This is a genomic window from Paenibacillus sp. MDMC362 (assembly GCF_003269305.1).
Classification (GTDB): domain Bacteria; phylum Bacillota; class Bacilli; order Paenibacillales; family Paenibacillaceae; genus Paenibacillus_AQ.
Map to the genome: position 1 here is coordinate 56,459 of NZ_QLYT01000041.1, position 56,801 is coordinate 113,259.

The window sequence follows — 56,801 nt, forward strand, 5'->3', positions numbered from 1 at the left end:
TGGCGGCTGCACGTATCGCATTTGGCAAATATACGAATGCCGGCCAAACCTGCGTCGCGCCGGATTATGTACTCGTACACAGCAAGGTTAAGGAGAAGTTCATCGCGCACCTGAAAGAAGCCATCACCTCGTTTTACGGCGAGAACCCTCTAACGAATCCCGACTATGGACGCATTGTTTCGGAGAAGCATTTTGACCGGCTGTCCGGCTTTCTGAACAATGGAACCCTTCGCCATGGCGGGAACAGCTCTAAGGAAAACTTGCGCATCGAGCCCACCGTCCTGGACAATATCACTTGGGATATGCCGGTTATGGAAGAAGAGATTTTCGGCCCCCTGTGTCCGATCCTGACTTATGAAGATGTACACGAAGCTGTCCAGGCGATTCATCACCGTCCCAAGCCGCTAGCCCTTTACTTGTTCACCGAGAATGAAGACGTTCAGGATTACGTACTCTCCTCGGTTTCTTTTGGCGGGGGATGTGTCAACGACACGCTGATGCACCTGGCCACTCCCTTCCTTCCATTCGGGGGTGTCGGCGAGAGCGGGATGGGCGCCTACCACGGGGAACACAGCTTCCATACCTTCTCTCATAAGAAAAGCGTGCTAAAGCAAACCAACCGGTTCGATTTCAAATTCCGCTACCCTTCCAAGAACGGGCTCAGCATTCTGAAAAAGCTGATGAAACCGTAACTTTAACTAAGTCCTTGCTGACTTGACCACTAGCACAAATAAAAAAGGCGCATCGACAAAGATGCGCTTTTTTTACATGGAGGAATGCTTTCTTCGATGCGGTTTATTGGCCTTCGCCTTCTCTTCACTGCCAGCCACATCCAAGCCGTCATCGCCCGGTGTGAAAATCCGGCGCAGCGTTCCCAGCATGGACAGCGCATACGCAACGGTAATGAAACTGAAAGCAATCTCCAGCACCACGACAAGCCGGGACGTATTATCGATTGGGGCTACGTCGCCATACCCGACCGTGACAAACGTCGCCATGCTGAAATACAGGAAGGTAATGAACTGGCTCAGCAAATCCTGGCCAAGGTTCTCGCCTTCGAAGGAAGTGCCTCCGAACAGTTTATAGATCGACATATACACCATCGTGAAAAACAAAATGCACATCCCCGCCGCCATGCTGATCCGAACGAGAGTTGTTTTCATATCAACATGCCGATGGACGGAGTCTGCGATCTTGTCGAATATGTACAGCACATAGAAAACAACGGAGCATAATGCAAACAACAGGATCAGAGCGCGCATGCCGCCTTCTCCGGGCACCACGTTCATCAGATCGATCCACCCAAGCAAATCCTCAACCGATACCAGGACATAAATGATCAGTGGAGCAAGCAGCAGAGGCCTGCTGGACCACTTCTTGTCCATACTGTAGAACAAATAAATCAACAGCAGGAAGCCCGTCAGATTAAGCAGCCACATCCACCATGACATTTTCAAGTCCCTCCTTTGGCTTGAGGTCTGACACTGCAGACTGTACCATTACATCTTTATTACCCTTGTAACGGTATTTATGCACCTGGAGGTCGCTGGTAGTTTCGCTCCTGCTCACTTTATACAACGTTCATGTCCAGCCGATCCCGTGCTAAAAAACAGCTCCAAAACACGTATGCGAGACGAACGAAAGCGTTCAACTGCTTGGTTTAACATCTAACGGTTCTTCTCCAACCAATGCGCGGCATGGTCCACCATGGCCCGCTGTTCAGCCAATACGCAGTCTGCCTTTCCTACAAGGCCATGCTTATATGCACCGGGGCATTGCGCTTCAAACGAGGCTCCAATCGCTTCAAAATCGTCGGAATGATAGTTGATATCCTGGAATGCCTCCCACTCCGTTATCCCCTGTACCCTGCTTACTGGCGCGTGGGCGGTGACCGCCTTCTTGCCTGCCCAATCCGCACGATATTCGCTTAAGTGGAAGGAAGTATTATTGCCATAGCCGCTGCCCAGCATAAGCACATAGGCCCCAGCTCCATATAAACGCCCCAGCGGCGAGGCTTCTCCCAAGCCGTAATCCAGCGAATGGGGGTGCATAAGCGCCTTCGCATCCCTGCCGCGTGCAGCAAACGAAACATGCGGGTGTAGGCTTCGGATGACCCCTTCTTGCTTGCGGAACACTTCCGGTATGATCCCCATCCCTGATGTGACGGTTAGAGCCGGATCATAGGGAGGCATGCCTTCGCGGATCAGATCCCACCATTTCGGGTCGGCCGGAGGATTGCCCCATGTCTTCGGATTGGTTAAGTTCGTAGACTGCGTCGGCATCACCAGAGTCCCTTCATCCCCCAGAATATCCTCCAGGGCCAATATAACCGCCTCCGGACCGCCGACGATCCATCCGCCCAGGCTCTTGAGCGAGGAATGAACCAGCAGGGTCATTCCCTTCCTTACGCCCAGAGCAACCAGGTCATCGCTTATATCCTTTATCGTAGTCGGTCTTTCAATGATCATGTGACTCACCTCGATTTCAATATCTTTAAAAAACACATGAATTATAGGATACAACAGAAAAGCGCCTGTACCGAAGCCATGCCCCGGTCAGACGCTCTGATGTTGGACTTAACCGATTAAACGCTAAGCCAGCGCTTAAACAGGTGTTTGGTTGTATCCTTGTTCATTTCCGCAATCGACGTGGTCAGCGGAATGCCCTTCGGACAAGAACGCACGCAGTTCTGCGAGTTGCCGCAGCCCTCGATGCCTCCGTCCTGCATCAGCGCTTCCAGACGCTCTTCCTTGTTCATCTCGCCTGTCGGGTGAGCATTGAACAAGCGAACTTGGGAAATGGCGGCAGGCCCGATAAAGTCCGTTTTTTCGTTGACGTTCGGGCAAGCCTCAAGACATACGCCGCATGTCATGCATTTGGACAGCTCGTAAGCCCACTGGCGCTTCTTCTCCGCCATTTTAGGCCCAGGGCCAAGGTCGTAGGTGCCATCGATCGGAATCCACGCCTTCACGCGCTTAAGCGCCGTGAACATGCGGCTGCGGTCGATTACCAAGTCTCTCACAACCGGGAAAGTCTTCATCGGCTGAATTCGGATCGGCTGTTCCAGCTTATCGATCAGAGCCGCACACGCTTGGCGCGGCTTGCCGTTAATGACCATGGAGCAAGCTCCGCACACTTCTTCAAGGCAGTTGGAGTCCCAGCATACAGGTGCGGTCGTTTGGCCCTGCGCATTTTTGGGATTGCGCTGAATTTCCATCAGCGCACTTATAACGTTCATGCCGGGACGGTACGGAATTTCGAATTCCTCAGTATAGGATTTCGTTTCCGGATTGTCCTGACGTGTAATGATAAACTTAACGCTCTTTGAGGCGGCTGCCGTTTGAGACATCGTAAATCCCCCTTCCTTCTTACTTGTCTTTCGAATAGTCGCGAATACGCGGCGGGATTAAGGAAACATCCACTTCTTCGTATGAAATCTGCGGTCCATCAGGCGTCCAGGTCGCTTTGGTTGTCTTGAGGAATTCTTCATCGTTACGATCAGGGAATTCCGGCTTGTAGTGAGCCCCACGGCTTTCGTTCCGGAGAAGCGCACCCAGCGTCATGGCTTCGGACAGCTCCAGCATGTTCCACAGCTGGCGCGTGAACGCCACGCCCTGGTTGTTCCAGCGGGAGGTGTCCGTCATATTGATATTGCGGTAACGCTGCTTCAATTCCTTGATTTTCCCGATGGTAGCTTCAAGCTTGTCATTGTAGCGAACCACCGTCATGTTGTTGGTCATCCATTCGCCGAGCTCTTTGTGGATTACATAAGCATTCTCGGTTCCTTCCATCTTGAGCAGGCCTTCGTATTTGGTCGTTTGCTCTTTCGCAGCGCGGTCAAATACTGTGGAGGAAACATCCTCAGCGGACTTCTTCAGGCCTTTGACATATTCAATCGCCTTCGGTCCGGCCACCATACCGCCGTAAATGGCGGAGACCAGGGAGTTCGCTCCCAGACGGTTCGCACCGTGGTATTGATACTCGCATTCTCCGGCTGCGAACAGCCCCGGAATGTTCGTCATTTGGTTGTAATCTACCCACATGCCGCCCATGGAATAATGGACTGCCGGGAAGATCTTCATCGGGATTTTACGCGGATCGTCGCCCATGAATTTCTCATAGATCTCAATGATGCCGCCAAGCTTAACGTCCAACTCTTTCGGATCTTTATGGGAGAGGTCCAGGTAGACCATGTTCTCGCCATTAATGCCAAGTCCCATATCGACGCAGACGGAGAAGATTTCACGCGTAGCGATGTCGCGCGGCACCAAGTTTCCGTAAGCAGGGTATTTCTCTTCGAGGAAGTACCATGGCTTGCCGTCTTTATAGGTCCAGATCCGTCCGCCTTCACCGCGTGCCGATTCCGACATCAAGCGGAGCTTGTCATCGCCTGGAATGGCTGTCGGGTGAATCTGGATGAACTCGCCGTTGGCATAATGAACGCCTTGCTGATAAACGGCACTGGCCGCTGTTCCCGTGTTGATCACCGAGTTGGTCGTTTTTCCGAAAATAATACCAGGACCACCGCTTGCGAGAATGACAGCTTCAGCTTTGAACGACTTGATCTCCATCGAGCGCAGATCCTGAGCAGCGATGCCGCGGCATACCCCTTCGTCGTCGATGATCGCATTCAGGAACTCCCAGTTCTCGTACTTGGTCACAAGACCCGCGGTTTCCCAGCGGCGAACCTGCTCATCAAGCGCATAGAGCAGCTGTTGTCCGGTCGTTGCGCCGGCGAACGCAGTCCGGTGACGCTTCGTTCCGCCGAAACGGCGGAAATCGAGCAGGCCTTCCGGCGTACGGTTAAACATAACGCCCATGCGGTCCATCAAGTGGATAATGCCCGGAGCCGCTTCGCACATCGCTTTGACCGGAGGCTGATTCGCAAGGAAGTCGCCGCCGTACACCGTATCGTCAAAATGCTCCCAAGGAGAGTCACCCTCACCTTTCGTATTCACGGCGCCATTGATGCCGCCTTGCGCGCACACGGAGTGAGAGCGTTTAACAGGTACAAGTGAGAATAGATGAACGTGAGCTCCTGCTTCTGCCGCTTTGATGGTTGCCATCAGCCCGGCGAGGCCTCCGCCCACTACAATAATATTAGATGCCATTTTTCGTTCACTCCCCTTAACTTAAGACTGTCTTAACTACATCGATCGCTGCCGTCGCCGCCTGGAATTCGGAGCCGCGGAATGCGGTCATAGCGAGAACGAACAGCACGCTCATCAATACGAACAAGCCCATGCAGATGTAAGTGGATACCTTCTGCGCGCGCGGACCGACGGTAATGCCCCAGCTGACGAGGAACGCCCACAGGCCGTTAGCGAAGTGGAAGGTTGCGGAAACAACGCCGATGACGTACAGAGCAAACAGAACCGGATTGTTCATGATGCCGTGCATCGTGGCGCCCAAATCGTCATGTGTGATTTTGCCGATCATGATTTGGAAACGCGTATCGTACATATGCCAGATAACAAAAACGAACGTTATAACGCCGGTGATCCGTTGGATGGTAAAGCGGATGTTCCGTTCATAGTTGTAATTGCCCACGTTGTTATTCGCCTGGTAAGCAATGTATAACCCGTAGACGCCGTGATATAGCAGTGGCAGCCAGATCAGGAACAGCTCGAGGAAAAATACCAGCGGCATGCTGTTCAAAAAATGGACCGCGCTTGCGAAGCCTTCCTTTCCACCCTCGAAAGCCTTAAAGTTGGAAATCATATGGCTGAGCAAAAATGCTCCAAGCGGTATGACACCGAGTAAAGAATGCAGCTTTCTGGAATAATACCCTTTCATCAGTTGACGTTCCCCTTTCCAATGTGCAGCGTTTTCATTTTCAATCTTTCCTATTTTCAGAACAATTACACTTACCCTGTCCTAAAGAGGTTGTTCACAAAGCCCGCTTTGATCACGAAGTGAATCAGGAGGCCACTCGGCATCTAAACCGACCTTGATGAACTAGCGTTAAATCGTTGCAACGACAAAAAGCTGCCGATTTCGGCAATCGTGTGAACAACTTGTGTCATGTTTCATGTTACTCCTTTTTTTCTTATAATGGAATTGCAATATAATTATTAATCGTTATAATCTATACGCATAAGCAATGTTTTGCACGCATGTCTATTTAAATAGGGGGAATTCCATGTTCGAAGAACTGGACATGTTCGCCGTCGTCGTAGAGCAATCCAGCATAAACCAGGCCTCCAAGCTGCTTAACTTGTCCCAGCCGGCCCTGTCCCGGAAAATAGCCAAGCTGGAGGACCAGCTCGGGCTGCAGCTGTTCAACCGCCGGGGCAAACGGCTGGAGCTTACCTCCATCGGACAGATTGTCTACACCTTTGCCCTGGAGCAGCGGCAGCAGCAGATCAAATTCTTGCAGACGTTAGCCCATTACCGGGAGGGGGATCAGATCTCGATCAACCTGGGGGCCAGCCTGACCACCCTTCAGACCACCTTGCCCCCGCTCGTTAACGCATTCATGGAGCGTCATCCCGCTGCCGAAATCAAACTGATTACGGGTAAGACCCATGAGATCGTTTCTTATGTAAGAGATAAACGCGTCGATGTCGGCATTGTCGCCTCCTCCATTAACCAGCCCGGATTAAACTGCATCCCGTTGTTTGATGACCACCTGGAGCTTGTCATCCCATCTTCACACCCGCTGGCGGAGCTCGAGGATGTTGGAATCGAGCAGCTTCAAGGCTTGCCGATGATCATTTTCTCGACTGGAACCTGGTACCGCAAGCTGACGGATGATCTGTTCCACCGCTGGGGCATTATGCCGGATATCCGGATGGAGATCGACTCCTTCGAAGCGATCGTCAGGCTCATCCCGACCTGCAAGGCGGCCGCGCTTCTGCCCAAATCCTATCTCAGGCCGCAGCTGCTATCCGATAACGGGCTTGTCGACATTCATATTCCGGCACTCATCGAAACCCGGCGGACGACTTCGCTGATCTACGGCCAAGCCTCGGATCTAAGCAAGGCGGCCAGCCGCTGGATTGACGAAACGGAAATTCTGTTCCGTAAGCTGGAGGAGGACAAAATGAAAAAAACCTGACGATATCCATGACCGTCAGGTTTTTTTCTTCTATATTTATTTTTCGAGCATATTCACGACCTCGGACTCAAAGCGATCCACATTATCATTGGAGCCGATAACGACCATAATGTCGCCGGAGTTCACCACGTCCATGGCTGTCGGCGCCACGATGATGCCGGATTGTTTATTCAGGGCCACCACGCTGACACCGTAACGAACCCTCGTATTGAGCTCGCTAAGCGTTTTTCCGTCCATGCAGTCCGTGACCGTCATCTCCACAATCAGATAGTCCTTGGATAATTCGATATAGTCAAGCAGATTGGGCGTGACTAGCTGGTGAGCTACCCGGATCCCCATATCCCGTTCCGGAAAGATCACCCGGTCCACGCCCAGCTTCTCCAGCGCCCGGCCGTGCAGCACCGAAATCGCCTTGGCAACGACCATGGCGACACCAAGCTCTTTCAGCAAGATCGCGGATAAGATGCTCATCTGAATATCGTTTCCGATCGCAACAATGCCGCAGTCGAAGTTACGAATACCGAGCGATTTAAGCACCTCTTCATCGGTAGCATCCGCCACCACCGTGTGTGTCAGCAGCTCGCTCATATCCTCGACAACCTCTTCATTTCGGTCGATGCCGAGCACCTCATATCCCTGTTCCATCAGTTCAAGCGCCAGGCTGGCGCCAAATCGCCCCAAACCGATGATTGCAAATTGCTTTGGTTTCATGTCTCTCCAGTACCCCTTATCCAATAATCATTTTGCCTTCCGGATGACGATATAATTCTTTACCCTTTTTTGGCCCCAGTGCATAAGCAAGCGTCAAAGGCCCTAATCGCCCTGCAAACATCGTAATGCTGATCAAAACCTTCCCGAACACCGTCAGATCGGGCGTTAAACCCATGGAGAGACCCACCGTACCGAAGGCGGATGTCGTTTCGAATAGAATCTCCAGGAAATCCGCTTCCTCCGTCGTCGACAGAATCATCGATACGGTTAGAACGAGCAGCAGTGCCAGTAATGCAATGGTCAATGCCTTGAGCACCCGCTCCTGGGCCAGGCGATAACGGAACATGACGATGTCTTCACGCCCGCGCATCATGGCGATGACCGCCCCCACCATAATGGTGAAGGTTGTTGTTTTGATACCACCCCCGGTTGACCCCGGGGATGCTCCAATAAACATCAGAATAACGATAAAAAATTGCGTGGCCTGTCTAAGCCCCGTAATATCTATAGTATTCGCGCCAGCTGTACGCGGCGTTACGGATTGGAATAATGCGCCGAAGAATTTTCCGCCCCAATTCAGGGAGCCGAGCGTCCTCGGATTGGTGAATTCAAAAATAAGAATGACGATAAATCCAACCAGCAGCAAGGTAGCCGTCATGGTGAGCACTACTTTGGAGTGCAGGGAAAGTCTCCGCTGATTCCGGAAATCAATCAAATCGGATAAAACGATAAAACCGATGCCGCCTGAGACAATCAAAAACATCACGACAACGTTGACTACAGGATCATACACGTACCCGGTCAAACTCCGAAAATCGCCAAACAAATCGAAACCGGCATTGTTAAACATCGTGACCGCATGAAAAACGCCATAATAAATCGCTTGGCCGATCGGCATATCAAACGCCCAGCGGATCGATAGAATCAAGGCACCGCAGGCCTCGATGATCAGGGAGTACAGGAGCACTCTGCGAATCAGCCTTACGATTCCTTCCATCGAGGACTGATTCATCGCTTCTTGCAGAATGAGGCGATCCTTGAGCGATATTCGCCTTTTGAGAGCCAGGGCAAACAAAGTGGCCATCGTCATGAATCCGAGCCCGCCGATCTGAATCAGCAGCATGATCACGATCTCTCCGAAGGAGCTGAATGTCGTTCCTGTATCCACCACTACCAGGCCCGTTACGCAAGTTGCCGATGTCGAAGTGAACAAGGCATCGATAAATTCCAGCGGTTCACCTGTACTTGTGGATATCGGCAGCATTAGCAGCGCCGTCCCGATGAAAATAATAGCCGCGAAACCAAGCACGAGAATCTGCGGCGGAGACAACCTGAGCCAGTTCAATTTAGAGTTCAATCGGTCACCTTCTTAAAAAAAATCAAGAAAAAAGACACTGGAAAACGCAGTGCCCTTTACGGTCTGGTTCCTGTGCTGCAGCCTACGAGGTTAGCTGACGGATTCGGGCATTTTCACAGGTCGCCCTATTCATTATTCTAGGAATAATGAAATTCACCCCAATTACATGGTTCCCCCATTTTCAGTACGAAATTCGGCTGGAATATTCGGTTCCTTGAAGCATGATGTGATTATAACGCAATCCGGTACGTAACCCAATGCCGTTTTTCACCCAAAAAATCTTTAAAAGAGCGCGAATTGGGCATATTCAAGAATACAAGCATAGGGTTCTCTAACGTTTTCGAAACCTTTCATTCATTTTCATCGATTTGTTTCATTATTCCGGATATTGGGATAAGCTGCTTATGACTTTCATAACTATGTTATATTGACTCTATGCGTTCTTAATCAGGCATATAGAATACCAGTGGGAGTATCAACTTTCTTAGAGGAGGAATTTCATGAATCGTGCAAGAGAGCCCTTGAAGCTGAAGCCCAATCTAAAGCAGCTCATCGCGCCTGCCGCAGTCGGCCTGATTCTGTTCCTGTTATTTCAGGTGTTTCCGTCGACGAATACGGATTCTGCCGAGACGGCATCTCCGAATATCATATCCAAGGAGCAGGCTCGGCAAGCGGCTTCAAGCTTTGCTCAGGAGTTCTTGCAGTTTACGGCTGCAAAAACGGATGACACGCTGGTTACATATCAATCCAAATCGGAACTTTACGGATATCTGGCAAAGGAAAAGAGACTTTCGGAATACAACAAAACCTATGAAGCCAAATATCCCTATGACGTATACCGTGTTCGCTTCAGCGAGCCGGGCGGCGATGCCCTCAATGTGGACGTGCACATGCAAAATTCAGGCATCGTCGGCTTCTCATACGATTACGCCCGCTCCAGCTATGACCGGATTGAGCTGAACAAGGGCGATGTGCAAAAACAGATGCTGCTTGTCGTTGAGGACGGCATGACATTAGCCGAGAAGCAAGCTTTTGCGGAGCCTTGGCTCCAGCGAGCGGGCTATGACCTGTCGCATCTGGAGCTGATCACGCGGGAAGGGGAACCCCAGCTTCGGTATGTGGACCCGGATTCCAAGATCGGCGACTCCAGATTGGAGCACCGTTTCACCTTCGAGCAGGGGAAATTACGCTCCTATGAGCCATCTTTTTCGGTCCCGGCCGCCCATTCCGCCTATGTCAACAAGCAGACCCAAGATGCCACGCTGCTGACGCTCGCAGGGTATGGCCTGTTCACCCTCATCCTTGGCATACTTGCGATTGTGTACAGCGTGAAGACCAGAGCCTACACATCGTTTAAGCGCGGCCTGTTCCTATCGGCGCTCCTGTTTGTCATTCAAATGCTGAATACGTACAATCTGATTCCCGTTTTCAAATCCGAGGGGATGTCTCAAACCGGCATACTCGGGATGATGATCTTCTATGCGGTCTATTCGCTCATCTTCTCCGCACTGCTCTATTTCTCCCTTGTCGGCGGCAGCGGGCTATGGCTCAAAGAAGACGGGCTTAATCCATGGCCGCGCGCCAAAGAACCCGGATATGGTCATTATGTGCTGGACAGCATGAAGCTGGGGTATATGTGGGCTTTCATCCTGCTTGGGGTCCAATCCATTATCTTTGTCGTTCTGGGCCTGACCTTGAATACATGGTCCACCACGGATGCCACACAGTCGCCTTACAACATGCTCTATCCTTGGCTCTTTCCGCTGATGGCTTGGCTGGCCGGCATATCCGAGGAGGCCGTCTATCGACTGTTCGGGATCAAAATGTTGAAAAAGATCGTCCGCAATACGTTCGTCGCCAGTTTGATCACCTCGATCATCTGGGCGCTAGGGCATACGCTCTATCCGATATACCCTGTAATTTCCCGGCCCATTGAACTGGTTATCATCGGCTTGCTGTTCAGCTACATCTTTTTGAAATACGGATATTTGGCGGCCATGTTCTCCCATGTTATCTTTAATAGCATCTTGATGGGCATTAGCCTGATCCTGCTCAAGGATACGAGCAACTTGCTGATGGGTGCGTTCTACATGGTGCTTCCGGCGATGGTCGCCTATGCGATTTACCGTTTCAATCCAACAAAAAAAGAGAAGCCGTATGTCACGACTCCTCCTCACGAAGTGCCTTAAGAATTTCCGTTGCTAATTTCTCACCGATTGAAAGGGGCTTGAAGTCTTCGACTGAAGCCTCTTTTATTTTTTTGACTGAGCCAAAATGCTTTAACAGCAGCTTGCGGCGCTTCTCTCCAATGCCCGGGATGGAATCCAGCTTGGAGGATACCATCGATTTGCCGCGCTGTTCGCGGTGGAAGGAAATCGCAAAACGGTGAACCTCATCCTGAATGCGCTGCAGCAAATAGAACTCCTGGCTGTCCCGGGGAAGCGTAACCGGCTCCGGCGGGTCTCCGACCATGAGCTGCGCTGTTTTATGCTTGGCATCCTTCACAAGCCCGCAGACCGGGATAAACAGCCCCAGCTCATTCTCAAGCACATCGATGGCGGCGGAAATCTGTCCCTTCCCTCCATCGACCACAATCAGATCGGGAAGCGGCAAGTTCTCCTTCAAGACGCGCTCGTACCGCCGCCGAATGACTTCACGCATCGTATCATAATCGTCCGGTCCCAGCACGGTACGGATCTTGTACTTCCGGTATTCCTTCTTGTCCGGTTTCCCATTGGTGAATACAACCATGGCCGATACCGGATTGGTCCCCTGAATGTTCGAGTTATCAAATGCCTCGATCCGGTTCAGCGACTGGAGGCCGATCACTTCGCCCAGATTCGCCGCGGCAACCGAGGTGCGTTCTTCATCGCGTTCAATCAAGCGGAATTTCTCGTCCAAGGACACCTTCGCATTATCCGATGCCATGCCCACCATCTGCTTCTTCAAGCCGCGCTGCGGCACATGCACCTTCACGCCGAGCCATTCCTGCAGGGCGGCAGCCCCTCCGGCTGCATCCACGATGCCCGCAGCTTCCGCCTGCTCCTCCTGTGCCTGGGCAAGGGCAGCCTGCTGCGCACCCAATGTCCCTACAGCCGAATCCGCGGCTTCCTCTGGGCTTTGCACACCTGCATCCGCAGCCGTTCCCGTAACCGACTCCGAATCAGCCTCTTCTATCAGCAGGGGCTCAGGCAGCAGAATTTCCTGCGGCAATGCAGGATTATCACTGTAATACTGGGCAATAAAAGACATAAAGTCGCTGTGCGCATCGCCGTAGAACGGAAAAACGGATTTGTTGCGCTGCACCATTTTCCCTTGGCGCATGTACAGGATCTGCACGCACATCCAGCCTTTATCCACAGCATAACCGAATACGTCGCGGTCTCGCGTATCCGTCGTCGTAATCTTCTGCTTCTCCATCAGCGTATCAATATGGATGATCTGATCCCGCAGCTCTTTGGCACGCTCGAAATACAAATCCTCCGCGGCCTCCTGCATCTTGCGCTGCAGTTCCTTTTTGATTTCCTCATGCCCACCGCTCAGAAATGAAGTAATCTCCCCGGTGATCTGTTCATATGCAGACTTCGGAATCTCCTTCACACATGGAGCCAAGCACTGCCCCATATGATAGTACAAGCACACTTCTTTCGGCATGACGCCGCATTTGCGCAATGGATACATTCGGTCCAGTAGCTTCTTGGTCTGCTGCGCCGCATAAGCATTCGGGTAGGGACCAAAATATTTGGCTTTATCTTTAAGCACCCTTCTGGTTACTTCCAGACGGGGATGCTCTTCATTCGTTATTTTAAGATATGGATAGGTTTTATCATCCTTCAGCAGCACGTTGAATCTCGGCTGATGGGTTTTGATCAGGTTGCACTCCAGAATCAATGCTTCCATGTTGCTGCCGGTTACAATGTATTCGAAATCGCGGATTTCCGAAACCAGCATCTGAGTCTTCCCGTTATGGCTTCCGGTAAAATAAGAGCGTACCCGGTTCTTCAGCACTTTGGCCTTGCCCACATAAATAATCGTGCCTTCATGATTCTTCATCAAGTAACAGCCGGGCTGGTCCGGCAGCAATGCCAGCTTGTGGCGAATATTTTCCAGCGCCTTCTCCTGCTCCTGAAGCTGTTTGGCAAAATCGTCCATGCTGTCCCTCCTCTCCAAGGAGATTATATAGTATTAACCATAAATATAAAACACTATGAATAACCACACAAAGCGCCTCCGGGTTTCACCGAAGGCGCTGTATGAAAGCAGATTGCGGTCTAGGACCAATCCTGCTTATTGATGTTTTGCAATGATGCCTTTCAAGGCTTCTTTGGAGTTCAGACCTACCACTTTATCGACAGGTTGGCCGTCTTTAAAGAAAATCATGGTCGGAATGCTCATCACGCCGAAACGTGCTGCGGATTCCGGATTCTCATCCACGTTCACCTTAGCAATTTTTACATCATCGCCGAGTTCTGAAGACAATTCGTCCAGAATCGGAGCAAGCATTTTACAAGGGCCGCACCATGGCGCCCAGAAATCAACTACAACCGTTCCTTGACCTTCAACTTCATTCACGAAGGTTTGGTCGGTAACATTGACGATAGCCATTGTATTCTCCTCCTCACAGGATAAGATCAGGTATAGTGCGAATCATAACTGTCGAATGGGTCGACGAATTTAGTATACCACAATCGGTCGGAAAAAGTGAAATATACTCACCTAAAGAAAGAGGATTTCACGGGTTTTTTATGCAATCTTTACAAATGATTTGCGCATTGGGTATACTACTAGTAACAAGTCGGGTGACTGTCAAGTTTTTCGAGTTGGCACGGCATGTTCACCTTTTGAGGAGGCAAGCACCATGGATGTAAACGTACGCGTTAACGATCCACGGGAGCACATCAATGAAGAACCACGCAATGACTTTGGCGATTTGATGATGGGCTTCGTGGGGATGTTTGGTTTTATGACCATCATCTTTTTCGGATTCGTCATTATCAAGTTCTTGGTCGGCTAGTACTTGATGACTCCTTGTGCGTAAATAAAAAGTCTGATCCCTGCCGCGTTCCATACGCTAACGGGATCAGACTTTTTACAATTCATGGGAGGTTTGTCCATAGGAAGCTTGCTTGCAATACTAGAATTTACCTCTCTGGTTCTCCCCGAATAAATGAACGACATCCACAAAAGGCGCAATCCGGTTCATCAAGCGCTGACCTTTGTGAAGCTCCTCGCCATCCTTGCTCGTGAAGCTCAGATGCTGTTCAAGCCCGTCGAGCGGATAGTTCGACGTATAGAAGGTCGGCAGCCGGTTCATCCGGAAATTCAGGATGGAACCGAGGACATGATCCCGAACCCACGGATTCAAATTCTCCGCTCCGATATCGTCAAAGATCAGCAAATCGCAATGCTTCATCGTCTCCACCATTTCCTTCAGCTTCTGACCGTCCTGCATCATGGTCTTCAGATCTTCCACGAAATCAGGCATATACACGATAACGCCCGAATGGCCCACTTTCGCGAGCTCATGCATCAGGTAGCCCATCAGGTAGGTCTTGCCCGTACCAAACGAACCGGTGAGATACAAGCCGCGCGGAGACAATCCATTCTCCTTCGTATCCCGGATGTACTTAAACACCTGGTGCACGGCAGGTGCCCGCAGACGGTCCTTCGCCATAATCTCCATGTTGTCATAACCTTCGTTCAAGGCATGCTCATCGACATAAAAGCTGCGAATCCGTTTTTTGATCTGATCCTCATTGGTTTTCGCAATCTGCAGGGAACACGGCGCCTTCCGCTCATAAATCTCCACGGTTCCATTCATCCGCTGGATATCCAGCTTGCTGACATGTCCCTGGAAATCATTCGGACAACGGTCCAGACCCGGACATGCCTTGCAGTGGGCTTGATCTCCCGCATATTGATACAGTTTGCTTAAATTCAAACGAATGACCCTGTCATCGATCTCCGGGTATTCGCTCCGCAATGCTTGAATCAGAGGATTCCTGAGCAAATCCTCCATAATCTGCTCGGTTCTGCGCCGTAGCGCAGGACTTTTCATGCTTTCCAGCAGTTCACCAAGGGACTCCATCTCTTGTTCCCTCCTCTCTTAAGCAGGATTCTTTATCCGCCCTTCTTGCTGCCAGCCTGCATTTCTGCCGCAAATCGCATCATTTCTTCGAATTCCTCGTCCGATACGGCCTCCGCCTGATCGGACTCCAAAGCCACTGGAATTTCCGGCTTTACCTTTCCGCCTTTAGCGTATGTACGCGTACGTTGTGTGGTTGCCTTCTGCTTGCCTTTCATCTTGGCTTGATCGCGGATATACTGAACAGCTTTCTCATAGCTGTTCACCTGCTTCAGCAGCATATTGGAAGCAATGGCCTCCACGAAATTGCGGTTGATGCGCTGCTCGCCGCCTGCGGCCATGAGTGACATTAAATAATGAATGAGTACGTTGATGACTTCACCCGGCAGCTTGTAACTCAGATCGATCTTCTCGAAAATGTCCAGGAACTGCACTGGAACCGAGCCCGGGAAGAAGGTCTGCAGGAGCCGGGTATAAGGCTCGTTGCGAAGCATCATATTATATTGGTGAATATCGCACTTCGATTGGAACTGAGCGGGAACCTCCACATAGTATTCCATCTCTACCGCATGCTCCTGTGCCGGCTCTTCCGGATCGGCCGTCATCTCCTGCCGCAAAGCAACGACCTTGCCTGCCGTAATCTGCCGCTTCTCCTGCATCTTCATCCCCTGCCTAAAGTGAAGACTGGCCTTGTGCTGAAGATCATCCAGCACGACCTCGCCATGCTCGGTAAATATGCCGTCCTCGTCCAACAGGCGGCACAAATCCTGCGTGCTGAGATCGTATTTCCGCACCACGTAATTCACGATGCCCATCTGCTCGTGGTCGTAGCGAAGACGCTCCACAAAGACCCGATTGCGGGATTCACGCGGGAACCGGAGAATAATGTCCGCATAGTTCAGACCTTCTCCTTGCGGATTTGGCGGCGCCGTGGACTTCCGTGACACCGCGACCTCTTCCAGCGCTTGCTCCAGTTCATAATCAATGACATGCGTGTTCAGCTCAAAAATATCATAAAAGGGAACCGAAATGTTCTCCTTGTTGAAGGAAATACCGGACCATTCAAGGGGTTCCTTGCTCCAAAGCTCTTCTCGTAACGACAGAACGGCGAATTTCCCCACCTTGTCGCGAAGAAGCAGTGTCAGATGCTGAGTGTTAAAGAACTCCGCTGGACTGAGCGGTGCTTGCAGCTCATATTCATAGATATGGTCATCCGTTTCCGGGACAAACATCCGGCTTGTCTGCAGTAAACCTACCGCTTCCAGCTTCGAGGTTTGCTCTATGAGAAATCGGCGTCCTTTTTCACTAGGCTCAAGCCCTAATGTCAAAAATAATCTTCGCTGCTGTTCAATAGACGAGTAACCCACCTTCTCCACCGGCACATGCGATACGAGAAGACGGTACAAACTGACAGCAAACGCGCCAACCATCGGTTGATAAATCGAACCAAGCATTTTGTCATCCAGGCCGCTTAAGCAGAAGTCACGGTATACGCAGTAACGGTGGTTCTCGGTAAAATGTAAAAAATTAGTCATGCGCATCGTTTATGCTCCCCCTGTCGCCCAAAAATAGACTTCCTCTATTCTATCATAAATCCGTCGTTTCGAAGTCGGTTCTTTCGCATCAAAAATTCTGGAATTCTTGCGCCCGCCATTTGCATGCTTCCACAAATAATAAATGACGGCCCCCAGATATTGCAGAGCCGCCATCAACACTACTTTCAATTTGCGCCAAGCGCGTTTAAAACATTCTAAAGCCTTTAATACGCAATGTCTTAATGGTCCATCCGCTCATGTAGGCACCAATCAGACCTGCCACTCCCGTTAAGTAATCCACCAGTTGGAAGGATCCTACGTGAGTCCAGAACGACATTTGGCCCCGATCCCACAAGCTGTATACAACGACCGGCAAAATGACGATCACGAACAGAAAGCAAGGAAACCAGGTCGTCTTCATCAACATATTTAGGATAAAACCGATACCGAACATCATAACAAAAAACAAAATCATCAGCACGAGCACAGGAATAAATTGAAGCATGATCGCTGTTTTCACCTCTTCTTTATCACCTACGCGTAGCAGCTATTCTACTCTATTGCAGCAAGAAACAGCACACCAAGCTTTAGCTAATAGCTAGTTTACTAAAAATAATGTCACAGATCAACGAACAATCGTGAATACATTGTGTCGGCGTTTGCCCTTCCGACTGCGCTTACAGTACAATATAGGAAGTTAATGCAAGCGGCCATCCGCTTCAATTATAACGAACATAACGTTTAGGAGTGATCACATGAACGAAGCTGCAATGACGCTTGAGGGCTGGTATGCGCTGCACGATTTCCGCACCATCAATTGGCCGGCCTGGAAAGCTGCAGATGAAGAAGTGCGTGCTTTTGCGCTGGACGAGCTGAACGCGTTCCGCGAGGAATGGGATGCCGTCGAAGCTGCCCAAAAAGGCAGTACCGCTGTATATACCATCGTCGGTCAGAAAGCCGATTTTGTATTCATGCTTTTGCGCGAGACGCTGGAAGAGCTGAACGCGATCGAGAACGCCTTTAACAAAACAACGTTCGCCCAGTTCACCACCAAGGCTTATTCTTATGTAAGCATTGTCGAGCTGAGCAACTACCTGGCTGGCTCCTCCGATGAGGATCCGATGCAGAATCCGCATGTCATTGCCCGTCTGAAGCCAACCCTTCCAAAATCGAAGCATATCTGCTTCTATCCGATGAACAAAAAGCGGGATTTGTCGGACAACTGGTACATGCTCAGCATGGACGAACGCAAAGCCATGATGAAGAGCCACGGGATGATTGGCCGCGGGTATGCCGGCAAGGTCAAACAGATCATCACCGGTTCCGTTGGATTCGACGATTGGGAATGGGGCGTAACCCTGTTCAGCGACGACGCGCTTCAGTTCAAGAAGCTCGTGTACGAAATGAGATTTGACGAAGTAAGTGCGCGTTTCGGCGAGTTTGGTCCGTTCTATGTCGGCAACCTGCTCGATCAGGCTTCATTTACAGATTTAATGAAGGTATAATTCCTTCTGCACATAAACAGCATGTACAAAATATCCCCACAAAGTGGAGCCTATGCTACGATGTTTATTCCAAATACTTTGCGGGGACCCCAAAAAACTTATAATGTCAAAGAAGGGATGCTCTCTACACGAGAGCATCCCTTCTTCTATTCCTCGCCGTCGTCCTCATCTTGCTCTTGCTTGCGCAAGGTTTCAAGATATTCAGCCGTCGCCCGATCCCGGGCACGTCCCTTATCCTTGAGCCGCTCAATAGCAGGAAGTATGAGAATGTCGACCTCCTGCTGAATGGTGTAAGCCAGATCGTACCGCTCCTGCGACTCCAGATAGGAGCCGACCTCCATCAGGGCGTTATAACGATCCAGCTCATCTCTGGTGAGCAGCCCCCGTACTTGAACGCTGCAGTGTCTCATTATAGAAACCTGCCTTTTTTCAGGACGAGCGGAATCCCTCCAATAATGAAGAGGTAGCGCAGATCAACCAACTTTTTCAGCTGGGCCGCTTTCCATCCCTGATATTTCTTATCCCCGACAACCGCAATGCCTTCGCCCCGTCCAAGAGAAGCTACCGTGCCTTTGTTATGGAACTCGAATTTGCGCATCGACTTGTCCCGAATCGCCGCAACGATATTTTGGGCACAGCACACGCCTTGCTGCATCGCCATTTGGGCGGTCGGCGGATAAGGTCTGCCTTCCTCATTAAAAATCAGGGAGTTATCGCCGATAATATAAATGTTCTCGTATCCGGGAGCACGCAAATATTCATCAACCTTGACACGGCCTCGCATCGTTTCGAAACCGGCTGCTTCCACCAAACGGTTTCCGCGGATGCCGCCGGTCCATACTACCGTTGCCGCCCGGATCTCTTCGCCATTGTTCAGAACGACTCCACCTGGCAGGCATTCCTTGATCGCAATGCCCATTTTGAAGGTAACGCCTTTCTTCTCAAGCACGTTCATGGCGTACTCCACCAGTTCCGGTGCAAACCCCGGTAACGCGGCTGGCGCGGCTTCGACATTATAGATGTTCACCAGCGTCGGATCGACGTCATACTCCTTGCACAGTCTCGGAATGCGGTCCGCCAGCTCGGCTACAAACTCGATGCCGCTGAACCCGGCTCCGCCAACCACAAAGTTAATGCGCTCTTGCGGTCTGCGCTCATTTTTATATAAAGCAAATTGATACTCAATATGCTCACGTATCAATCGTACCGAGTTTATGCTTCGGATCGTCATCGCATGCTCTGCGAGTCCTGGAATGCCAAAGGTTTCCGGCTCTCCGCCGAGTCCAATGACAAGATAGTCATAGGATAATGTTCCATCTTCAAGAATAACCTTCTTATCGTGAAGGCGGATTTCCTGAACCGAGGATTTGACCAGGTCGATTTTGAATTCGTCTATCAACTTGGATATGGATACCCGGGTGTTCTCAATGCTGTCTGTTCCTGCTGCCGGCATATGCAAATGCGTTGTAATATAATGATAATCATGGCGATTCACCAATGTAACATCGGCCTCATTATAATTCAGCTCTTTTTGCAGCCGCTGCGCTGTCAATATGCCTCCGTAACCCGCGCCAAGGATTACGATCTTCGGTATGCTGCTCATTCTATTGCTCCTTCCAGCTTACTCTTTATATATACAGTATGGTACACATGTTAACATTCTGTGAAATTGCATCCAAAAAAAGAGAAGAGCCCTAATCAGAGCCCGTTTCATCATTTGACCTGATGGTTCATTAAGGTTCAAAAACAGCTGTAACACTAAGGTTTCCTTACTGCGGCTACAGCTGACAATATATGTGACTACCCTGTAATGAACACAAGTTATCACGTTAATCATATGCATAAACTATGCAAATATCAAGAAATTTTTTGCCATATAATATGCAAATCATTACGCCATTTATCCCATCACTTACTAAGTAAGCGCATCCATTCCAATGTTAGGTATTTTAACACATTTCTCGTCTTTTCATGCCGCTTCGGGACGATTATAATAGGTAAGGAATTCGTGAATCAGCTTTATCCGGACAAGAACGTCTGTCTGATTCGAATATAAACTCATTTTATGGAGGTGCTTACCGCATGACAACGATGCCACAAGACAGCAATATGACGGATCTTTTGATTATCGGTGGCGGACCTGCGGGTATGTTTGCTGCTTTTTACGGCGGAATGCGCCAAGCTTCGGTAAAACTTATCGAGAGCATGCCTCAGCTTGGAGGCCAATTGGCTGCGCTGTATCCTGAGAAATATATTTATGACGTAGCAGGCTTTCCGAAAGTAACCGCTCAAGAGCTTGTGAACAATCTGTCCGCTCAAATGGAGCTCTTTAAAACGGACATTCGTCTTGAAGAGAAAGTACAGGCTGTGGAAAAACTCGAAGAACGTCATTTTGTCGTAAAAACGAATTTGGGTGAACACCACGCCAAAGCCGTCATTATTACAGCCGGTGTAGGAGCGTTCCAACCCCGTCGTCTGGAGATTGAAGGGGCAGAAGCATACGAAAAGACCAACCTGCATTATTTTGTCAACGACCTCAGCCGCTTCAAAGGCAAGAAGGTTCTCATCAGCGGCGGCGGCGACTCCGCGGTAGACTGGGCGCTCATGATCGAGCCCATCGCCGAGCAGGTCACACTGGTTCACCGCCGTGACAAATTCCGTGCTCACGAGCATAGTGTGGAGCAGCTCATGGCATCGAAGGTGAACATCATTACACCAACCGAGATCACCGAATTGCATGGTGAAGATACGATTACGAAGGTAACGCTTTCTCATATTAAGACCAAAGAGACGCAAGAGATTGAAGTGGACGATGTCATTGTCAATTTCGGATTTGTGTCCTCTCTCGGTCCGATCTCCGAATGGGGCATCGCCATTGAAAGCAACTCCATTGTGGTGGATTCCCGTATGGAAACAAGTATCCCGGGCATTTTTGCAGCCGGCGATATTACCACCTATCCGGGCAAGGTCAAATTGATCGCTGTTGGATTTGGTGAAGCACCTACCGCGGTGAACAATGCCAAGGTTTACTTCGATCCTGAGGCCAGATTGGCACCGGGCCACAGCAGTAACATGAAATTGTAAGGCAGCAAGAATTTTAATTTCATAATACATCCATATTCATAGAAAAAAAGGTATCTTCGTTCCGAAAGGGGTTACACCCGTCCCGGAACCGAAGATACCTTTTCTATTCTTCAAACCATATGTAGAACTTGGTTGAAAGCTCCCACATTATATACGTATCATGTCGTAAGTTATCTATTCTATATACGAAAAATCTGATTAATGCAGGATGCTGCCGGAATCGGTGTCCAAGTTCCGTTTATGAATTTCGGCTAGCAGTAGAGTGATGAACTCTCGTTCCAACTTCAACTCAACAGCCATATGATAGGAATCGAGAAGCATCTCATCCGTCAACATAGCCATCCCTCTCACACCCCTTCCTCAAATTTCCTGAATCTATCATATCAGACATGCCAAAACGGAACAACTGTTCGCTTATCCACAACCTCTTGTGGAAATCCTGTGTATAATTTGTTGGTAAGTGTAAAAAACAGGGCCATATCAAAGTGGATTATGGGGATAAATGTTATACACAGGATATAGGGAAATTCTATTATAAAAAAAATTGATCAATTATATTATCGGTAGATTGTGGTTATTTTTTTATTACCCTATTAAAAAATCATATAAACGTATCCATTTGGGAATATTAAACAAAAATTCAGCTTGGTCTTGTATTAACCTCCAAAATCCAAATCTTACCCTCGGTGTCTAGTCCATAATCAAATCCCAGCTCCCCGATTCCTGGAAAGCGGGATTCCAGTATTGTTATGCACTGCCTGGTTAATTGGCGCATTTCATTGCGCTTTTCCCTCGCATTAATGTGGGGCAATGACAGCCGGAGTGCAGGACCACAACGAAGCAGCGTCCCCCCTTTACATATATTCGTCACAAAAAGCCCTGGGCTCGCCAGCCGCCCAAGCATGGCCCGGAATTCCCATCTCCCTCGATCCTTGACTACCTTTACACGGTAATCCAGCGGACGTCCCTGAATTCTAGCCAAATGAATGCCCTGCTGTATCATGTAGCGCCGTCTCAGCCTCATTCTGCTCAGTACGTATAACAGGGAATTCAATGTATCTACTTGAACAGTACGCCTCTTATGGGTTACCAAGTATCCCGTTCCGTCTTTTTGTATTCGGATGACTCCGTTACCACCGGTTCCTATAATCGGCTTAATCACGACCATTTCGTGTTCGGCCAGCATTGAGACCAGGGTATCCCCTCCATACGACTGGGTAGCCGGAATGTAGGGAGCAACCTGCGGATCGGTCAGCAGCGCTTCCGTCTTCAGCCACTTGCTGGCCAGTTGTCTTCCCGCCATGCTGCTTTCGCCTCCTTTTATTCATGACATACGTTATCCTATTCCCCTATCCGCGCTTTGTCTTGGATGATTGTCCGTGATGGCATGCCTAATAATCGAGGTTCTTGCTGCCTCGCGGCAGCCTCCCTTTGCAAATGCAGTGATCTATCGTATAGTAAGAACAGAGCTTTGTCCGCATTAAATCCATCACCATGGATACCTATAAAGGAGGCTTTGTCACCTTGGCAGCGTTGTTTGAAATATTGTACTGGATTGCCATTGTCGGCATGTCGGTTGCCCTAGCCGCCATCACCGTTCTTATCTTTGTCATGGGCTTCAAGTTCATCAAGGATAAGCGCAGAGGGCTCGGAGCGGGCTGCATCATATTTTCGCTTGTGGCCGCCGGCATGATCGTGCTGATGCTGAACGATACCTTCTTCTTCCCGGTCTGAATAAGAAGAACCCCAAAAAGCAGCCTCTCCTTATCGCGGAGTTGGCTGCTTTTTTGGGGTTCTTGGGTAAGGAAGCCTGACCATCGTGCTTATTTATTGGATGGTTCTCTAATTTCTATTTTATTGACCGTCATCACCCACATGGTAAGTTTCCGCATTTTTTACCGGTAACCGATAGCCATCTACATAAATACATGCTTCCTGTAGATTTATCTCTTCAACGGTCCCTTCAATATGGAAGAGATTCTTCTCCCCCGTGCATCCTACTAAAACCAAGAATAGGAGTAACCGTGCGATCACCATATTTCTCATGAGCAGGATTCCCCTTCATTTAGTTATATAACTTTATTATAAAAGAAACGACCTCCATAACAGTTATTCACCGTCATAAAGGCCGTGATCCACAATCCATAAACATCGCTTTTAGGATTGTTAATGTAACGTGATTCGGAATTGATAACGTTCAATTTCGACCCGTTATCCGCAATTCCAAACGTCCGTTCCCGCATGGGCTTCCGTTCAGATCAACGGATAAAAAACCGTGTGGTTACGCCAATTAGCAAGGCTCTTCGCTCGGTTTGCCCGCATCTTCCTTCGTCCGGAAAGACGAACCGCAGCCGCAAGTGACGGTGGCGTTCGGGTTGTGGATGGTGAAGCCGCCGGTCATGCCGGATTCCTCAAAGTCGATTTCGAGACCGTTTAGGTACTTCAGATCATCCTTCTCGACAACGACTTTCATGTCCTGCAGGTCCATGTATACGTCAGCTTCCGTTTCTTGATCGTCAAAGCCCATTGCATATGAAAAACCACTGCAGCCGCCGGCAGTGACACCCAATCGAAGGAACATATTGGGCGTTTCCTGTTCAGCAAGCATTTCTTTCAAACGTTCTGCAGCTGAGTCGCTGATTGTAATCATAGGTCACCCTCCTTTTCGTTCACTCTTTCAGTATACTCCTCTTCGCGAATTCGCTCAAGGTTGTTATGATGGCGTTTGATATGTAATGAATAACCTATTTTCAATTCCTCTATTTGTATTGCTACCCCGAGGGGTCAGGTTTATAATAGGGAAGGAACATGGGCGGCAACTGTTGGATAATTGTCACATCCCTCAGCTCAAAAAGCGGCAAAGGTTATGGCTGGTCCACAGTTGTATATTTTTTCACAAACCTACTTGTTTATTCAGCCCATTATTGATGTTTGTTGTTATACCACTATAAACGGACCGTTCCCTTAGGGGAGTGATTCACTTTATGATCGCTTTTTCTGCTGGATCTTTATGCAGGTCAAGTGTGAACAGGAGGATTGAACATGTCCACAATTGTGACACCATTTACCGATCAGAGAATGGCGGAGATCGTTGCGAAAGTCCAAAACGGCGAACGCCTGAATCTTGAAGACGGTGTGTATTTGTACCAAACCGATGACCTGCTGACCCTCGGGCAGCTGGCTAATGAAGCAAATTTGCGCAAGAACGGGAAAAAAGTTTACTTCATCGAGAACATGAGTCTCTATTTCACGAATGTATGCGAATCCCACTGCGCTTTTTGCAATTTCCGGAAAGATCAAGGCGAGGAAGGCTCCTACACCCTCTCCGGCGCTGAGATGATCGAGTATGTCGAGCAGCATATTCATCCCGGGATTCGTGAATTTCACATCGTTGGCGGACATAATAACCATGTGCCGTTCCAGTACTATGTAGATTCCCTGAAGGCATTGAGCGAGCGTTTCCCGGAAGTAACTCTGAAAGCCTATACTGCGGCGGAGATTGAATTCTTCACTCGCATTAGCGGACTTAGCACGAAGGAAGTACTTCAAGAACTGCAGAAAGCTGGTCTTCAATCCTTAACAGGCGGCGGCGCCGAGATTTTGTCTGACCAATACCGTCAGAAGATGAAGGTGGATAAAGCCAACGTAGATCAATACCTCGACGTTCACCGTACCGCACATAAGCTTGGCATGAAGACGCACACGACCATGCTGTACGGATCGATCGAGAGCCATGAGGACCGGATCCGCCATATGCTGCAAATTCGGGATCTTCAGGATGAAACCGGTGGATTCATGGTATTCATTCCGCTGTCCATGCAGCCGAAGAATAAGAATGCAGGCATCATGCGCCGCAATTCGGCCTACGAGGATTTGAAGACCATTGCCATCAGCCGTCTGATGCTCGATAATATCGACCACATCAAGGCGTACTTCATTAATATCGGGCCGCAATTGACTCAAGTCGCTCTCAGCTTCGGAGCTTCCGATGTCCATGGTACGATCCTGAAAGAACGCATCAGCCATGCTGCAGGAGCCTTGACTCCGGAGGGGCTGACACGCAAAGAGCTCGTCTGGCTCATCCAAGGCGCTGGCCGGATTCCGGTTGAACGCGATACCTTCTACAACGAGATCAAGGTTTACGAATAAGTCTTACCAGCAGGGATTTAAGCAAACGAGAGACGTTCCAAAAAACGGAAAACAGGTTAAAGAGATAATATAGCGTGGGTAAACCTAAGCCGCTTCTAGCGGCGTTTTTCTTGCGAATCGGCGCTCACCTTCTTATCTCTTGAGAAAGGAAGAAATTTATGAAAAAGCTCGTCATTCTCGGCGGAGGCTATGGTGGTCTTGCCCTAATTCAAGAATTATTCAGCAGCTATCTTCCTCCGGACGTGGAGGTCGTGCTCATCGACCGCATGCCGTACCAAGGACTCAAAACCGAATACTACGCGCTGGCAGCAGGCACCGTGGCCGATACCGCCGTTCGTGTTAAATTCCCGGTGTATGACCGCCTCCACATTGTATATGGTGAAGTCACGTCCATCGATCTAGAGAAGAGGCTTGTTAACCTGACCAACAACGATCCCGTGGAATACGATCAACTCGCCATTGCACTGGGATGTACGGACCGATATCATGGCGTTCCGGGCGCTGAAGAATTCACGTTTAGCCTGCAATCTTTCTCCGCATCCCGGGAAACCTATTTGCACCTGAACAACCTCAGACCTTATGGTCAAGTTCATATTATTGGCGGAGGCTTAAGCGGCATCGAACTCGCTGCAGATCTTCGTGAAAGCCGGCCTGACCTTAATATCGCCATTTTGGACCGGGGACAACGGGTACTTTCTTCTTTTCCTAACCGTTTGTCTGCTTATATTCATCGCTGGTTTGAGGAACACCATGTGGATATCCACAGCGGGGTTTCCGTATCCCGAGTTGAGAAAGATGCCGTGTATAATTTGGATGTGCCTATCGCAACCGACCTGGCCGTGTGGACGGCGGGCATCCAGCCCGTAAAGGTCGTACAGGATCTCGATCTGCCAAAAGACCGCAGCGGACGCATTCTGCTGAACGAGTGGTATCAGGTTCCGTCCCATCCGGAAGTGTACGTGATCGGCGACTGCGCCAGCCTACCGTTCGTCCCAAGCGCTCAGGCAGCCGGAGCTCAAGCCGAGCAAGTGGGACATGTCATGAAAGCTTTATGGCGCGATGATACGCCAAAGGTATCTCCGCTGAAGCTCAAGGGAACCCTCGGCTCCCTCGGCAAACATGCAGGCTTTGGACTCATGGGCAGCACATCGGTGCTGGGCCGGGTACCAAGAATATTGAAGAGCGGCGTTCTCTGGAAATCCAAACGTCATTACTAGCAACGAACAGGCTGCAGACTTCCTTACGGAAATGCCAGGTATCCGGCGTCATTTTTCCTCTTCGCTGTCATGAAAGCTTTCCAGCTTGGCTATGACTACGTCAAGCAGCTCTTCAGCCGTGGGGGCCTCGACCCATTCGCCATCCACATAAGCGAAGGGCATCAGGTAGCACTGGCCGCAGCTGGTCAAGCAGCCGTATTCGATGACTTGACAATCGTACTTGGCTTCCAGCGTCTGCAGAACTTTATCCGTTCCGAAATAGGAATTGCTTGTGCAAAACTCAATGATAATGGACATTGTTATTAGACCTGCCTTAAGATTGGCATTTTATTTTGCCGGTTTATGTACTATAATATAGGGAGGAAAGGAGTTGAACAAGATGAGTGAAAACACGCAAACCACTGTATATGATGAAGTGGCTGAAGTGCTTGATAAACTTCGTCCGTTCCTGCAGCGCGACGGCGGTGACGTGGAACTGGTTGACGTTGAAGACGGCATCGTTAAGCTGAAATTGATGGGTGCATGCGGTAGCTGCCCTAGCTCCACCATTACTCTGAAGGCAGGGATTGAACGCGCCCTGGTTGAAGAAGTAGAAGGCATTCAAGAAGTAGTTCAAGTATTCTAAATCTTCTTTAACTATAAAGAGTCTTGGTTTCCCTCGTGGAACCAAGACTCTTTTTTTTGAGATTAAAGAATATATAAGTTTTGAGCGGGTCACAAGCAAACCTTTAACCGCGATGATTTGTTTTATGGGTCCCCGCAAAGGATTAAATGTTTTGAAATAATCATAGAAGCATGGACTCCACGTTGTGGGGTTATTTTAGGTTAATTTAGGTTATTCCGGTTTAATCAACGGACGGATCGGATCCAGCCCGCCGGATATATCCATGATATTGCCGGTAATGAAATCCGACTTATCCAGGCATAAATACTCGATCACCCTGGCGACGTCCTCTCCGCTTCCCGATCGTCCGCGCGGGGTCAGCCCGTCTTGGATGCCCGATACCTCATCGATGGTCTTCTCTTTATTGGCTCCGCGAATATCCCCTGGACAGATCATGTTCACGGTGATTCCATACGGGGCTTCTTCCACTGCAAGCGTCTTCGTAAAGGATACCAGGCCCACTTTAGCGGCAGCGTAGGCTGAACGCTGAGGCCACGCACGGGCTTCTCCCGCATGTCCGAATCCAAAGTGGATGATGCGTCCCCACTTTTTCTCCCGCATGGCAGGCAGAACACGGTGGTCCAGCAGCATGACGCCGGTTAAGTTGCCATTCACCATATGTACGATTTCGTCGCGGCTGTACTCCGAGAACAGACGACGCTCCCGAATGAACGGACCTGCGTTGTTCACCAGGATATCGATGCTTCCCAGCTGCCCCTCCGTCTGATCCACCAATGAATACAGCTCACGTTCGCTGGCGATATCGGCTTTAATCGCAATGGATTTCACGCCAAACCCCTCGATTTCGCGGGAGAGCGCCTCCGCTTCATCCTTGCTGTTTACATAATTTATAGCCAAATGACATCCCTGCCGGGCTAACGACAACGCCGTCATTTTACCCAATCCTGTCGCACTGCCTGTAATCAGCGCCACTTTTCCCTTCAAGGCTTTCCCTCCTCAGATATCCTTCCTTCAGTATAAAAGATTTGATAAGGCCTAACAACTTGCTTCCACCCAACGATCGCCCATCCAGAGGAAAAGTAACAACACCGTCTACCGAGGTGCATATCTTTTAAAAACAGAAAGGACTTATCCGTCAAGACCGATAAAGTCTTGTTGGATAATGCCCTTTCTTAACGTAACAAATATGATAAATTTATGTTCAGCATCCTCGAGCGTTGGTGCTCGAATTAAAATGCCGGAATGACAGCACCTTTGTACTCTTCTTCAATAAAGGTCTTCACATCCTCGGAAGTCAGCGCCTTCGCCAATTTTTGAATGGCGTCGGAGTCTTTGTTGTCCGGACGAGCTACCAGCAGATTGGCGTAAGGGTTCTCTTTGTCTTCGATAAAGAGCGCATCCTTCGTAGGGTCCAATCCCGCTTCAAGCGCGTAGTTCGTGTTGATGACAGCCAGATCCAGCTCATCCAGCATACGCGGCAGCATCGCGGCTTCAACTTCCTTGAACTCCAGGTTCTTCGGATTTTCCACGATATCCTTAGCGGTAGCTTCGAGCTTGGTTTCATCCTGCAGCTTAATGACGCCGTTCTTGGACAACAGGGTCAATGCACGGCCCGCATTCGATGGGTCACTTGGGATCGCCACAACGGCTCCATCCTTCAGTTCATCGGCTGATTTAATCGTTCTGGAGTATGCACCCAGCGGCTCCACATGCACGGCGATCACGGACTCCAGGTCCAGCTTGCGCTCTTTGATTTCATTATCCAGGTAAGGTTTATGCTGGAAGAAATTTGCGTCGATTTCCTTGGAATCCACTTGTGTATTAGGCAGAACATAATCCGTGAATTCCACGATTTCCAGGTTTACGCCTTCTTTTTCAAGTGCCGGTTTGATATGCTCCAAAATTTTGGCGTGCGGTGAAGGCGAAGCCCCTACTTTCAAGGTTACGGTCTCTTGAGCGCCGCCTCCTGTTGTTCCCTCTGGCTCAGCCGCGTTATCCGCAGGCTTGGTGCCGCACGCTGCCAGCACCACCGTAACCAATGTCAAGCTGATCAATGCCAATGTCCATTTTTTCATTCTAAAACTCTCCCTCCGAAAATATATTATGTTTTTATATTGTCTTCCTTGATGCCTTATCCATTCCGTTATTTTCTTGTAAAATGTCGGACCAAGCGATCTCCTGCCATTTGCAGCAGTTGCACCAGCACAATCATTAATACGACGGCCAGGATCATAATCTCGGTCTCATAACGGTAATATCCATACTTGATGGCCAAATCGCCCAACCCGCCGCCGCCGACTTGACCGGACATCGCGGTATACGATACCAGGGTTACAATCGTGATGGTCATTCCGGCCAGAAGGCCCGGACGCGCCTCCGGAAGGAGTACCCTCCATACGATTTGGCTTGTCGAGGAACCCATGGCATGAGCTGCCTCAATCACGCCTTTATCCACTTCATTCAAAGCCGTTTCCACGAGCCTTGCGAAGAATGGAGCAGCGCCGATCACAAGCGGCGGAATGGTTCCCAGCACGCCGTACGAAACACCTACGATCGACTTTGTAATCGGGATCATCGCCACGATCAGGATAATGAACGGAACCGAGCGCAGGATGTTGACAATGAATGACAGGATCGTGTAACCGAAGCGTACCAACCCCGACGTGGATCTTGCGGCCATGTAGAGCAGCACGCCGACCGGCAGTCCGATGATAAAGCTGAACAAGGCCGAAGCCCCCAGCATCCGCAGGGTATCCAAGGTTGCCGTCCATATCTCTTTCCAATCGATCTGGGTAAAATCAAGTCCGAACATCAATGAATCACCTCCACGTCTAGTCCTTGTTCAAGCAGCTTCCGGATCGTATCTTCAATCGCGCGCTCTTCCCCTTCGAAACGGACGATAAGCTGGCCGTACGGCGTTTCTTTGATCGTAGAGATCGTACCCTGCAGAATCGCAAAATTCACGCCCGTCTCATGAACGGTATGGGACAGGATCGATTCGTACGTTTTCGATCCCAGGAACGTGATTTGAACCGCTCTGGAAGGGCCGTTTACCTGACCCTGCATAGCCAGCCGGAGCGCTTGGCCGCTGTCCATCTCCTGACGGATAAATTCCTGGGTTACCTCATGCTTCGGCTTCAGGAACACTTCCGTTACCGGCCCTTGCTCCACGATGCCGCCTTGATGAATGACGGCGACCCGGTCGCATATGCTCTGGATCACATGCATTTCATGGGTAATGAGCACAATCGTCAGATGAAACTTTTGGTTAATGTCCAGCAGCAGGCGCAGAATCGAATCCGTAGTCTGCGGGTCAAGCGCGGAAGTCGCTTCGTCGCACAGCAGCACTTCCGGATCGCTGGCGAGCGCTCTCGCTATGCCCACCCGCTGCTTCTGGCCGCCTGATAACTGAGACGGGTATTTGTCCCGATGCGCCTCGAGGCCGACCAAAGCCAACAACTCGGATACTTTACGTTCCAGTTCGGCCTTCGGCGTCTTGATCAGACGCAGCGGAAACGCAATGTTATCGTACACCGTCGCGGATGACAGCAGGTTAAAGTGCTGAAAAATCATGCCGATTTTGCGGCGTTCCGCCTGAAGCTGCTTCTTGCCGAGCGACGTTAAATTCTTACCGTTCACCCACACCTCGCCCGAGGTGGGACGTTCCAACAAATTGATACAACGGATCAATGTACTTTTACCTGCACCGGAGTGTCCGATCACTCCGAAAATTTCTCCTTTTTCAATCGACAAATCCAATTCGGACAACGCAGTTGTTAAAGTTCCGGCTTTTCCGTACTGCTTCGTCAATTGCTTGAGCTCAATCAATCCGATAATCCTCCTTTTTCCATAGCTTCATATCTATTTACCCAAAAGAAAAGAGCCTCTTTTTGTAGAATCAAAAAGGGCCCTCTTTACGTAAAAGTCAACGCCTTTTCTCATCTGTCAAAACTAAGGGTGTCCCATAGCTTTGAAGGAATTAGCACCATGTCACTCCAAGCGTCATCGCGTTAAGCAATTACACGCTGGAGTCGGTTGCCGGGCTTCATCGGGCCTGTCCCTCCGCCTCTCTCGATAAGAAAACATCGATATGAAATTTTTCCGATTAATTTGATCTGATTTGATAACATTTAATGAATGCAATAGTTAGTATAGATTCTTTTCAGGTTTTTGTCAAAAGGAATTTCATGGCGATTTTGTGCCTAAGTCCTGACTCCATTTTTCGCCCAAAGCTCGTTCGTATATTTATAAGAGGCCGCCAGACTCCGGCATACCATATCAACGCCTTGTTTGAGATCGTCCAGGTGCTGCCCGATATCCTCGAGCTCGATCTTGTCCGACAGCCCTTGATGACGCTGCCACAAATCATCCTGCATCTCGGAATTCATGTAATGGATTTCGGCGTTGCGCCGTTTCCGGAGCGTGTTCAACGGTGTTTTGTAACGATCCTTGATCGCATCCAGCTCTTTGGCCAGCTCCCCGTGGGCCTTCAGGAATTTAAACTGCCGCAGGACCGTAAAATAGGAGAAATGCGCCTTCACCTTGGAGGTATGAAGATCGTACAAATCGTTCAACACCGTCCCCAGCTTGTCAAGGATCGAGAATACGCGGATAAAGCCGTTTTTGTAAAAATACACATACCGTTGATATTCCCCCTGCTCCTGAATCGACATGTCATCGATGTAACCCGATTGGATCGATTGACTGAAATGCCTGGCCGCGTTCCAGCTCTGTTCCAGCTCATCCAGGGAAACGATCAACCCCCGGGTCCAAATCTCAAGCTTGCGAAAATCATGCGTCGGATCCTGGTTTTTCTCCATTTCCTTCTGCAGCAGCCGGGTTGTTTGGACCATCGATTCAATGGCTTCCTCAAGCAGGCCGTTATTCTGCCGGGGCTGTTCCCCAAGTAACATTCGAAGCATGGCGGTACCCCCTTGCGTCATCAAATTAATCTTGGTTATTGGATCGCTATTTGCCAAAATGGTGATTCCACCGCGTTTCAACCGTGTTCACGATATTCTCACGCGGGAATAACCTCATCCGGGTATCCCCGTTTCATTCGTTCATCCATGACCAAAGGATCGTTCTTTATAGGATGCCCCCGAAACGACAAGACAACCCCCATCTCCTTGATATCGGACACGTCTAGCGGATGGCTTGGTTATCATCGGCTCCCCCCTTACTATACAACAAAGCCCTCGAGGCAGGCTCGGGGACTTTGCTAAACGATGTTGCCTGACATTCGATCTTTTTATTTCATGGCTTTTGCTTTTTTCTTATACAATCTTTTCGCGAGGCATGCTTTGATCCGGCCGCATTTCGGCTTTAACCAGCCTGCTGAGCTGCCATACCCTGACACTTAAATAACAAAGTACGCCGAATAAAGCGGAGATCAGCAAGGTATGCCCCAGTGCGGAGAATACGTAAACCTCCTCGTTATGCATCGTTGCCATAATGAGGGCGCCGCTGAACACCTGCAGCAGGCAGAGCACGGTTGCCGAGATACCCAGCATCTGGATCTCCCGGTTGTCGCGGTTCCGCCAATATGCAAAATGGCCCATCACCGCCACAACGATCAGCAGCAGAAGCGCCGCCACGCGGTGCATAAAGGCGATGCCGACCCCTCCGCTCAGCTCCGGTATCACTTCCCCGTTACACAGCGGCCAGCCGGAGCACCCTTCCCGGGAATCCGTATGGCTGACGAATGCACCGATATAAACCACGATGTAGCTGTACAAGGTTGTGCCCCATACTAAATTACGGAAGCCCTTGCTTACCCGTGGCAGACGCTCCAAGTCTACAGGCCCCTTCGCCTGTTCTACCCGCCGCATACCCAAAGCCAGCATGACAGAGCTAGCAAAGGCAATCAGCGAGAAGCCAAAATGCAGCGCCATAATCGCAGCCGATTGAGGCTTAACCACCGCAAGCGCACCCATGATCGCCTGTACGATAACGAATACCGAGGTCCCGATAACATAAGCCATCAAATCCCGGCGATCCCGCTTGTACTTCCAGAACGCAATCAGCGAAGCGAGCGCCGCCAAACCCGCCATTCCACTAACGGCCCGGTGTGAATACTCAATCATGGAGGATACCGTGTAAGCGGGAACAAATTTACCGTTGCACAGCGGCCACTCCTGACCGCAACCGAGTCCCGAGCCCGTCTTTGTCACAACCATGCCGCCGAACGTCGCGCAGAACATAACTAAGCATGTTATGTAACTCAGCCATTTTAGTTGTTTATCATTCACTTATCTCACCTGCTGCTCCTAATCATTCACTATTTAAACCTTTACAGGATCGCATCGTACACAGTCCACATTTCATTATACCTGATTCTACCGCCACGGTCACTTCAGCGATTGTGACAAAATGTTCAAAAATGAGAAAAACCTTCATGATCCAGGTACTTGACTTCATCGCCATACCTCTATTCGATATATAAGACAACACCGCCGCCAGTTATAGATCAAGGCGGCGGTGCTATGGTCACCCTTACTTATGAATCGTACTGTATACGTCCACGGCACGCTGCAGGAAATCTTCAATTTCCTCGCGCGATTTGCGGAGTTTGTTAACATAGCGAACCAGCTCGCGTCCATCGGAGTATGCAACAAAGCTGGGGATACCCAAAATATTTTGCTGCTGACTCACGTCACCGACAGCATCGACGTCAACCTCTACCAGAGTCAATTGGTTTGAGAACTTCGTCTCAACCTCCGGCATGAATGGATCGATAAACTTGCAATCGCCGCACCAGTCTGCTTTAAATACGGCAACAGTCAGTCGCGGAGACTGGATTGCAACCTGAAATTCTGCTTCCGAAGTGATTTTTTCCATTGATTATCTCCCCTTTACGTCGAGTTCCTTCACCCTTAGTGAATCAAAATGTTGAGTGGAAGTCAAATTTTAGAGCATACTGACATTATGATGTTCACAGGCAGGGATTAACCATCAGAAAGTGCAGGTGACCCCCGAATGCACTCGAACAGAGTCAAAAATAAAAAAAACCAGGGCAAGGATGATGTATGGTCATGGGCGGCAGCCATTCCGCAGGCCCTGACAGAATCATGGTCGGGGATGATCGCGTCATGGCGATTCTCCTTAAAGCTCCGGACAAGCCGACACGAATTGCAATGGGACCCAGCAGCGGTAAGGGGAATTCGCGTAAAGCTCAAGGAAATCCTCTCCTCCCATCCCTATCTGCAGCAGAGCGTTTCCCCGTTTCCGCTGCCTTCCATGCAAGGGTATAGCGATATTCGGATTCATGAACCAGGTGCAGATGTTCAGCTATCTCAAGAAGAGCAGCGGATAATTCATCATATTCAGGAGGCCGTTGCCGCAGCCAACCGGAGCAACGTAACGCGTACGCATGCCTATTTGGACTGTTATATATCGCATCCTGAGCTGCATTGGGCCTTTCTGGCCCACATGGTATCACGTAATGCCGGGTGGAATATGAGCGATTTAAAAGGCGGATTGATGTCGGATCTCACGGATCCGACATTCAAGAGCAATCTGTACCGTTTCCTGGAGCGCTGCAATGCGCTGATCTTCCAGGACGCCTACCCCCAGCTGCTTCTCTATATACACAGTCGAAATAAAGGAAAGCCCCTGTTTCATTTACTCCCCCACTTTCATGTTTCATCGTTCATGACACCGTTCTGGGAACAGTTCTGGCAGGATCAGAGCAGTTCGCTGCTTACGGTGGCACTCATCATTAATGAGCAGAACTATATTGAGGGGCGTGTGGCGAGACATCCTTTTTACCAACAACATATTCTAGAGAATCCCTTCTTTCGGATGCATGAGCTGACCCGGTTGAATCAGATCGTGTTTCCGCTGGGTCAAGTCCAGCGAACAGAGTCGGGGGCAAGCGCTGGACCAAAGCCCCTATCCCCAACCAGGCCGCTGGCCGGACTTACCATCCCCAAGTTTGACGACCTGTCCATTCGGATCAAGGCAGGCCGTTCGCTGTATGCTTTATTGTTTGGATATAAGGAAATTTACCGCGCTGTGCTGACCTTCGCGCGATCCACCAAGCACCAAGGATCGCGCGCTGAATACTGGCCGGCCTTATTTACGCCGACCCTTGAGCAAGCCATGAATCATGGCCACGCGGGATCTGACCTCATCACATCGGAATGGCTCCCGGGTGGCCAGCGTCTGTACAGCCCTTATCTTGAGGAGATCTGGGAGGATGAACCCCCCGAGCCGATTCCCCGGTACGACTGGTTTCAGGGCCGGGCAATGTTTAGGCATATCCGCAAACCGTTACGGCCGCTGCTGCCGGATATTACCCACGCCCATCGGGCCGCCTTGGAGAAAACTGCCATCGTGCATGATGTGTCTGATCAGATCCATCCGCATTAAAATGAAAAGAGACCGTCCCGATCATGCAAGGAAGGTCTCTTTTCGGTTCTATTTACACGATAAGTGAAACTAGGTCAGTGTCTTTATCCCCGCTCCCGCATACGTGCGGGCTGCAGTCTCATAAGCGGACGGAACACCTTCTGCAAAAGGCGCGGGTAACTGCTCAGCTCCGATTGCCGCAATACGCCAAACACCACCAGCAGGACAAGATATATAATGACTACGGCCACGCCTACAACCAGGCAAGTCAGCAGGAATGCCAACCGTGCCGGCATGACATCGACCATTTGAATACCGGCCAGATTCAGGCCATATCCGATTCCCCCGGCAGCAATCACTGTCAGCACGAAGCCCGTCCAGCGTTTGCCCAGGATGGAGAAGGATACAATCGCTTTAATCGATCTTATATTCAGTATCGTAATGACAAGGAAACAGAGCGCCGTGCTCCCTATGATCCCGTAGATCCCAAAGAACGGAGACAGCAGGAAGCTGGCTGCAAGCTTGACCACAACCCCAACCATCACGTGAATCATCGAGAGTTTGGCCTTGCCGATTCCGAGAAGAATGGAATTTGTGGTCATCATCGTAATTTGGAAAATCGTACCGAATGTCAGAAATCCAATAATCCCGCTGCCGCCCAAGGAACTAAACAGCAAACCATTAATGGAATAGGATGCCACGCATAGCGCAATCACCATCGGCATACCGGTCAAAATGGCAATACGCATAGCAAGCGATACTTGCTGTTCCAGGTGCTCCTGATCTTTCTTCGCAAACGCTGCAGAGATGATTGGAATAAGCGAGGTGCTCAGGGCAATGGCTAGAATCGGCGGAATCCCCGCGACGCTTTGCGCTCGGTTTCCCAGCACCGCAAGGGCTGCCGTTGCTTGTCCTAAGCCAACCTGCCCGATCAACAGGGGCTTCACAATGGAGCTGTCAATGAAGTTAACAGCCGGAACCGCCAGGGAAGACAGCACAATCGGTATGGATAGCGTGAATATATCCCGGTATATTCCGCCAAGCGGAATGGAGCGGTCCGCTGCCGGCATCTTGAGCTCACGATCATTTCGGCGAAGCTTTACCGTAAAGTACAGCATGACCGCAAATGCTCCGATACTGCCGAGCACGCCCCCGAAGGAGGCACCGGCAGCAATCCAGGTATCGTCGTATCCCATCCGCAGCAGCACGTAAGCCAGGCCGATCGCTGTCAGAACCCGTGCAATCTGCTCGATAATCTGCGATATGCCGCCAGCCGTCATATTATTGCGTCCCTGGAAGTATCCCCGCATCATGGCGATGGCCGGAAACAGCAGCAGCGCTGGAGCGAGTGCCTGAATGGCCGCGGCGGCCTCCGGCTGCTTAGCGATATGGGTAGCATAATAAGGGGCTCCGAAATAAAGAAGCAGCGTCATGACAACACCTGCTGCTCCGGCAAAAATAAGCGCAGCATGATAGACACGACGAGCCTCCGCTGGCTTGTTCAAAGCATGACGCTCGGATACCATTTTGCTGAGCGTGCTGGGAATGCCGGCCGTTGCTACCGTTAACAGCATTAAATATACGTTATTGGCGATCGTAAATGAGGCATCCCCTATATCATTCAGCATATGCTCCAGCGGCACCCGCTGGACAAGACCCAGCACGCGGGCGACCAGCGCAGCAGCGGCCAAGATGATCGTGCCTTTAATAAATGACTCTTTCTTTGACAAAACCGTACCCTTCTTTCTCCTCCAAAGCGCCTCTTACAGCGATTCCTAAGCGTCTATTAGAAAATCCAAATGAAGAAAATAACAATCATCGCGAGCTGTAAAATAACCTTCACCACAATGCTGCTGAACAATCCAATGACCGATCCGAATCCAACCTTCATGGATTTGCTCGGTCCCGAACCTGCCAGCATTTCACCCAAAAATGCTCCCAGGAACGGTCCGATAATCAATCCAAAAGCGGGAATAACGAACGGCCCGATAATCAAACCGATGGTGCTGCCCCATATCGAGGCTTTAGAACCGCCGAGCTTCTTAACCCCCCAGGCGTTAACCGCATAATCGGCAATGAAGAGCACCACCAGAATGATGGTCTGAATAATCCAGAACCATGAATTGTAATGCTCGAATGTAAAGAACCAGCCGTAAACGAACAGCGCCAGGTAAATGGCGACAACCCCCGGCAGAATAGGGTAAATCGCTCCGGCCATCCCAATGATAAACAGAGCGATAACGATAATCCAGCCCAATATGTCCATCAACATCTCACCTTTCGATCAAAATATGATCCCTGATGACCTCAACGATGCCGTCCTCATTGTTGCTGGAAACCACAAGGTCCGCTTCATCCTTAACCGTCTGCTGGGCATTGCCCATCGCCACGCCGAGGCCGGCCTGCTGAATCACAGCCAGGTCGTTCAAGCTGTCGCCTACGGCTACGACTTCGGACATGCTAATGCCGAGCAGCTCACACACCTGTCCGATTCCTGTCGCTTTGTTAACGCCCTGCGGATTGATTTCCAGGTTATCCGGCGAGGAGTTCGTGATCTCCAGTCCGCCCATATCCTGCAGGCGCATCAATATGTTGTGACGCACCTCATGATCATTCGTGGTGTAACCGAATTTCAGCCATTCCTGATTCGCGATATCTTCGGTCCAGTTCTCAGAGTTATACAATCTTTCTACTGAATACGCCCAGAACCATGATCCGGTTTCAATGGCCAGTGCGTGCATTTGCTCCACGAGCTTGCTGTCGAGCAATGCGCGGCGGTGTAATTCATATGGCGCACGCCATACCTCGCCTCCGTTCACCGTTACCATCGGTGTCGTCAGTTCAAGCTGTTTGGCATACGGATAAGCATCCTGAAACGGCCGGCCTGTCGAGAGACAGACATGGATGCCGTGCCGTACCGCTTCCTTGATCCACTTCACCGTTTCCTCAGACACTTCATGATCGTCCCGCAGCAGCGTACCGTCCATATCCAGTGCCAACAATCGATATTTATGTTTCATGGTATTAACCCCCTTACGAATCACAAGCAAACATAACGACATTTTACCACAAAAGGCAGGGCGTCAAAACATTCCCTATGAATAGCAGTCCCCGGACATGCCAAAACTGAGGTAACGCCAGCCTCAAGTAGTATTTCCCAAGCTCTCGAACAAAGCGCGCGACCCTTCAAATAAATAAGCAATGTAAAAGAAAGAATTTGCTCTCCTTTATGCTACGATATTACTGAAGACAACCCCGAAAGGAGTTATAAAATTCATATGACCAAACCCCATAAGACCCCTGTCATGACGGCAGAGATGTTGATTCGAAGACCCGTTTCAGAAGTATTCGAGGCTTTCATCGACCCTGAGATGACAACCAAGTTCTGGTTTACCAAAAGCAGCGGCAAGCTGGAAGAAGGCCGCCATATTCGCTGGGATTGGGAGATGTATGGGGTACATGATGACGTGTACGTTCAACATATCGAAGTCAATCGCCGCATCGTGATCGAGTCTTCGGACCAGACCAAAACCGAATGGACATTCACGCCACGGGGCGATCATGAGACCTTCGTTGCCATTACCCACTCCGGATTTACAGGCAGTGCGGATGAAATGGTGCAGGGAGCTATTGATTCCATGGGAGGATACACCATGGTACTCTGCGGCCTCAAAGCGCTGCTGAAGTTTAACGTCGTCCTGAATCTGGTGGCGGACAAAGCTCCGGACGCCCATGTGTAACGGATAAAGAAAAGGCAGCCAACCCATTTAGGGCTCTTGGCTGCCGTTTTTGCAAATATCCTCTTATTCGTTACTGCCATCCCCATTCTCACCCTCGGTTTTTTTAGGGTGAGGCGTACCATCGAGTCCGTAAATCTCGTCATACGCGTCAAAAATTTTACGGGCAACCGGCGCGGCACTCTGGGAACCGAAGCCTGCTTCCGGAATGACCACGGCGACGGCCAGCTTCGGATTTTGCCGTGGCGCAAAGGCGATGAACACTCCGTTTTCCACCCGGATCCGAGTACCGTTTTTATAAATATCCTGCTCGGATGTTCCTGTCTTCCGTGCAAAATCATATTTAAAATCTTCAAATGCTCGAAGTCCTTGCGTATTCATCCCTGCAATGACTTCATTCCAGTACTGCTGCGGGAATTCCGCTTTATTTAATACCTCGCGTTTGAATTCCTTGATCACATTGCCGTCCTGATCCACAATCTTGCTCGCAAGCTGCGGCCGGATGCGTTCTCCCCGATTGGCAAGGGTGCTGGCATACTGTGCCAATTGGAGCGTCGTGTATTTACCGGACTGTCCGAATGAAGCGTATGCCATGGAAGCCAGATAACTTCCCGCCTGCTCGATATTGGTATACTCGATGATTCCCTTATGCTCCTTTGGCAGACCGGATTCGGTAGATACCCCAAGACCGAATTCTTTCATGTATTCATCCCATTTATCAACGGATTTGGAGCCGTATTTGTTATACAGTCGTTCCCCGATCCAGTCAACCATAAAGGCGTTGGAGGAATGCTCGATCGCTTGTCGGGCATTCAGAGATCCATAGGCTTTACCGCCCGAGTTCCGGACTCTCGTATTATCCTTACCGAAAAATGCTGCACCGCCATCATAATAATAATCGTTCGGCCCGAACAATTTTTCATTAAGTCCAATTAATACCGTCAATGGCTTCATAGTGGAACCGAGCAGTACAACCGATTCCAGATTGTTGCCGGATCGACCGGAACTGTATGGAGAGATCGTCCCGTTGCCGTAATACTTCATGACGGTTTCCCAATTAGCATCATCGGTCCCATTCTCCCACACATTCGGGTCATAATCCGGCATACTGGCCATGGCAACAATGTTGCCGGTATCCACTTCCATCGCTACAGCATAACCGGTTTGCGCATTCGGATGCGTTTTACCGGAAACCGGATTGGCGTGAAGCCATTTCAGCTGATCTATTATCGCCTGCTGCGTCACCTTCTGAATATCCTTGTGGATCGTCGTATGAATATTGTAGCCCTTCTCCGGGGCGATCATGGTTGGCACCCCGTCCGCCATGTTCTGCGGATTAATGGGAATACCAATATATCCGTTCTTGCCGCGCAGCTCATCCTGGAACATCATTTCAAGTCCGTCTACACCGACCTTCTCCTGCTCCGTGTAGATGAGTCCCGGATCTTTTTGTTTCTTGTTCTGCTCATCGATCTGTTTATATTTATCGAGTGTCTTATTTCCGCGGAATTCTTTCAAATAACCAATCGTTTGAACGGCGATTTTATCCGGGTTGTATTGACGCTGACTCTCTTCGACAACCTCGACTCCAGGATATTCATTTTTATGCTCCATAAAGTAGGCCACTTCTTTGGTCGAGAGATTCGCTTTTATGCGTCTCGGCTCATAACCCGGCTGCTTGTTAAACTCCAGGTCCATCGCTTTGATCACATCATCCACCGTCAGCTTTTCGGCTTTTGGATCACCATACTGTTCGAAGACCTTGACCATTTCCTCGGCCAGTTTTTGAATCTCCGGACGGTTCTTTTTCCCTCGCTCGGATGAACTGTAATCCTTTAACAGCGTTAAATATAGTGCTTGGGAAGGTGTCGAGTAGGCAAGCGGCGTTCCGGAAGCATCGATGATGCTGCCCCGGATCGGCTGTAGCGGGAAATTTTTAACCTGCCCGCCGGTTTCGAGCTCCTTTAGCTCAGGCCCCTCAACGAACTGCAGTATAGCAAGACGTATAATAACGACACAGAATATAATAAAAGTGCTGAAAAAAAATAGATTAACCCGCAAGTTAAACTGACTGCCGGCATCTCGTTCTTCTTGTTTGCGCTTATCCGGCCTAAAACCTTTCACGTATGCTTCTCCCCTTTATCCACAATCACATAAACCCATATTAACATAATCGTCCCCCCACTTCATCTGGAAGGGCCCTCCTGATGGGAAAGGGCGGACTTGCCTTGCTCCAAAGTCCGCCCTTCTCCATATCAACACACGATCAAAACACCTGCTCTTTAATATGCGTCTCATTAAAGCGCGGCGGGTTAAACCAGTTTCCGCTCTGTGCCCAGGTCGGGTCCAGCGGTATCCATCGCTTCTCTTCACTCAAGTAGACCTCATTCCAGGCATGGGGACCATAACCGCCTTGACCATTATATCCCCTGCCGGTGACGACCCGGACTTTCAGATCCTGAGACCGGGCCATCATGGCATACAGCCGGGCATAATCAATGCACACGCCTAACCTTGTGTCGTACGTATCCTGCGGCGTCTGCTCTTTCCATATCCGCTGCTCTTCATACAAGGTCACTTTGTCGTGATCATACGTTATCCGGCTGCCAACCCAATCATAGAGCTTTCGCGCTTTCTCTTCATCGGTTGATGCACCCTTCACGACATGGGCTGCCGTCTGCTCAATGCCCTCAGGAATCTTGTGGTCGATGACCTCATACTTCCGCTGAATGATCCCGTTCAATTCTTCCTGAACGGATTGGGTAAAGACCGGCAGCTTCTCGCGGACGAGAGAGCCCGACAAAGGCTCTATTACTGCCTTCGCTCCCTGCTGATAAACGGGTGAAGCCTCAACGTACCGGCTAAAGCCGTGATCGGGATTCAAACTGACGTAGATGAATAAGATCGCGATAACAATAATGCTCCGTGCTGCGCCAATAATGACGCCAATTCCCGCGCCTGTTAGCCGGCTCAGCAGCGATGCCGATATATCTTCTCTCGTTCCGAAGAGTCCCAGCCTGCCTCCCATGATCAGGGACACGAGCAAACGCAGCATAAATACGATAAGGGCGTAACTTAACATAAAAAGCACCGCAAACCGCAGCAGAGGGAAATCCGCCAGCGATTTTACGGCTGTATAATAAATCTGTTCCCAGAAGCGCAGCTCTCGATTCGGTAAAGTGGAGACCGTACCCAGCCATTCGCCTGCCTTAGGTGATAACCATAATGTAAAAGGAACGGAGATCGCAAGCCCGACCAAGCGCAGCACCGCATCCCCCAGAAAAAAAACAAGCTTCCCGGCTGACCGGGAGGCTCCGCGACTCCATCCCTGTATTAATGAAAAAACCACAATCAGCAGCAGCAAGATGGTGATTCCGTTCCCACCCAGCACACTATCCTTCCATGCCGACATCAACGGTATCCCCTCCTCTCCCCATGATGTCTTCTCAACCGATGAATCGAGCTGCGGCACTAACAACGCTGCCGCCCTCGTACATTCGCTTCCGATTGCGTTCTATCTTTTTTATTTAGAGGCCGTATTGCTCTTGGCATCGTCGATAAAGCTCTGAATCGTATCGTTGATATCCCACTTCCCTACCGAAACTCCACGGAAAGTCACTTCAACCTCTTTGGAACCAGCGCTTCCTTTCAGCTCCAGATTGGGAGCTTTAATGGAGTAGGTACCGTCCTCATTCGAGGTATATTTTGCTTCCTTCGCTTCTTTCATCATCATGTTCAGCGCTTCTTTTTTTATCGTGTCCACCGTTTCTTCCTTCACCGTGGTTACAACCTCGCCGATTTTATCTAAGGAAATTCCGCTGTACACTAACAATCCCACGATGATCAGTACGGCCAGCGCCCACTTAATGACGGTTCTCACCACGTTCAGCACTATAAACAAGACAATTAAGGCGATGGCAATGACCAGCCAGTTTTGTTTGAGAAATTCAATCCAGACCTGAGTATCCAATACAGTTCACTCCCGTTCATCTTTTCAAAAAAGCGGCGGTTCATGGCCGTCTTATTAATTATACATGATACCCCGCAAAGCTGTCAGCCAACCGGGTCTATTCACAAAAAGGTATAAGCTTGCCCTTTCGAACGTACAAGTAGTAGTAACAATATCAACTTGCCGGATAGGAGGGTGCCATATTGAAAACCGCTTTATGGCTCTATATGTTTTTGTTTCTGGCGTTTTTTGATTTGCATGCTCAGTATCCTGTACTGACGCCTTTTGCCATCTCTCTTGGCGCAGCCCCTACGTTTATCGGCTGGATGATGGGCATTTATGCTCTGACCCATCTGCCTGGCAATCTGCTTGCAGGCAATCTGATCGATCGGCACGGCAGCAGACGCTACATTATTTTCAGCTTAACCGCCGCTGGTGTGATTCTGCTGCTCCAGGCTCATGTCCAATTGCCCTGGCAGCTGCTCGTGCTACGCTCGATCAGCGGATTCGTTCTGGCCTTTTTGTCACCGGCCTGTCTGGCACTGCTTGCGTCACTCTCCCGGGATCCTGTTACGCAAGGCAAATATATGTCCGGTCATGGCGTAATACACACTCTTGCCTCCGTCTTGTCCCCGGCCGCCGGCGCTTTCATTGTAGCCAAAGCAGGATTTTCCGGTACATTCCAGAGTCTGGGCTGGCTTTTGATTTTCACCGGCTTGATGGCGTTTCTCAGTCTCCCGAAACCTCTGTCAGCCACTGCAAAGGATAAAGGTCAGGCTGCTGATCCGATCAACAACGGGACACCGGCGCGGCTTCCTTTTAGCTTGCGCTTATATTTGATTCCGTTTGCTATCGCATGCTCTCAAGGAATCCTGTTTTTTGAAATACCGCTGCGAGAAAGCGGGCTGGCAAGCATTATGTCTACCGGACTTCTATTCTCCGTCATTAGTCTTGGAGCTCTGGTCACATTAAGCATGCTGTTTCTTAATCGTTATGCGCCCCATATCAGAGTAGCCATCGGCGTATTGGGGCTGGCGATTTGCTTCTACGCTCTGGCCGCAGCTGACCATGTACCGATTATGATCATCCTGTTTGCACTTGGGCTTGCTAAAGGATTGCTGTTTCCGGCGTTATCCTCATTGTTCATCGAGCTAAGCGGCGGAGGCAGACTCGGGAAAGTATTCTCATTTCAATCCATCGCCATGTCGCTTGGTTCCTTTGTCGGCCCTATTACGGCTGGTCAGCTCCGAACGGTGGTGTCACCTTATTTCATCGCGTTTCTGATGCTGATGACCGTTCTGTTGCTGCTCCCCAAACGCAATCGTGAAGCCCCTTTAACGGCCATCTCACCGGAGGCCCCAATCTCAACCGTCTAAGGAAGCTGTACCTGGCTTGAGTCAGCGCCCAAAAAGATGCGGATGGGCCAACACACAGTCCATATGGGTAAATCCACATAAGATACAGTGTGGCAAATGACCACGTACATCTAACCAAGGGGTGAAGTAATCATGAGTCATGTTCATCATCATAAACATTGTCATACAGGAGGCCATGGAAATTCTGTAGGGATGGTTCTTGTATTGTATATTCTGCTCGTCATTATCTTGAGCTGTTTCTACTAGAATACATGGGTTAACCTCGTTGCGGCCATCCAGTGGATGGCCGTTTATTTTGCCTGCTTTGCATGATCGGCAAGAAACAAGTTACACTATACATACACCATTCGACATAACCATCATTCGACGGCGGATTATCATTTCCCGGGGAATGCTGCCAAGGATCTCCGTATCATGACAGAGGTGAAAAAAGATGCCGATATTCATCATAGTAGAGGGCAAGAACGACAGGAGTCGACTACGCCGATTGCTGACATCAGATATAACCATCTTGTGCACTTTCGGAACGTTAAACACCGCCAAGCTTGAAAGCCTTCATAAACAGGTGAAGGATCAAGAGGTCTATCTTTTTATGGATAACGACAGCTCCGGCAAGAAAATTCGCGGTGCCCTGCGCGACATCTTTCCTGATGCCGAACAGATTTATACGCGCCGGGGTTACGCCGGAGTTGAAGGAACGCCTGACGAATACCTGATTGCCCAGTTAGAGAAGGCCGGGCTGGAAGAGTTCATCATTTACCCGCCCCCTGCTGAATTCTGATGAACCTTGTACAATTGGTCCAAGTTCTCATTAACAACGTATATACATCCGAAATCCCTGTTTTAATAAAAAAAGGCGTCCTCCATCTTTAACGATAGAGCGCGCCTTTTGGTTTTACCTGTAGGTTATTCCTTAATTAAAGACTTAATGTCTCTCACAATGTCCTCGGTCTTCACTTGGGCCGGGTCTGCTGCATTATAGGTCTTCCGAATATTGTTATCCCGGTCAACCAATGCAATGGAATTGCCATGCGTGAAATTCGTCGAGTTATTGCCGAGCAGCGGGATTTTGAAAGAGTCCTGCATCAGCTTCCGTGTTTCCTCCTGATCTCCACGAAGGAAGTACCAACCGCTATAATCAGCATAGAAACGGTCCCCGAATTCCTTAATCTTCTCTTTTGTATCGGTCTCCGGGTCAAAGGAGATGGACACGAAGTTAACCTCTTTACCGAAGAGGCCCTCTGTCTTCAAGTCTTCCTGTATTTGCGAAAGTACCAGTGTCGTAATCGGGCATACATCCGGGCAGCTGGTGAAATAGAAATACATGAGCTTCACCTTGCCTTTGGTATCATCCGATGTGATCGTCTTTCCATCCACATTCTCCATGGAATAAGCGGCAACCTCACGAACGATAGGAAACTTTTCTTTTCCGAATCCCAGCGAGTTGTATACCAAGTAAATAGCTGCTATTACACAGACCGCGAGTAGTACCCAAGTCCATTTGTATCGTTTTAATGCATTCATGACCTTCCCCGTTCTCCCTTCGTCTCAGGCAATCCTGTTCTTATCAGGTTAAGAGTAGCATTTAAGCCCTTCCACCGTTTAAAAGGTGGTATTGAGTATGAGAACGATCAGGCTCAAGGTCAAGTAGTTGATGGAGATAATAAATACTTTTTTGGACCAAGCTTCATCGTCCTTGGCTCGGAAACCTTGGAGTGCGGCGTAGAGCCACCAAATAGCCAGAAAGAGTCCGATAACCAGAAAGAAGATACCGGCGTACCCATACGTGTACATCAGAATAGGGATCGGAATAAGCAGTACCAGGTAAGGAATCATCTGATATTTCGTGCGTTTAATTCCTTTAACAACCGGCAATAACGGGAAGCCCGCTGCGCGATACTCTTCAACGCGGCGAATGCCCAGCGCCCAGAAGTGTGGCGGCTGCCACAGAAACAAAAGTGCGAACAGCAACACCGCAGCCATATCTACGCTTCCTGTCACGGCTACATAGCCGATCACCGGAGGCATCGCTCCGGAAATAGCGCCTACCGATGTGCTCCATGTTGATGAACGCTTTAACCATAATGTGTATACCACAACGTATACGAACATTCCGATCGCTCCGAATATCCCTGCCAATACCCCTGAGAACAGGAATAACATAGCTAGTCCAACGACCCCAAGTATGATGGCATACCAAAGAACAACCTTAGGTGTCAGCCGTCCGGTTGGAAGTGAGCGGTTCCGTGTACGCTCCATCTTCATATCGAGCTCTCTGTCGAAGTAGTTATTGAAAACACAGGACGAAGCCATAACAAGCACGGTCCCGAGAAGTGTCATAATCATCAATCCAAATTGGATATCCCAACGCGATGCTAGCCAAAATCCGGCAAAAGCCGCTATCAAATTTGACCGGATGATTCCAGGCTTCGTCACCGTGATAAAATCTTTCCAAGTCCCCGCCTTATCGGGAGGTGCAGGCGCTGCCGAGGCAAGTGCTGCGGATTCTGAAGGAGCCTGGTATCTCAAGTGATTATCCACGTGTAAACGTTCCTCCTTGTATCTGTCGTTATGGAGGAAGTACTGCCTCCGCTATAAAGTTTATCATATCATTAGTAAAAAGTGTTTAGCAATCCTTCGGAATTCGTTCCATCTATATGACAATTCAGTGACATTTGGAAGCGATCTATCCTTGACGTTATGCCGTTGTTTAAGGCACAATTTGTCTATGTAGCAAAGTGAGTGTCGATCCCTTCATATGAATACAAAGCCCGGAGCGCAATGATAGCGCTCCGGGCTTCCATACTCACGTTATGAAAAAGAGATTACAGCGTGCGGCCAGACCCCGAAAGAGCCTGTTCAGCTTGCTGTACCAAACGTTTTGTAATGTATCCACCCAGGGATCCTGTTTCACGGGAAGTATAGTTACCATAGTAACCGTCCTGAGGAATCGTTACGCCTAGTTCTTGAGCAGCCTCGAGTTTCAAACGTTGTAATGCTGCAGTAGCTTGAGGTACAACCAAATTGTTGCTGCGGCTTGCCATATTAAATATCTCCCTTCACTGAATGTCTGTTATTCCAGTGCAAGCTTGCAAACTTATTATGGCTCCTTCTTGCAACGTTATACGTATTTTTTGAATTTTTATATTTGGAGGTTTTTTTCATATGAGTAAAGGCTTATCCCTATGGTTCGCGGTCTCTTCGATCGTCCTGCTGACCGCTTCGGCCATATCCATCAGCTACAACGGATTTCTGGCCGTCGGTCTGGCTCTACTCTCCATTCTCAATATAGGCTGGGGATTCATTATCAAATCCAAACGCAAGCCTTCTTAAGGAAGCACCCTGCTTATTTACGAGCCAGAAAGCCCATCTTGTCCTTAACGCCATCCAGTATTTGAGCCGCAGTCTTCTGTGCCTGCTCTGCTCCTTTGGCCAGAATGTCATGAATCTCACCGGTTTGGCGAATTTCGTAGTATCTGTTTTGAAGTGGTTCCAGAGCGGCTACTACAACTTCGCCAAGCTCCTTCTTGAATGCCCCGTACATCTTTCCTTCAAAACGCGACTGTACTTCCTGCAAGGATACTCCGGCGCACTCGGAATAAATGCTCATCAGATTGCTAACCTCTGGTTTAGCGGACGGATCATAGACCACTTCGGCCCCGGAGTCGGTTGTTGCCCGGCTGATTTTCTTGCGGATTTGATCCGGCGTATCCAGCATCGCAATATAACTGCCCTCAACCGGATTACTTTTGCTCATCTTTTTAGAAGCATCGTCCAGCGACATAATTCGTGCGCCTACCTCCGGAATAAACGGTTCCGGCATATTGAAGTAGGAACCAAACCGATGGTTGAACCGTGCAGCTAAATCGCGCGTGATTTCCAAATGCTGCTTCTGGTCATCTCCGACCGGTACCAGATTGGCATTATACAGCAATATGTCTGCAGCCATGAGCGCTGGATAGACAAACAAACCGGCTCCTACGGAATCTTTACCCTCCGATTTGTCCTTAAATTGTGTCATTCGTTCCAATTCGCCCATATTCACCATCGTTGTCATGATCCATCCCAGCTCGGCATGCTGAGGAACATGGGATTGAAGAAAAATATTAGCACGATTCGGGTCGATTCCGGCTGCAACGTACAGTGCCGCAACCGATTCGGAGCGATCTCGAAGCGAACTTGGCTCCTGCGGTACCGTAATGGCATGCAGATCGACGACCATAAAGTAACAATCATGCTCATCTTGAAGCTTAACGAAATTTTTAATGGCTCCGATGTAGTTTCCCAGTGTCAAATTGCCACTCGGCTGAATTCCCGATAATACAGTTTTCATGACTAGCCCTCCATTTATTTGCAATATTCTTTAATCCAAAGTCTGCCCCGCTCATGGGATCATATATGAACGCAAAAAGGCCTCACATCCGGAAGGGACGTGAGACCGTGGTGCCACCCTAATTCGCTGCATTAAACTCCAATACTTAAGCTGCAGCCTTTTATTCTTGTAACGGAGAATACCCGGCCGGCATATTAAGGAATATCAGTATAATCCCTGTTCAGCCTGGCACTCAAAGGTCCATTCAGCAAAGCGGATCCGCCGGTTCACATCAACCACCGGCTTTCTGAAGGATGGGCCGCACCTGCTTACTTGTCCTTGTCATCGTGTTTCAATCATTTTGGATCACTATTACATGCAATGATAAAACTCTTGCTCTCCCTTGTCAATTCCATTTTGGAATCAAGTCGTCCGATGTTTTGAAGCATTTCTTTTACCCTTTCCGCAAAAATCTGTTATGATGTGGTTATCGTCCAGACCATGATTTCTGTTAGTAAAGGAGCATCGATATGAATCAAGTGACCAAAGGCCAGTGGAATGGTTACGACACCTATATTTTAAACAGCGGCCGTCTTGAAGTGACTCTCCTTCCTCGTCTAGGTAACAATGTCATTGGAATTAAAGACCTTGAAAATTCACGCGAAATCCTTCGAAAACCAGATGAAAGTGAGCTTGCATTCTATCTTCAGAAGCCCTATCACTTCGGGATCCCGATGCTCATTCCGCCAGGCCGGATTTCCAAAGGCCAGTTTGAGTACGGCGGAACATCGTATCAATTTGATCAAAATACCGCGAACGACAATCATATCCATGGTCTCCACCGATCACAGGCTTGGTGTGTCAGCGACATAGAGGAAGATGATGATGGCTGCGCCGTTTCGACAGAGTTCATATCATCGGATGATCCGAAATGGATCGCCCAATTCCCAGTACCGCTGAAGCTGGAAATGACCTTCCGTCTTCAGGGGGCCCGCCTCTCGCAGAGTGTTCGTGTAACGAATCTGGGTTCCAGCCCTGTCCCGTTCGGCATGGGTTACCATACTTGGTTCCTGCTTGACGGTGAGCCGCATCGCTGGACGCTCGATCTGCCTGTAGAGGGCATTTATACCTTGAATAATGAACTGATCCCAACCGGAGATTTTTCACCGCTTGGCCATCTGGAACAACTGAATTCCGGACTAAACCTGAAGGAAGCCGACCTGGATACGATATTAAGGATCCCGGAGGGCAAACCGGCTGAAGCCATGCTTCAACGGGATGATGGTTATCAAATTCATTATTCGGCTGACCGCGCCTTTTTCAAACACTGGGTGCTCTATACGAAAGGCGTCGCAGAGGACTTCCTTTGCATCGAGCCGTATACCTGGCTTCCGAACGCGCCCAATTTGAATCTGCCGAATGAAGAAACCGGACTGATTCATCTGGAACCGGGACAGACCGTGAACCTGAATACCCAGATTAGCATCCAAAAAACAACACCGGAGGCGGAGCAAGGGTAATAGCAAATCCCCGGTGAACCATAAGATCTCCATATACTTAATGTTCAACAAGAGCAGCCCTTGATTTATAAGGGCTGCTCTTGTTTGTCTAGATAACGGCAATTTTCATTCGGATAATTTTACCAGCGAATGATCTGCCTCCAGCACGAATGAGATTCCTAGGATTCAGTCATAATATCCACATACAACATCAAAGGAGGTGACATGACATGGCTCAAGGTCGTTCTTCTAACAATCTTGTCGTACCTCAAGCAAATGCAGCTCTTCAACAATTGAAAGTAGAAGCTGCTCAAGAACTGGGTGTGACGCTTCCACAAGACGGTTACATGGGTAACTATACTTCCCGTGAAACAGGTTCTTTGGGAGGTTACATCACCAAACGTCTGGTTCAATTGGCTGAGCAGCAATTATCGGGTCGTTCGAACCTGTAATTCGCATCTCTTCCCTCCAGCCGTAATTAGAAAGAGGCGATCTTCTCCCCAAAGATCGCCTCTTTCGTTATATGTTCTATATGATAAATGATTTCAGGATTCCGAAGCAGCTTCGGCATATGTATTCCGAGGGTACCGAATCATCAAGTTTGCCATATTATAGTTGGATTCAAGGACAGCATCTACAACAACAATGCCTTGTCGTACCATAAATTCATAACTGATTTCGCCGTGTGTCCAGTGACGTTTATGTTTCAGACTTTCAAGTGCCATCGTACGAAAAGAGAATTGTTGAGCTTCACTTAGCCCCTCCTCAAGTGGAGTTATGACTCCGTTACGCCCAGCCAATGGATTGTGCCGTATGCCAAATTTACCAATTACATTATTTCGTATTTGTACAAATACTGTTCCTGAACTTAGACCTCCCAACTCTTCTTCCAGCTCTTTAAAAACGATGTCCAATTGTCTAGCCAGTGATAATTGATCTAGTTTTACCATCTCTTCTCCCCTCCTTTATTAGTAAATCTTCCCTATTATTAGGGCTTATGACTCATTATAGGGTAAAGGAACCAATGTATCAACAATATTCAACACATTTGGGTATTTATTACTAAAATTGCACAAATAATTTAGGTTTCGCCCCCTTTTTTGCGTCAACTTTCATTCTTTTACGACAAAAAAAGAAGCCCGAATCGGGCTCCTCCATAGGTTGGAAATTGCTTTGAGAGGAAAACGTCCTCCAAGGAAATTCTTATCTGTTATTCCGATGATAATCAACAAATCACGCCATATGCTCCGTCATTTGCAGGAATTGTCTAATGTCGGATACGCAGGAATCTGCTGCCCTTTGCCAGAAATCGCGCTGGGTCAGATCCACATTCAGGTGTTTCTTCGCCAGATCCTCCACGGACATCACGCCGGTGTCGCGAAGAAGGGCATCATATTTGTCCGCAAAGCTCGGACCTTCTTCCAATGCCCGAACATAGAGGCCCGTACTGAACATATAACCGAAGGTGTACGGGAAATTATAGAACGGCGTCCCGGTAATATAGAAATGAAGCTTGGATGCCCAGAAATGCGGATGGTATGATGTCAGAGCATCACAATAGGCTTCCTTCTGCGCTTCCACCATCAACTCCGATATTTCCTCGCTGCTGAGCAGACCGTTCTTCCGCTTGTCATAGAAGCGGGTTTCGAACAAGAAGCGTGCATGAATATTCATAAAGAAAGCTACGCTGTTCTGAATTTTCTCTTCCAGCAGAGCCAGCTTTTCTTCTTCGCTGCCGGCTCCCTTCACCATCGCATCAAAAACAATCATTTCGGCAAAAGTAGATGCCGTCTCGGCAACATTCATCGCATATTTTTGGTTAAGCACCGGAATTCCGCCCATCAGATGCTGATGGTAGGCATGGCCGAGCTCATGAGCCAAGGTCGAAACGTTCGAGGCCGTTCCGCCAAACGTCATGAAGATCCGGGTCTGGCCGCTTGCCGGGAAGGAGGTACAGAAACCGCCAGGGCGCTTGCCGGGACGATCCTCTACCTCAATCCAGCTCTTGTCGAACGCCATTTGCGAGAAATCCGCCAATCTCGGGCTGAACTTGCGGAATTGCTCCACAATGTTAACAGCTGCATCGTCATATGAGATTTTGGTGGCGGAAGTGCGCAGCGGGGCATCTACATCAGTCCAAGACAAACCTTCCAGACCAAGCAGCTTCGCTTTGCGGTTCAGGTATTCCACAAGCACCGACTTCGTGTCTTGGATGACCGCCCACATGGTATCCAGGGTCTCACGGCTCATTCGGCCAATCGCGAGCGGTTCCTTCAAGACATCCTCCCAGCCGCGGTTCTCGTACAGCTTCAGGCGGTAGCCGGATAAATGGTTAAGGGTATCCGCACAGTAATCAGCGGAGTCTCCCCATGCCTGCTCCCACTTTTCAAACATGGATTGACGTACTTCCCGGCGAGGATCATGCATTTTATTGAATGCCTGTCCTGCGGACAACATGACCGTCTTACCGTCTTCCTCATAGGGGATTTGGATTTTCTTAACGATGGTATCGTAGAACTCTCCCCATCCATGATAACCGTCTACGCCAAGCGAAAGAGCCAGGCTCTCTAACTCGGGACTCATCTTGTCTTTGGCGAGATTACGGCTTTCGTTCAATACGAAATCAAGCTCGGACACCTTATCCGTACCGGTCCAAGCCGTCCAGAGTTCGTCATCCATACCACGGAGAACGTTATCGAATTGGTTCTTAACCGATTGCAGGGTCGCTGACAACGACGTTACCCGTCCGGATAATTGAACCGCCTTCTTGTCATTCACATTCTGCGCGGTCAGGCAACCCACGAATGCGGAGACTTCGCGGATGCGGGCATAGGCACTCTGAAACTGCTCAAGGAAGCGTTCAAGGCTGGATGCGCCCTCCATGGTTTCCGGAACGGTCAATGCTTTAACGGCTTGCTGAAGTTTATGTACATCCTGCTCAAGTGCCTCAAGAAAGCTCACCAGCTGCGGTGAGGAAGAGCCTCCGGGAAATATCGATTCCAAATCCCAAGTTTGTTGAAGTGCCATGGAACATTCATCACCTTTCTAAATAATATATGAATTCAAGCGGAATACCATTTGTGTGGACTTAGGGAAAAGTGTATAACTATATATAACTCAATTGATGTTATCACTGTTACAACCAATTTACTGCTGGAGGAGCTAGAAGCCATGAGACCTTTGCAAATATCACCGGAGACGGCGGTTACACTGTCCAAGCAGCTGGGCGTTCCGCTGGAACAGCTGATGCATATGCCTCAGCATATATTAATGCAGAAAATTGCCGAGCTTGCCAAGAATGAAGAAGCGAAAGCAACGAAAAAAGACGATGAGTCACCATCATCGGAGAACTCATGATTCCTTTTTCCAATACTTGGCCCTATGATGTCGTTGGAAACGACGTATATGTACACAGCTGCCCATTCTGCGGAACCGACAATGTATTGCTGCCGATGAAACCCAAAGAGCTGATAAGCGTAAGGGAAGGAAAAAAGAAGTTGCTGATCTTTCCCTGCTGCCACAACAAAGTAACCGTTCTGGACAGCGACATCGACTACTTGCTCACGGATCAGCGATTACGCTAATTTCGCCAGAGCATAAGTTTAGCTATTCGTGTTAGTCCAACAGCCTGCTGATCCACCCTTCAGCGGGCTATTTGCATTATGACTCTGCCTTGAGTGCCTCGTTCTTCTGCTCCCGTATCCGCTCGGATATCAGCTTCCATTGCTCTCTGGATGCGCGTATCATCGCCGCGTCCATAATCTTGTCATCCTGGACCACTCTGGAGAACCATTGAACCGCCTCCTGAAACTGACCCAGCCTCCGATGGATCTCTCCGATCAGGTACAGCAGCCTAGCATCATTCGCCCCTACCCCTTCCAGCTCGAACACTCGAACATAGGATTCCAGGCTATAACTCAAGAACCGCTTCTCTTGATCCTCGTTGCCCTGATACCGGTACAGCCAAGCGATATGATGCAGCAGGCTGGCCACAATGCGATCCCGCTCTCCGATGACTTGAGCACAGAGGAGAGCCAGCTTGTACGACTCCAGGGCATCCTCCAGATTGCGCGAGCCGCCCATATCCCTCTTCTCCCACCGGCATCCGACTTGCTCGTGAAAGAGCGCCTTCTGCCGCTCGTTCAATTTCAGGGTCGAGTTTTCCGTGGAGGCAAAACCGCATTCAGGACAGATCCGCACCACATAAAAATCGGGGTTCTCCGATTTATAATAAGCGCAAAAATCCGTATCTGTGCGGTATGCCTTTTTAAAGCTGGGTCTCACCCTGGATGTTGCATATTCATGCTCACAGTGCGCGCAAACCACCTTGATGGAATACAAGGGTTCCAATTTCACGCCATTCGCCATCCCTTCATTCGTGTCTAATTCCTGTTTAGATATAGGTCATTGGAACTAAGGAGTATTCACGAAATGGTGGGCGGGGCCGGACAGACGCTGCAGCACAAAATCACGTAATTCATCCTCCACGCCAATTTCGATTAGGGCTCCTGCCATGCAGCCAAGCCATTCTTCGGCATGGCGATCCGTAATCGGGAATTTCATGTGCCTGGCCCGCATCATCGGATGTCCGAATGCTTCCGAGAACAAGGCTGGCCCTCCAAAAAACTGGCTCAAGAACATATATTGCTTCTCCATTACCGGCATAATATCTTCCGGAAACAATGGCGAAAGCAGCTCATTTTGCTGCACTCTCGGATAAAAAGCTTCGACGAGCGAACGTACACCCTCGGCACCCCCGAGGTTATCATAGATGCTTAAGTTCGGATTCATATCCGCTAATCTCCCATCTGTTTTATGTTACGCTTTCGATTGGATGTACCTATCCATTATAACAAAAAACAACAAAAAAAGGCGCTAAGCAATGGTTAGCACCTTTTAGAACTTATTAATAACTGCGCCAGTCCTCTTCACTCTGGACGAGAGAAGCACGTATAACATAAACGAAGGCGCATACTAGGATACCTGCGACTATGCTCATGATCATCACTCCATCCAAACATAATACGAAAGATGTGCTTTGATGTTTTTTATTATAGCACAAGATCCCCGAAAATAAAGCACAATTGTAACCGCTTTCCCATGTTTTTTATACTGTTTGTCCTATATCCTGCATAGATTTTTAACAACGGACCTATATTTCCATCATTCACATCGATGCCAGGGGGCGTATTTCTTATTATGACCATGAAAAAAATGGGCTGGCTCTTGCTCGTGGCGGCACTGCTCAGCGTAATTGTCCTAATGGCATTATTTCCCGAAGCGGCGCTTCAATCCGCACTCCGTGGCCTGTCGATATGGTGGGACGTGCTGTTCCCTTCCCTGTTCCCGTTCTTCGTTATTTCAGAGGTGCTGCTAGGGTTCGGCGTAGTCCACCTGATTGGCACGCTCCTGGACCCTATGATGAGACCGTTATTTCGTATTCCGGGGGCCGGAGGATTCGTTGCAGCAATGGGATATGTTTCAGGATACCCGGTCGGTGCCAAATTAACCGCCAAGCTATGGGAACAAAAAATGGTAAACCGGGAGGAAGGTGAGCGGCTTGTCGCTTTCACCACCTCTTCTGACCCTATATTTCTAATTGGTGCCGTCTCCATCGGCTTCTTTCATGACCCCAAGATCGGTTTGCTCCTTGCCTTGTCCCATTATGGCGGAGGTTTCCTTGTGGGGTTGATTATGAGATTCCATGGCAGGCATGGATCCAAAACAGCAACCGATTCACTCCGCCTGTCCCAGGCTAAGACAAGCAGACTCAAGTCCGCCCTGCATGCCATGCATGCGGCTCGTGAGCAGGATGGGCGGGACCTCGGCACCCTGTTAAGACAAGCGATACAATCATCGCTTCAGCTCATTATCGTTGTCGGCGGGCTTGTGGTTTTCTTCTCCGTGTTTCTTGAGCTCTGGACCCGTGCCGGCGTTATGCCTGCGCTAACTGAAGTTATCAGTTTGATGTTATCTCTGGTTGGGATGCCTGAATCCTTATCCACTGCCATCGTAGGCGGGTTGTTTGAGGTCACACTCGGTGCCCGATATGCCGGGGAAGCGGGGGCTGCAATTCCATTGCCATACAAAGCGGCCGCGGCTGCCTTTATATTGTCATGGGGCGGTTTGTCCGTCCATGCCCAGATCATTAGCATCCTGAACTCTACCAACCTCAGATATTTTCCTTTTGTCATTGCAAGACTGATTCATGGTGTGATTGCCGCGGTCGCTGTATTGCTGCTGTGGAA

General features: G+C 49.5%; 60 protein-coding genes, 2 riboswitches and 1 other annotated feature (2 of these 63 running past the window's edge). Of the genes, 20 read left to right on the forward strand and 40 right to left on the reverse strand.

Going from position 1 to position 56,801, the window contains the following annotated elements; genetic code table 11:
- Positions 1 to 692: the 3' portion of an aldehyde dehydrogenase gene (locus DP091_RS20765; RefSeq protein WP_113060074.1), read on the forward strand. It extends 688 nt beyond the left edge of the window; the window shows 692 of its 1,380 coding nt (coding positions 689–1,380); its start codon lies off the left edge, out of view; it ends in the stop codon at positions 690 to 692.
- Positions 693 to 764: 72 nt separating this feature from the next.
- Here the strand turns inward: DP091_RS20765 and DP091_RS20770 are convergent, their stop codons facing one another.
- The 5 genes from DP091_RS20770 to DP091_RS20790 form a co-directional block, all read right to left on the reverse strand.
- Complete coding sequence (locus tag DP091_RS20770; protein WP_113060075.1) at positions 765 to 1,451, reverse strand: potassium channel family protein; 687 nt, start codon at positions 1,449 to 1,451, stop codon at positions 765 to 767.
- A gap of 216 nt (positions 1,452 to 1,667) precedes the next feature.
- Positions 1,668 to 2,468, reverse strand: coding sequence for an AAC(3) family N-acetyltransferase (locus DP091_RS20775; RefSeq protein ID WP_113060132.1), 801 nt, complete (start codon positions 2,466 to 2,468; stop codon positions 1,668 to 1,670).
- Between the two features lie 116 nt (positions 2,469 to 2,584).
- Positions 2,585 to 3,349: a succinate dehydrogenase iron-sulfur subunit gene (gene sdhB / locus DP091_RS20780; RefSeq protein WP_113060076.1), complete on the reverse strand. Its 765-nt coding sequence runs from the start codon at positions 3,347 to 3,349 to the stop codon at positions 2,585 to 2,587.
- 19 nt (positions 3,350 to 3,368) lie between these two features.
- On the reverse strand, positions 3,369 to 5,111 hold the full coding sequence (gene sdhA, locus DP091_RS20785) for a succinate dehydrogenase flavoprotein subunit (RefSeq protein ID WP_071222414.1): 1,743 nt from the start codon (positions 5,109 to 5,111) through the stop codon (positions 3,369 to 3,371).
- 16 nt (positions 5,112 to 5,127) lie between these two features.
- Positions 5,128 to 5,796, reverse strand: a complete 669-nt coding sequence (locus DP091_RS20790; protein WP_071222413.1) for a succinate dehydrogenase cytochrome b558 subunit — start codon at positions 5,794 to 5,796, stop codon at positions 5,128 to 5,130.
- A gap of 346 nt (positions 5,797 to 6,142) precedes the next feature.
- Between DP091_RS20790 and DP091_RS20795 the strand changes: the two genes are divergently transcribed.
- On the forward strand, positions 6,143 to 7,060 hold the full coding sequence (locus tag DP091_RS20795; RefSeq protein WP_113060077.1) for a LysR family transcriptional regulator: 918 nt from the start codon (positions 6,143 to 6,145) through the stop codon (positions 7,058 to 7,060).
- 36 nt (positions 7,061 to 7,096) lie between these two features.
- On the opposite strand, the gene DP091_RS20800 is transcribed toward DP091_RS20795, so the two are convergent.
- Both DP091_RS20800 and DP091_RS20805 read right to left on the reverse strand, forming a co-directional pair.
- On the reverse strand, positions 7,097 to 7,771 hold the full coding sequence (locus DP091_RS20800) for a potassium channel family protein (RefSeq protein WP_009592874.1): 675 nt from the start codon (positions 7,769 to 7,771) through the stop codon (positions 7,097 to 7,099).
- Between the two features lie 16 nt (positions 7,772 to 7,787).
- The gene (locus DP091_RS20805) at positions 7,788 to 9,128 is read right to left on the reverse strand and encodes a TrkH family potassium uptake protein (RefSeq protein WP_113060078.1); all 1,341 of its coding nucleotides are present in this window, start codon (positions 9,126 to 9,128) and stop codon (positions 7,788 to 7,790) included.
- A 64-nt stretch (positions 9,129 to 9,192) separates the two neighbouring features.
- Positions 9,193 to 9,337, reverse strand: a riboswitch (cyclic di-AMP (ydaO/yuaA leader).
- Between the two features lie 291 nt (positions 9,338 to 9,628).
- On the opposite strand from DP091_RS20805, the gene DP091_RS20810 reads away from it, so the two are divergent.
- On the forward strand, positions 9,629 to 11,317 hold the full coding sequence (locus tag DP091_RS20810) for a CPBP family intramembrane glutamic endopeptidase (protein WP_113060079.1): 1,689 nt from the start codon (positions 9,629 to 9,631) through the stop codon (positions 11,315 to 11,317).
- Here the strand turns inward: DP091_RS20810 and uvrC are convergent.
- Positions 11,289 to 13,280: an excinuclease ABC subunit UvrC gene (gene uvrC, locus DP091_RS20815; RefSeq protein WP_113060080.1), complete on the reverse strand. Its 1,992-nt coding sequence runs from the start codon at positions 13,278 to 13,280 to the stop codon at positions 11,289 to 11,291. The two genes, DP091_RS20810 and uvrC, sit on opposite strands and share 29 nt — an antisense overlap.
- Before the next feature lie 135 nt (positions 13,281 to 13,415).
- A complete protein-coding gene (trxA, locus tag DP091_RS20820) occupies positions 13,416 to 13,733 on the reverse strand; it encodes a thioredoxin (protein ID WP_009592891.1) in 318 nt (105 codons plus the stop codon).
- A 253-nt stretch (positions 13,734 to 13,986) separates the two neighbouring features.
- Between trxA and DP091_RS20825 the strand changes: the two genes are divergently transcribed.
- Positions 13,987 to 14,142, forward strand: coding sequence for a hypothetical protein (locus DP091_RS20825; protein WP_006212594.1), 156 nt, complete (start codon positions 13,987 to 13,989; stop codon positions 14,140 to 14,142).
- Between the two features lie 120 nt (positions 14,143 to 14,262).
- Here the strand turns inward: DP091_RS20825 and dnaI are convergent, their stop codons facing one another.
- The 3 genes from dnaI to DP091_RS20840 all read right to left on the reverse strand — a co-directional run bounded on the left by dnaI (position 14,263) and on the right by DP091_RS20840 (position 17,253).
- Positions 14,263 to 15,216, reverse strand: coding sequence for a primosomal protein DnaI (dnaI, locus tag DP091_RS20830; RefSeq protein ID WP_113060081.1), 954 nt, complete (start codon positions 15,214 to 15,216; stop codon positions 14,263 to 14,265).
- Between the two features lie 32 nt (positions 15,217 to 15,248).
- Positions 15,249 to 16,754, reverse strand: a complete 1,506-nt coding sequence (locus DP091_RS20835) for a replication initiation and membrane attachment family protein (RefSeq protein ID WP_113060082.1) — start codon at positions 16,752 to 16,754, stop codon at positions 15,249 to 15,251.
- 199 nt (positions 16,755 to 16,953) lie between these two features.
- A complete protein-coding gene (locus DP091_RS20840; protein WP_015737411.1) occupies positions 16,954 to 17,253 on the reverse strand; it encodes a YuiB family protein in 300 nt (99 codons plus the stop codon).
- A gap of 250 nt (positions 17,254 to 17,503) precedes the next feature.
- On the opposite strand from DP091_RS20840, the gene hemQ reads away from it, so the two are divergent.
- Positions 17,504 to 18,253, forward strand: coding sequence for a hydrogen peroxide-dependent heme synthase (gene hemQ, locus DP091_RS20845; protein ID WP_113060083.1), 750 nt, complete (start codon positions 17,504 to 17,506; stop codon positions 18,251 to 18,253).
- 146 nt (positions 18,254 to 18,399) lie between these two features.
- On the opposite strand, the gene DP091_RS20850 is transcribed toward hemQ, so the two are convergent.
- Positions 18,400 to 18,663, reverse strand: coding sequence for a hypothetical protein (locus DP091_RS20850; protein ID WP_071222405.1), 264 nt, complete (start codon positions 18,661 to 18,663; stop codon positions 18,400 to 18,402).
- On the reverse strand, positions 18,663 to 19,856 hold the full coding sequence (locus tag DP091_RS20855) for an NAD(P)/FAD-dependent oxidoreductase (RefSeq protein WP_076324836.1): 1,194 nt from the start codon (positions 19,854 to 19,856) through the stop codon (positions 18,663 to 18,665). The genes DP091_RS20850 and DP091_RS20855 overlap by 1 nt, the downstream gene beginning before the upstream one ends.
- Before the next feature lie 479 nt (positions 19,857 to 20,335).
- Here DP091_RS20855 and DP091_RS20860 point away from each other — a divergent pair, with 479 nt between their 5' ends.
- Positions 20,336 to 21,337, forward strand: a complete 1,002-nt coding sequence (locus DP091_RS20860) for an NAD(P)/FAD-dependent oxidoreductase (RefSeq protein WP_071222403.1) — start codon at positions 20,336 to 20,338, stop codon at positions 21,335 to 21,337.
- A gap of 198 nt (positions 21,338 to 21,535) precedes the next feature.
- Here DP091_RS20860 and sda read toward each other — a convergent pair whose 3' ends face one another.
- Together sda and DP091_RS20870 are read right to left on the reverse strand one after the other, a co-directional pair.
- The gene (gene sda / locus DP091_RS20865) at positions 21,536 to 21,679 is read right to left on the reverse strand and encodes a sporulation histidine kinase inhibitor Sda (RefSeq protein ID WP_006212600.1); all 144 of its coding nucleotides are present in this window, start codon (positions 21,677 to 21,679) and stop codon (positions 21,536 to 21,538) included.
- Positions 21,680 to 21,977: 298 nt separating this feature from the next.
- Positions 21,978 to 22,640, reverse strand: a complete 663-nt coding sequence (locus DP091_RS20870; protein WP_113060084.1) for a YheC/YheD family protein — start codon at positions 22,638 to 22,640, stop codon at positions 21,978 to 21,980.
- A gap of 221 nt (positions 22,641 to 22,861) precedes the next feature.
- Between DP091_RS20870 and DP091_RS20875 the strand changes: the two genes are divergently transcribed.
- The gene (locus DP091_RS20875) at positions 22,862 to 23,071 is read left to right on the forward strand and encodes a hypothetical protein (RefSeq protein WP_113060085.1); all 210 of its coding nucleotides are present in this window, start codon (positions 22,862 to 22,864) and stop codon (positions 23,069 to 23,071) included.
- A gap of 120 nt (positions 23,072 to 23,191) precedes the next feature.
- Here DP091_RS20875 and DP091_RS20880 read toward each other — a convergent pair whose 3' ends face one another.
- A complete protein-coding gene (locus DP091_RS20880) occupies positions 23,192 to 23,383 on the reverse strand; it encodes a hypothetical protein (protein ID WP_113060086.1) in 192 nt (63 codons plus the stop codon).
- 244 nt (positions 23,384 to 23,627) lie between these two features.
- The gene (locus tag DP091_RS20885) at positions 23,628 to 23,987 is read right to left on the reverse strand and encodes a HesB/IscA family protein (protein ID WP_113060087.1); all 360 of its coding nucleotides are present in this window, start codon (positions 23,985 to 23,987) and stop codon (positions 23,628 to 23,630) included.
- Positions 23,988 to 24,379: 392 nt separating this feature from the next.
- Here DP091_RS20885 and mqnE point away from each other — a divergent pair, with 392 nt between their 5' ends.
- Complete coding sequence (mqnE, locus tag DP091_RS20890; protein WP_113060088.1) at positions 24,380 to 25,486, forward strand: aminofutalosine synthase MqnE; 1,107 nt, start codon at positions 24,380 to 24,382, stop codon at positions 25,484 to 25,486.
- Positions 25,487 to 25,644: 158 nt separating this feature from the next.
- Positions 25,645 to 26,703: an NAD(P)/FAD-dependent oxidoreductase gene (locus tag DP091_RS20895; RefSeq protein ID WP_113060089.1), complete on the forward strand. Its 1,059-nt coding sequence runs from the start codon at positions 25,645 to 25,647 to the stop codon at positions 26,701 to 26,703.
- A 48-nt stretch (positions 26,704 to 26,751) separates the two neighbouring features.
- On the opposite strand, the gene DP091_RS20900 is transcribed toward DP091_RS20895, so the two are convergent.
- A complete protein-coding gene (locus tag DP091_RS20900) occupies positions 26,752 to 27,000 on the reverse strand; it encodes a YuzB family protein (protein ID WP_113060090.1) in 249 nt (82 codons plus the stop codon).
- An 82-nt stretch (positions 27,001 to 27,082) separates the two neighbouring features.
- Here DP091_RS20900 and DP091_RS20905 point away from each other — a divergent pair, with 82 nt between their 5' ends.
- Positions 27,083 to 27,328 (forward strand): NifU family protein, encoded by a 246-nt coding sequence (locus DP091_RS20905; protein ID WP_006212609.1) that lies wholly within the window; start codon positions 27,083 to 27,085, stop codon positions 27,326 to 27,328.
- Between the two features lie 210 nt (positions 27,329 to 27,538).
- Here DP091_RS20905 and DP091_RS20910 read toward each other — a convergent pair whose 3' ends face one another.
- The 7 genes from DP091_RS20910 to DP091_RS20940 form a co-directional block, all read right to left on the reverse strand.
- The gene (locus DP091_RS20910; protein WP_113060091.1) at positions 27,539 to 28,312 is read right to left on the reverse strand and encodes an SDR family oxidoreductase; all 774 of its coding nucleotides are present in this window, start codon (positions 28,310 to 28,312) and stop codon (positions 27,539 to 27,541) included.
- A 245-nt stretch (positions 28,313 to 28,557) separates the two neighbouring features.
- Positions 28,558 to 29,403 (reverse strand): MetQ/NlpA family ABC transporter substrate-binding protein, encoded by an 846-nt coding sequence (locus DP091_RS20915; protein ID WP_113060092.1) that lies wholly within the window; start codon positions 29,401 to 29,403, stop codon positions 28,558 to 28,560.
- A 68-nt stretch (positions 29,404 to 29,471) separates the two neighbouring features.
- On the reverse strand, positions 29,472 to 30,140 hold the full coding sequence (locus DP091_RS20920) for a methionine ABC transporter permease (RefSeq protein ID WP_009592866.1): 669 nt from the start codon (positions 30,138 to 30,140) through the stop codon (positions 29,472 to 29,474).
- On the reverse strand, positions 30,140 to 31,156 hold the full coding sequence (locus tag DP091_RS20925) for a methionine ABC transporter ATP-binding protein (RefSeq protein ID WP_113060093.1): 1,017 nt from the start codon (positions 31,154 to 31,156) through the stop codon (positions 30,140 to 30,142). Before DP091_RS20925 ends, DP091_RS20920 begins: the two co-directional genes overlap by 1 nt.
- A 107-nt stretch (positions 31,157 to 31,263) precedes the next feature.
- A riboswitch (SAM riboswitch) is annotated at positions 31,264 to 31,409 on the reverse strand.
- Positions 31,410 to 31,530: 121 nt separating this feature from the next.
- Positions 31,531 to 32,250 carry a Cthe_2314 family HEPN domain-containing protein gene (locus tag DP091_RS20930; RefSeq protein WP_113060094.1) on the reverse strand — a complete coding sequence of 240 codons (720 nt, stop codon included), beginning with the start codon at positions 32,248 to 32,250 and terminating at the stop codon, positions 31,531 to 31,533.
- 354 nt (positions 32,251 to 32,604) lie between these two features.
- Positions 32,605 to 33,579 (reverse strand): COX15/CtaA family protein, encoded by a 975-nt coding sequence (locus DP091_RS20935; protein ID WP_113060095.1) that lies wholly within the window; start codon positions 33,577 to 33,579, stop codon positions 32,605 to 32,607.
- 244 nt (positions 33,580 to 33,823) lie between these two features.
- Complete coding sequence (locus DP091_RS20940) at positions 33,824 to 34,168, reverse strand: thioredoxin family protein (protein WP_071222388.1); 345 nt, start codon at positions 34,166 to 34,168, stop codon at positions 33,824 to 33,826.
- 138 nt (positions 34,169 to 34,306) lie between these two features.
- On the opposite strand from DP091_RS20940, the gene DP091_RS20945 reads away from it, so the two are divergent.
- Entirely contained in the window at positions 34,307 to 35,701 is a 1,395-nt protein-coding gene (locus DP091_RS20945) for a DUF2515 family protein (RefSeq protein ID WP_113060096.1), read from the forward strand.
- A gap of 83 nt (positions 35,702 to 35,784) precedes the next feature.
- On the opposite strand, the gene DP091_RS20950 is transcribed toward DP091_RS20945, so the two are convergent.
- From DP091_RS20950 to DP091_RS20960, 3 genes are read right to left on the reverse strand one after another with little or no spacing between them, the layout of a single operon-like run.
- Positions 35,785 to 37,410 carry a putative polysaccharide biosynthesis protein gene (locus tag DP091_RS20950; protein ID WP_113060097.1) on the reverse strand — a complete coding sequence of 542 codons (1,626 nt, stop codon included), beginning with the start codon at positions 37,408 to 37,410 and terminating at the stop codon, positions 35,785 to 35,787.
- Positions 37,411 to 37,466: 56 nt separating this feature from the next.
- Positions 37,467 to 37,946, reverse strand: a complete 480-nt coding sequence (locus DP091_RS20955) for a DUF456 domain-containing protein (RefSeq protein ID WP_071222385.1) — start codon at positions 37,944 to 37,946, stop codon at positions 37,467 to 37,469.
- Between the two features lie 7 nt (positions 37,947 to 37,953).
- Positions 37,954 to 38,700 carry a Cof-type HAD-IIB family hydrolase gene (locus tag DP091_RS20960; RefSeq protein ID WP_113060098.1) on the reverse strand — a complete coding sequence of 249 codons (747 nt, stop codon included), beginning with the start codon at positions 38,698 to 38,700 and terminating at the stop codon, positions 37,954 to 37,956.
- Between the two features lie 258 nt (positions 38,701 to 38,958).
- On the opposite strand from DP091_RS20960, the gene DP091_RS20965 reads away from it, so the two are divergent.
- Entirely contained in the window at positions 38,959 to 39,420 is a 462-nt protein-coding gene (locus DP091_RS20965) for an SRPBCC family protein (protein ID WP_113060099.1), read from the forward strand.
- A 63-nt stretch (positions 39,421 to 39,483) separates the two neighbouring features.
- On the opposite strand, the gene DP091_RS20970 is transcribed toward DP091_RS20965, so the two are convergent.
- The 3 genes from DP091_RS20970 to DP091_RS20980 form a co-directional block, all read right to left on the reverse strand.
- Positions 39,484 to 41,541: a peptidoglycan D,D-transpeptidase FtsI family protein gene (locus tag DP091_RS20970; RefSeq protein ID WP_113060100.1), complete on the reverse strand. Its 2,058-nt coding sequence runs from the start codon at positions 41,539 to 41,541 to the stop codon at positions 39,484 to 39,486.
- Between the two features lie 142 nt (positions 41,542 to 41,683).
- Complete coding sequence (locus tag DP091_RS20975) at positions 41,684 to 42,832, reverse strand: transglutaminase domain-containing protein (RefSeq protein WP_113060101.1); 1,149 nt, start codon at positions 42,830 to 42,832, stop codon at positions 41,684 to 41,686.
- A 108-nt stretch (positions 42,833 to 42,940) separates the two neighbouring features.
- Positions 42,941 to 43,387 carry a hypothetical protein gene (locus DP091_RS20980; protein WP_113060102.1) on the reverse strand — a complete coding sequence of 149 codons (447 nt, stop codon included), beginning with the start codon at positions 43,385 to 43,387 and terminating at the stop codon, positions 42,941 to 42,943.
- A gap of 182 nt (positions 43,388 to 43,569) precedes the next feature.
- On the opposite strand from DP091_RS20980, the gene DP091_RS20985 reads away from it, so the two are divergent.
- Together DP091_RS20985 and DP091_RS20990 are read left to right on the forward strand one after the other, a co-directional pair.
- On the forward strand, positions 43,570 to 44,742 hold the full coding sequence (locus DP091_RS20985; RefSeq protein ID WP_113060103.1) for an MFS transporter: 1,173 nt from the start codon (positions 43,570 to 43,572) through the stop codon (positions 44,740 to 44,742).
- A gap of 433 nt (positions 44,743 to 45,175) precedes the next feature.
- Positions 45,176 to 45,523 (forward strand): toprim domain-containing protein, encoded by a 348-nt coding sequence (locus tag DP091_RS20990; protein WP_071222378.1) that lies wholly within the window; start codon positions 45,176 to 45,178, stop codon positions 45,521 to 45,523.
- Positions 45,524 to 45,648: 125 nt separating this feature from the next.
- Here the strand turns inward: DP091_RS20990 and DP091_RS20995 are convergent, their stop codons facing one another.
- From DP091_RS20995 to DP091_RS21005, 3 genes are all read right to left on the reverse strand, one after another.
- Positions 45,649 to 46,266: an SCO family protein gene (locus DP091_RS20995; RefSeq protein ID WP_113060104.1), complete on the reverse strand. Its 618-nt coding sequence runs from the start codon at positions 46,264 to 46,266 to the stop codon at positions 45,649 to 45,651.
- 78 nt (positions 46,267 to 46,344) lie between these two features.
- Complete coding sequence (cyoE, locus tag DP091_RS21000) at positions 46,345 to 47,283, reverse strand: heme o synthase (RefSeq protein WP_113060105.1); 939 nt, start codon at positions 47,281 to 47,283, stop codon at positions 46,345 to 46,347.
- A 284-nt stretch (positions 47,284 to 47,567) separates the two neighbouring features.
- A complete protein-coding gene (locus DP091_RS21005) occupies positions 47,568 to 47,786 on the reverse strand; it encodes an alpha/beta-type small acid-soluble spore protein (RefSeq protein WP_009592890.1) in 219 nt (72 codons plus the stop codon).
- A 121-nt stretch (positions 47,787 to 47,907) separates the two neighbouring features.
- Between DP091_RS21005 and DP091_RS31450 the strand changes: the two genes are divergently transcribed.
- A complete protein-coding gene (locus tag DP091_RS31450; RefSeq protein WP_009592873.1) occupies positions 47,908 to 48,075 on the forward strand; it encodes a hypothetical protein in 168 nt (55 codons plus the stop codon).
- A 13-nt stretch (positions 48,076 to 48,088) separates the two neighbouring features.
- Here the strand turns inward: DP091_RS31450 and trpS are convergent, their stop codons facing one another.
- On the reverse strand, positions 48,089 to 49,075 hold the full coding sequence (trpS, locus tag DP091_RS21010; RefSeq protein ID WP_113060106.1) for a tryptophan--tRNA ligase: 987 nt from the start codon (positions 49,073 to 49,075) through the stop codon (positions 48,089 to 48,091).
- A gap of 90 nt (positions 49,076 to 49,165) precedes the next feature.
- Positions 49,166 to 49,409: a binding site (T-box leader), on the reverse strand.
- 175 nt (positions 49,410 to 49,584) lie between these two features.
- Between trpS and DP091_RS21015 the strand changes: the two genes are divergently transcribed.
- On the forward strand, positions 49,585 to 50,574 hold the full coding sequence (locus DP091_RS21015) for an aldose 1-epimerase (protein WP_113060107.1): 990 nt from the start codon (positions 49,585 to 49,587) through the stop codon (positions 50,572 to 50,574).
- A 209-nt stretch (positions 50,575 to 50,783) separates the two neighbouring features.
- Positions 50,784 to 51,005 (forward strand): alpha/beta-type small acid-soluble spore protein, encoded by a 222-nt coding sequence (locus tag DP091_RS21020; RefSeq protein WP_113060108.1) that lies wholly within the window; start codon positions 50,784 to 50,786, stop codon positions 51,003 to 51,005.
- A gap of 93 nt (positions 51,006 to 51,098) precedes the next feature.
- On the opposite strand, the gene DP091_RS21025 is transcribed toward DP091_RS21020, so the two are convergent.
- Both DP091_RS21025 and DP091_RS21030 read right to left on the reverse strand, forming a co-directional pair.
- A complete protein-coding gene (locus DP091_RS21025) occupies positions 51,099 to 51,503 on the reverse strand; it encodes an O-methyltransferase (protein WP_113060109.1) in 405 nt (134 codons plus the stop codon).
- A 283-nt stretch (positions 51,504 to 51,786) separates the two neighbouring features.
- Complete coding sequence (locus tag DP091_RS21030; RefSeq protein ID WP_113060110.1) at positions 51,787 to 53,580, reverse strand: M3 family oligoendopeptidase; 1,794 nt, start codon at positions 53,578 to 53,580, stop codon at positions 51,787 to 51,789.
- A gap of 144 nt (positions 53,581 to 53,724) precedes the next feature.
- On the opposite strand from DP091_RS21030, the gene DP091_RS21035 reads away from it, so the two are divergent.
- Both DP091_RS21035 and DP091_RS21040 read left to right on the forward strand, forming a co-directional pair.
- Positions 53,725 to 53,910 (forward strand): YycC family protein, encoded by a 186-nt coding sequence (locus DP091_RS21035; protein ID WP_071222371.1) that lies wholly within the window; start codon positions 53,725 to 53,727, stop codon positions 53,908 to 53,910.
- A complete protein-coding gene (locus DP091_RS21040) occupies positions 53,907 to 54,137 on the forward strand; it encodes a hypothetical protein (RefSeq protein WP_071222370.1) in 231 nt (76 codons plus the stop codon). The genes DP091_RS21035 and DP091_RS21040 overlap by 4 nt, the downstream gene beginning before the upstream one ends.
- A gap of 76 nt (positions 54,138 to 54,213) precedes the next feature.
- Here the strand turns inward: DP091_RS21040 and DP091_RS21045 are convergent, their stop codons facing one another.
- Together DP091_RS21045 and DP091_RS21050 are read right to left on the reverse strand one after the other, a co-directional pair.
- Entirely contained in the window at positions 54,214 to 54,909 is a 696-nt protein-coding gene (locus DP091_RS21045) for a DUF2225 domain-containing protein (protein ID WP_258394640.1), read from the reverse strand.
- Positions 54,910 to 54,966: 57 nt separating this feature from the next.
- Positions 54,967 to 55,344, reverse strand: a complete 378-nt coding sequence (locus DP091_RS21050; RefSeq protein WP_071222368.1) for a globin domain-containing protein — start codon at positions 55,342 to 55,344, stop codon at positions 54,967 to 54,969.
- 408 nt (positions 55,345 to 55,752) lie between these two features.
- Here DP091_RS21050 and ylbJ point away from each other — a divergent pair, with 408 nt between their 5' ends.
- A protein-coding gene (gene ylbJ / locus DP091_RS21055) for a sporulation integral membrane protein YlbJ (RefSeq protein ID WP_113060112.1) crosses the window boundary here: on the forward strand, positions 55,753 to 56,801 show its 5' portion. Its footprint extends 181 nt past the window's final position; only the first 1,049 of its 1,230 coding nucleotides appear in the window; its start codon is at positions 55,753 to 55,755; its stop codon lies beyond the right edge, outside the window.

Coding starts and splice junctions, on each gene's coding strand:
- DP091_RS21040 (WP_071222370.1), top strand. CDS start 53,907: ATGATTCCTTTTTCCAATACTTGGCCCTATGATGTCGTTGGAAACGAC.
- DP091_RS20965 (WP_113060099.1), top strand. CDS start 38,959: ATGACCAAACCCCATAAGACCCCTGTCATGACGGCAGAGATGTTGATT.
- DP091_RS21050 (WP_071222368.1), bottom strand. CDS start 55,344: ATGAATCCGAACTTAAGCATCTATGATAACCTCGGGGGTGCCGAGGGT.
- sda (WP_006212600.1), bottom strand. CDS start 21,679: ATGGCTATGTTGACGGATGAGATGCTTCTCGATTCCTATCATATGGCT.
- DP091_RS21030 (WP_113060110.1), bottom strand. CDS start 53,580: ATGGCACTTCAACAAACTTGGGATTTGGAATCGATATTTCCCGGAGGC.
- DP091_RS20930 (WP_113060094.1), bottom strand. CDS start 32,250: ATGCTTCGAATGTTACTTGGGGAACAGCCCCGGCAGAATAACGGCCTG.
- DP091_RS20775 (WP_113060132.1), bottom strand. CDS start 2,468: ATGATCATTGAAAGACCGACTACGATAAAGGATATAAGCGATGACCTG.
- sdhA (WP_071222414.1), bottom strand. CDS start 5,111: ATGGCATCTAATATTATTGTAGTGGGCGGAGGCCTCGCCGGGCTGATG.
- DP091_RS20880 (WP_113060086.1), bottom strand. CDS start 23,383: ATGAGAAATATGGTGATCGCACGGTTACTCCTATTCTTGGTTTTAGTA.
- DP091_RS20900 (WP_113060090.1), bottom strand. CDS start 27,000: ATGTCCATTATCATTGAGTTTTGCACAAGCAATTCCTATTTCGGAACG.
- trpS (WP_113060106.1), bottom strand. CDS start 49,075: ATGAAAACTGTATTATCGGGAATTCAGCCGAGTGGCAATTTGACACTG.
- DP091_RS21015 (WP_113060107.1), top strand. CDS start 49,585: ATGAATCAAGTGACCAAAGGCCAGTGGAATGGTTACGACACCTATATT.
- sdhB (WP_113060076.1), bottom strand. CDS start 3,349: ATGTCTCAAACGGCAGCCGCCTCAAAGAGCGTTAAGTTTATCATTACA.
- DP091_RS20940 (WP_071222388.1), bottom strand. CDS start 34,168: ATGGAAAAAATCACTTCGGAAGCAGAATTTCAGGTTGCAATCCAGTCT.
- DP091_RS20895 (WP_113060089.1), top strand. CDS start 25,645: ATGAAAAAGCTCGTCATTCTCGGCGGAGGCTATGGTGGTCTTGCCCTA.
- DP091_RS20860 (WP_071222403.1), top strand. CDS start 20,336: ATGACAACGATGCCACAAGACAGCAATATGACGGATCTTTTGATTATC.
- DP091_RS20905 (WP_006212609.1), top strand. CDS start 27,083: ATGAGTGAAAACACGCAAACCACTGTATATGATGAAGTGGCTGAAGTG.
- DP091_RS31450 (WP_009592873.1), top strand. CDS start 47,908: ATGAGTAAAGGCTTATCCCTATGGTTCGCGGTCTCTTCGATCGTCCTG.
- DP091_RS20835 (WP_113060082.1), bottom strand. CDS start 16,754: ATGCGCATGACTAATTTTTTACATTTTACCGAGAACCACCGTTACTGC.
- mqnE (WP_113060088.1), top strand. CDS start 24,380: ATGTCCACAATTGTGACACCATTTACCGATCAGAGAATGGCGGAGATC.
- DP091_RS20790 (WP_071222413.1), bottom strand. CDS start 5,796: ATGAAAGGGTATTATTCCAGAAAGCTGCATTCTTTACTCGGTGTCATA.
- DP091_RS20870 (WP_113060084.1), bottom strand. CDS start 22,640: ATGGCGGGAAGACAACTGGCCAGCAAGTGGCTGAAGACGGAAGCGCTG.
- DP091_RS20945 (WP_113060096.1), top strand. CDS start 34,307: ATGCACTCGAACAGAGTCAAAAATAAAAAAAACCAGGGCAAGGATGAT.
- DP091_RS20920 (WP_009592866.1), bottom strand. CDS start 30,140: ATGTTCGGACTTGATTTTACCCAGATCGATTGGAAAGAGATATGGACG.
- DP091_RS21005 (WP_009592890.1), bottom strand. CDS start 47,786: ATGGCAAGCCGCAGCAACAATTTGGTTGTACCTCAAGCTACTGCAGCA.
- DP091_RS20990 (WP_071222378.1), top strand. CDS start 45,176: ATGCCGATATTCATCATAGTAGAGGGCAAGAACGACAGGAGTCGACTA.
- DP091_RS20840 (WP_015737411.1), bottom strand. CDS start 17,253: ATGCTTCAATTTATTCCTGTGCTCGTGCTGATGATTTTGTTTTTTGTT.
- DP091_RS21035 (WP_071222371.1), top strand. CDS start 53,725: ATGAGACCTTTGCAAATATCACCGGAGACGGCGGTTACACTGTCCAAG.
- DP091_RS20795 (WP_113060077.1), top strand. CDS start 6,143: ATGTTCGAAGAACTGGACATGTTCGCCGTCGTCGTAGAGCAATCCAGC.
- DP091_RS20855 (WP_076324836.1), bottom strand. CDS start 19,856: ATGAGCAGCATACCGAAGATCGTAATCCTTGGCGCGGGTTACGGAGGC.
- DP091_RS21025 (WP_113060109.1), bottom strand. CDS start 51,503: ATGGTAAAACTAGATCAATTATCACTGGCTAGACAATTGGACATCGTT.
- DP091_RS20810 (WP_113060079.1), top strand. CDS start 9,629: ATGAATCGTGCAAGAGAGCCCTTGAAGCTGAAGCCCAATCTAAAGCAG.
- DP091_RS20770 (WP_113060075.1), bottom strand. CDS start 1,451: ATGTCATGGTGGATGTGGCTGCTTAATCTGACGGGCTTCCTGCTGTTG.
- DP091_RS20995 (WP_113060104.1), bottom strand. CDS start 46,266: ATGAATGCATTAAAACGATACAAATGGACTTGGGTACTACTCGCGGTC.
- DP091_RS20915 (WP_113060092.1), bottom strand. CDS start 29,403: ATGAAAAAATGGACATTGGCATTGATCAGCTTGACATTGGTTACGGTG.
- DP091_RS20955 (WP_071222385.1), bottom strand. CDS start 37,946: ATGGACATATTGGGCTGGATTATCGTTATCGCTCTGTTTATCATTGGG.
- DP091_RS20800 (WP_009592874.1), bottom strand. CDS start 7,771: ATGAAACCAAAGCAATTTGCAATCATCGGTTTGGGGCGATTTGGCGCC.
- trxA (WP_009592891.1), bottom strand. CDS start 13,733: ATGGCTATCGTCAATGTTACCGACCAAACCTTCGTGAATGAAGTTGAA.
- dnaI (WP_113060081.1), bottom strand. CDS start 15,216: ATGGAGTCCCTTGGTGAACTGCTGGAAAGCATGAAAAGTCCTGCGCTA.
- DP091_RS20850 (WP_071222405.1), bottom strand. CDS start 18,663: ATGAGACACTGCAGCGTTCAAGTACGGGGGCTGCTCACCAGAGATGAG.
- hemQ (WP_113060083.1), top strand. CDS start 17,504: ATGAACGAAGCTGCAATGACGCTTGAGGGCTGGTATGCGCTGCACGAT.
- DP091_RS21020 (WP_113060108.1), top strand. CDS start 50,784: ATGGCTCAAGGTCGTTCTTCTAACAATCTTGTCGTACCTCAAGCAAAT.
- DP091_RS20825 (WP_006212594.1), top strand. CDS start 13,987: ATGGATGTAAACGTACGCGTTAACGATCCACGGGAGCACATCAATGAA.
- uvrC (WP_113060080.1), bottom strand. CDS start 13,280: ATGGACGATTTTGCCAAACAGCTTCAGGAGCAGGAGAAGGCGCTGGAA.
- DP091_RS20960 (WP_113060098.1), bottom strand. CDS start 38,700: ATGAAACATAAATATCGATTGTTGGCACTGGATATGGACGGTACGCTG.
- DP091_RS20885 (WP_113060087.1), bottom strand. CDS start 23,987: ATGATTACAATCAGCGACTCAGCTGCAGAACGTTTGAAAGAAATGCTT.